This is a genomic window from Cylindrospermum stagnale PCC 7417 (genome assembly GCF_000317535.1).
GTDB lineage: Bacteria > Cyanobacteriota > Cyanobacteriia > Cyanobacteriales > Nostocaceae > Cylindrospermum > Cylindrospermum stagnale.
Genome location: NC_019757.1, coordinates 5,187,873 through 5,245,543, shown reverse-complemented (window position 1 = coordinate 5,245,543; position 57,671 = coordinate 5,187,873). Strand labels below are relative to the sequence as shown.

At 40.8% G+C, this 57,671-nt stretch carries 53 protein-coding genes and 1 pseudogene (2 of these 54 cut by a window edge); 24 read left to right on the top strand and 30 right to left on the bottom strand.

Annotated features, from left to right (window positions below; all coding sequences use genetic code 11):
• The 3 genes from CYLST_RS21950 to CYLST_RS32800 form a co-directional block, all read left to right on the top strand.
• A protein-coding gene (locus CYLST_RS21950) for a hypothetical protein (RefSeq protein WP_015209931.1) crosses the window boundary here: on the top strand, positions 1-223 show its 3' portion. 416 nt of this gene lie to the left of the window's left edge; the window shows 223 of its 639 coding nt (coding positions 417-639); the start codon falls outside the window, past its left edge; it ends in the stop codon at positions 221-223.
• 132 nt (positions 224-355) lie between these two features.
• On the top strand, positions 356-1,108 hold the full coding sequence (locus CYLST_RS21945) for a peptidylprolyl isomerase (RefSeq protein ID WP_015209930.1): 753 nt from the start codon (positions 356-358) through the stop codon (positions 1,106-1,108).
• A gap of 143 nt (positions 1,109-1,251) precedes the next feature.
• On the top strand, positions 1,252-2,481 hold the full coding sequence (locus CYLST_RS32800) for a YbjN domain-containing protein (RefSeq protein ID WP_015209929.1): 1,230 nt from the start codon (positions 1,252-1,254) through the stop codon (positions 2,479-2,481).
• Positions 2,482-2,682: 201 nt separating this feature from the next.
• On the opposite strand, the gene CYLST_RS21935 is transcribed toward CYLST_RS32800, so the two are convergent.
• Both CYLST_RS21935 and psb34 read right to left on the bottom strand, forming a co-directional pair.
• The gene (locus tag CYLST_RS21935) at positions 2,683-4,899 is read right to left on the bottom strand and encodes a tetratricopeptide repeat protein (protein ID WP_015209928.1); all 2,217 of its coding nucleotides are present in this window, start codon (positions 4,897-4,899) and stop codon (positions 2,683-2,685) included.
• A 265-nt stretch (positions 4,900-5,164) separates the two neighbouring features.
• Positions 5,165-5,344 carry a photosystem II assembly protein Psb34 gene (gene psb34 / locus CYLST_RS21930; protein WP_015209927.1) on the bottom strand — a complete coding sequence of 60 codons (180 nt, stop codon included), beginning with the start codon at positions 5,342-5,344 and terminating at the stop codon, positions 5,165-5,167.
• 300 nt (positions 5,345-5,644) lie between these two features.
• Here psb34 and CYLST_RS21925 point away from each other — a divergent pair, with 300 nt between their 5' ends.
• Both CYLST_RS21925 and CYLST_RS21920 read left to right on the top strand, forming a co-directional pair.
• Entirely contained in the window at positions 5,645-6,946 is a 1,302-nt protein-coding gene (locus tag CYLST_RS21925) for an AAA family ATPase (protein ID WP_015209926.1), read from the top strand.
• A 65-nt stretch (positions 6,947-7,011) separates the two neighbouring features.
• A complete protein-coding gene (locus tag CYLST_RS21920) occupies positions 7,012-7,287 on the top strand; it encodes a hypothetical protein (RefSeq protein WP_157162625.1) in 276 nt (91 codons plus the stop codon).
• Positions 7,288-7,487: 200 nt separating this feature from the next.
• Here CYLST_RS21920 and CYLST_RS21915 read toward each other — a convergent pair whose 3' ends face one another.
• The 4 genes from CYLST_RS21915 to CYLST_RS21900 all read right to left on the bottom strand — a co-directional run bounded on the left by CYLST_RS21915 (position 7,488) and on the right by CYLST_RS21900 (position 10,813).
• The gene (locus CYLST_RS21915; RefSeq protein WP_015209924.1) at positions 7,488-7,742 is read right to left on the bottom strand and encodes a TIGR03643 family protein; all 255 of its coding nucleotides are present in this window, start codon (positions 7,740-7,742) and stop codon (positions 7,488-7,490) included.
• Between the two features lie 183 nt (positions 7,743-7,925).
• A complete protein-coding gene (gene thiO / locus CYLST_RS21910; protein ID WP_015209923.1) occupies positions 7,926-9,905 on the bottom strand; it encodes a glycine oxidase ThiO in 1,980 nt (659 codons plus the stop codon).
• 103 nt (positions 9,906-10,008) lie between these two features.
• A complete protein-coding gene (locus tag CYLST_RS21905; protein ID WP_015209922.1) occupies positions 10,009-10,455 on the bottom strand; it encodes a hypothetical protein in 447 nt (148 codons plus the stop codon).
• Positions 10,456-10,471: 16 nt separating this feature from the next.
• Positions 10,472-10,813, bottom strand: coding sequence for a 2Fe-2S iron-sulfur cluster-binding protein (locus CYLST_RS21900; RefSeq protein ID WP_015209921.1), 342 nt, complete (start codon positions 10,811-10,813; stop codon positions 10,472-10,474).
• Positions 10,814-10,888: 75 nt separating this feature from the next.
• On the opposite strand from CYLST_RS21900, the gene cimA reads away from it, so the two are divergent.
• Positions 10,889-12,544, top strand: coding sequence for a citramalate synthase (cimA, locus tag CYLST_RS21895; RefSeq protein WP_015209920.1), 1,656 nt, complete (start codon positions 10,889-10,891; stop codon positions 12,542-12,544).
• Between the two features lie 291 nt (positions 12,545-12,835).
• Here the strand turns inward: cimA and CYLST_RS21890 are convergent, their stop codons facing one another.
• Positions 12,836-13,069 carry a hypothetical protein gene (locus CYLST_RS21890; protein ID WP_015209919.1) on the bottom strand — a complete coding sequence of 78 codons (234 nt, stop codon included), beginning with the start codon at positions 13,067-13,069 and terminating at the stop codon, positions 12,836-12,838.
• A 163-nt stretch (positions 13,070-13,232) separates the two neighbouring features.
• On the opposite strand from CYLST_RS21890, the gene CYLST_RS21885 reads away from it, so the two are divergent.
• Entirely contained in the window at positions 13,233-15,365 is a 2,133-nt protein-coding gene (locus CYLST_RS21885) for an NAD(P)/FAD-dependent oxidoreductase (protein WP_015209918.1), read from the top strand.
• Between the two features lie 76 nt (positions 15,366-15,441).
• Here the strand turns inward: CYLST_RS21885 and CYLST_RS21880 are convergent, their stop codons facing one another.
• Complete coding sequence (locus CYLST_RS21880) at positions 15,442-16,998, bottom strand: hypothetical protein (protein WP_015209917.1); 1,557 nt, start codon at positions 16,996-16,998, stop codon at positions 15,442-15,444.
• Positions 16,999-17,654: 656 nt separating this feature from the next.
• On the opposite strand from CYLST_RS21880, the gene CYLST_RS21875 reads away from it, so the two are divergent.
• Positions 17,655-17,855, top strand: coding sequence for a hypothetical protein (locus tag CYLST_RS21875; RefSeq protein WP_041233216.1), 201 nt, complete (start codon positions 17,655-17,657; stop codon positions 17,853-17,855).
• A 54-nt stretch (positions 17,856-17,909) separates the two neighbouring features.
• Here the strand turns inward: CYLST_RS21875 and CYLST_RS21870 are convergent, their stop codons facing one another.
• The 3 genes from CYLST_RS21870 to CYLST_RS21860 form a co-directional block, all read right to left on the bottom strand.
• On the bottom strand, positions 17,910-19,406 hold the full coding sequence (locus tag CYLST_RS21870) for an Ig-like domain-containing domain (protein ID WP_015209916.1): 1,497 nt from the start codon (positions 19,404-19,406) through the stop codon (positions 17,910-17,912).
• Positions 19,407-19,585: 179 nt separating this feature from the next.
• A complete protein-coding gene (locus CYLST_RS21865; protein ID WP_015209915.1) occupies positions 19,586-20,359 on the bottom strand; it encodes a TIGR03943 family putative permease subunit in 774 nt (257 codons plus the stop codon).
• 31 nt (positions 20,360-20,390) lie between these two features.
• The gene (locus tag CYLST_RS21860) at positions 20,391-21,446 is read right to left on the bottom strand and encodes a permease (protein WP_041233215.1); all 1,056 of its coding nucleotides are present in this window, start codon (positions 21,444-21,446) and stop codon (positions 20,391-20,393) included.
• A 665-nt stretch (positions 21,447-22,111) separates the two neighbouring features.
• Between CYLST_RS21860 and CYLST_RS21855 the strand changes: the two genes are divergently transcribed.
• Positions 22,112-23,470, top strand: a complete 1,359-nt coding sequence (locus CYLST_RS21855) for an ATP-binding protein (RefSeq protein WP_015209912.1) — start codon at positions 22,112-22,114, stop codon at positions 23,468-23,470.
• A gap of 270 nt (positions 23,471-23,740) precedes the next feature.
• Positions 23,741-24,832 (top strand): acyltransferase family protein, encoded by a 1,092-nt coding sequence (locus tag CYLST_RS21845; protein ID WP_015209911.1) that lies wholly within the window; start codon positions 23,741-23,743, stop codon positions 24,830-24,832.
• A gap of 168 nt (positions 24,833-25,000) precedes the next feature.
• Here CYLST_RS21845 and CYLST_RS21840 read toward each other — a convergent pair whose 3' ends face one another.
• The 4 genes from CYLST_RS21840 to CYLST_RS21820 all read right to left on the bottom strand — a co-directional run bounded on the left by CYLST_RS21840 (position 25,001) and on the right by CYLST_RS21820 (position 29,988).
• Positions 25,001-26,485, bottom strand: coding sequence for a hypothetical protein (locus CYLST_RS21840; protein ID WP_015209910.1), 1,485 nt, complete (start codon positions 26,483-26,485; stop codon positions 25,001-25,003).
• A 215-nt stretch (positions 26,486-26,700) separates the two neighbouring features.
• Positions 26,701-27,579, bottom strand: coding sequence for an SDR family NAD(P)-dependent oxidoreductase (locus CYLST_RS21835; protein ID WP_015209909.1), 879 nt, complete (start codon positions 27,577-27,579; stop codon positions 26,701-26,703).
• A gap of 500 nt (positions 27,580-28,079) precedes the next feature.
• Positions 28,080-28,913: a nucleotidyl transferase AbiEii/AbiGii toxin family protein gene (locus tag CYLST_RS21825; protein ID WP_015209908.1), complete on the bottom strand. Its 834-nt coding sequence runs from the start codon at positions 28,911-28,913 to the stop codon at positions 28,080-28,082.
• A gap of 1 nt (position 28,914) precedes the next feature.
• A complete protein-coding gene (locus tag CYLST_RS21820; RefSeq protein ID WP_015209907.1) occupies positions 28,915-29,988 on the bottom strand; it encodes a type IV toxin-antitoxin system AbiEi family antitoxin in 1,074 nt (357 codons plus the stop codon).
• Between the two features lie 305 nt (positions 29,989-30,293).
• On the opposite strand from CYLST_RS21820, the gene CYLST_RS21815 reads away from it, so the two are divergent.
• Positions 30,294-31,139: a DEAD/DEAH box helicase gene (locus tag CYLST_RS21815; RefSeq protein WP_245587419.1), complete on the top strand. Its 846-nt coding sequence runs from the start codon at positions 30,294-30,296 to the stop codon at positions 31,137-31,139.
• Here the strand turns inward: CYLST_RS21815 and CYLST_RS21810 are convergent.
• Together CYLST_RS21810 and CYLST_RS21805 are read right to left on the bottom strand one after the other, a co-directional pair.
• Positions 31,114-31,614 carry a transposase gene (locus CYLST_RS21810; RefSeq protein WP_085960667.1) on the bottom strand — a complete coding sequence of 167 codons (501 nt, stop codon included), beginning with the start codon at positions 31,612-31,614 and terminating at the stop codon, positions 31,114-31,116. The two genes, CYLST_RS21815 and CYLST_RS21810, sit on opposite strands and share 26 nt — an antisense overlap.
• A gap of 59 nt (positions 31,615-31,673) precedes the next feature.
• The gene (locus CYLST_RS21805; protein WP_041233210.1) at positions 31,674-32,060 is read right to left on the bottom strand and encodes a helix-turn-helix domain-containing protein; all 387 of its coding nucleotides are present in this window, start codon (positions 32,058-32,060) and stop codon (positions 31,674-31,676) included.
• Between the two features lie 63 nt (positions 32,061-32,123).
• Between CYLST_RS21805 and CYLST_RS21800 the strand changes: the two are divergent.
• Positions 32,124-33,407, top strand: a pseudogene (locus CYLST_RS21800) (phosphoribosyltransferase); the annotation flags it as partial.
• Between the two features lie 6 nt (positions 33,408-33,413).
• Positions 33,414-34,661, top strand: coding sequence for a DNA-processing protein DprA (locus tag CYLST_RS21795; protein ID WP_015209906.1), 1,248 nt, complete (start codon positions 33,414-33,416; stop codon positions 34,659-34,661).
• A gap of 307 nt (positions 34,662-34,968) precedes the next feature.
• Here CYLST_RS21795 and glmS read toward each other — a convergent pair whose 3' ends face one another.
• The 4 genes from glmS to CYLST_RS21775 all read right to left on the bottom strand — a co-directional run bounded on the left by glmS (position 34,969) and on the right by CYLST_RS21775 (position 41,326).
• The gene (gene glmS / locus CYLST_RS21790) at positions 34,969-36,858 is read right to left on the bottom strand and encodes a glutamine--fructose-6-phosphate transaminase (isomerizing) (RefSeq protein WP_015209905.1); all 1,890 of its coding nucleotides are present in this window, start codon (positions 36,856-36,858) and stop codon (positions 34,969-34,971) included.
• A gap of 318 nt (positions 36,859-37,176) precedes the next feature.
• The gene (gene psaC / locus CYLST_RS21785) at positions 37,177-37,422 is read right to left on the bottom strand and encodes a photosystem I iron-sulfur center protein PsaC (RefSeq protein ID WP_010997613.1); all 246 of its coding nucleotides are present in this window, start codon (positions 37,420-37,422) and stop codon (positions 37,177-37,179) included.
• A gap of 468 nt (positions 37,423-37,890) precedes the next feature.
• Positions 37,891-38,085: a hypothetical protein gene (locus CYLST_RS21780; protein WP_015209904.1), complete on the bottom strand. Its 195-nt coding sequence runs from the start codon at positions 38,083-38,085 to the stop codon at positions 37,891-37,893.
• 226 nt (positions 38,086-38,311) lie between these two features.
• Positions 38,312-41,326, bottom strand: a complete 3,015-nt coding sequence (locus tag CYLST_RS21775) for a tetratricopeptide repeat protein (protein WP_015209903.1) — start codon at positions 41,324-41,326, stop codon at positions 38,312-38,314.
• A 269-nt stretch (positions 41,327-41,595) separates the two neighbouring features.
• On the opposite strand from CYLST_RS21775, the gene CYLST_RS21770 reads away from it, so the two are divergent.
• Positions 41,596-41,967, top strand: a complete 372-nt coding sequence (locus CYLST_RS21770) for a DUF6464 family protein (RefSeq protein ID WP_015209902.1) — start codon at positions 41,596-41,598, stop codon at positions 41,965-41,967.
• A 17-nt stretch (positions 41,968-41,984) separates the two neighbouring features.
• On the opposite strand, the gene fmt is transcribed toward CYLST_RS21770, so the two are convergent.
• Positions 41,985-42,989 (bottom strand): methionyl-tRNA formyltransferase, encoded by a 1,005-nt coding sequence (fmt, locus tag CYLST_RS21765; RefSeq protein ID WP_015209901.1) that lies wholly within the window; start codon positions 42,987-42,989, stop codon positions 41,985-41,987.
• A gap of 906 nt (positions 42,990-43,895) precedes the next feature.
• On the opposite strand from fmt, the gene CYLST_RS21760 reads away from it, so the two are divergent.
• The 3 genes from CYLST_RS21760 (at position 43,896) to CYLST_RS21750 (ending at position 46,554) form a co-directional block, all read left to right on the top strand.
• Positions 43,896-45,176: a hypothetical protein gene (locus CYLST_RS21760; RefSeq protein WP_015209900.1), complete on the top strand. Its 1,281-nt coding sequence runs from the start codon at positions 43,896-43,898 to the stop codon at positions 45,174-45,176.
• A gap of 125 nt (positions 45,177-45,301) precedes the next feature.
• Positions 45,302-45,943 carry a Uma2 family endonuclease gene (locus CYLST_RS21755; protein ID WP_015209899.1) on the top strand — a complete coding sequence of 214 codons (642 nt, stop codon included), beginning with the start codon at positions 45,302-45,304 and terminating at the stop codon, positions 45,941-45,943.
• Between the two features lie 152 nt (positions 45,944-46,095).
• Positions 46,096-46,554, top strand: coding sequence for a hypothetical protein (locus CYLST_RS21750; protein WP_015209898.1), 459 nt, complete (start codon positions 46,096-46,098; stop codon positions 46,552-46,554).
• An 87-nt stretch (positions 46,555-46,641) separates the two neighbouring features.
• Here the strand turns inward: CYLST_RS21750 and CYLST_RS21745 are convergent, their stop codons facing one another.
• The 3 genes from CYLST_RS21745 to CYLST_RS21735 form a co-directional block, all read right to left on the bottom strand.
• Complete coding sequence (locus CYLST_RS21745; RefSeq protein WP_015209897.1) at positions 46,642-47,094, bottom strand: DUF29 domain-containing protein; 453 nt, start codon at positions 47,092-47,094, stop codon at positions 46,642-46,644.
• A gap of 64 nt (positions 47,095-47,158) precedes the next feature.
• Positions 47,159-47,746: a Uma2 family endonuclease gene (locus CYLST_RS21740; RefSeq protein ID WP_015209896.1), complete on the bottom strand. Its 588-nt coding sequence runs from the start codon at positions 47,744-47,746 to the stop codon at positions 47,159-47,161.
• A gap of 31 nt (positions 47,747-47,777) precedes the next feature.
• Entirely contained in the window at positions 47,778-47,972 is a 195-nt protein-coding gene (locus CYLST_RS21735) for a helix-turn-helix domain-containing protein (protein ID WP_425389088.1), read from the bottom strand.
• Between the two features lie 56 nt (positions 47,973-48,028).
• Here CYLST_RS21735 and CYLST_RS21730 point away from each other — a divergent pair, with 56 nt between their 5' ends.
• Positions 48,029-48,682, top strand: coding sequence for a Uma2 family endonuclease (locus CYLST_RS21730; protein ID WP_015209894.1), 654 nt, complete (start codon positions 48,029-48,031; stop codon positions 48,680-48,682).
• Between the two features lie 152 nt (positions 48,683-48,834).
• Here CYLST_RS21730 and minE read toward each other — a convergent pair whose 3' ends face one another.
• The 5 genes from minE to CYLST_RS21705 form a co-directional block, all read right to left on the bottom strand.
• Positions 48,835-49,134 (bottom strand): cell division topological specificity factor MinE, encoded by a 300-nt coding sequence (gene minE / locus CYLST_RS21725; protein WP_015209893.1) that lies wholly within the window; start codon positions 49,132-49,134, stop codon positions 48,835-48,837.
• Positions 49,135-49,169: 35 nt separating this feature from the next.
• Entirely contained in the window at positions 49,170-49,976 is an 807-nt protein-coding gene (gene minD / locus CYLST_RS21720; protein ID WP_015209892.1) for a septum site-determining protein MinD, read from the bottom strand.
• Positions 49,977-50,020: 44 nt separating this feature from the next.
• Complete coding sequence (gene minC / locus CYLST_RS21715; RefSeq protein WP_015209891.1) at positions 50,021-51,109, bottom strand: septum site-determining protein MinC; 1,089 nt, start codon at positions 51,107-51,109, stop codon at positions 50,021-50,023.
• Positions 51,110-51,212: 103 nt separating this feature from the next.
• On the bottom strand, positions 51,213-52,544 hold the full coding sequence (locus CYLST_RS21710) for a four-carbon acid sugar kinase family protein (RefSeq protein ID WP_015209890.1): 1,332 nt from the start codon (positions 52,542-52,544) through the stop codon (positions 51,213-51,215).
• Positions 52,545-52,599: 55 nt separating this feature from the next.
• Positions 52,600-53,262 (bottom strand): hypothetical protein, encoded by a 663-nt coding sequence (locus CYLST_RS21705; RefSeq protein WP_015209889.1) that lies wholly within the window; start codon positions 53,260-53,262, stop codon positions 52,600-52,602.
• Positions 53,263-53,514: 252 nt separating this feature from the next.
• Here CYLST_RS21705 and CYLST_RS21700 point away from each other — a divergent pair, with 252 nt between their 5' ends.
• The 6 genes from CYLST_RS21700 to CYLST_RS35565 all read left to right on the top strand — a co-directional run.
• Positions 53,515-54,489: a class I SAM-dependent methyltransferase gene (locus CYLST_RS21700; RefSeq protein WP_015209888.1), complete on the top strand. Its 975-nt coding sequence runs from the start codon at positions 53,515-53,517 to the stop codon at positions 54,487-54,489.
• Positions 54,489-55,169, top strand: coding sequence for an alpha-ketoglutarate-dependent dioxygenase AlkB (locus tag CYLST_RS21695; protein ID WP_015209887.1), 681 nt, complete (start codon positions 54,489-54,491; stop codon positions 55,167-55,169). Before CYLST_RS21700 ends, CYLST_RS21695 begins: the two co-directional genes overlap by 1 nt.
• Before the next feature lie 372 nt (positions 55,170-55,541).
• A complete protein-coding gene (locus tag CYLST_RS21690) occupies positions 55,542-55,763 on the top strand; it encodes a hypothetical protein (protein ID WP_085960665.1) in 222 nt (73 codons plus the stop codon).
• 42 nt (positions 55,764-55,805) lie between these two features.
• The gene (locus CYLST_RS21685) at positions 55,806-56,009 is read left to right on the top strand and encodes a DUF104 domain-containing protein (RefSeq protein ID WP_015209885.1); all 204 of its coding nucleotides are present in this window, start codon (positions 55,806-55,808) and stop codon (positions 56,007-56,009) included.
• Entirely contained in the window at positions 55,987-56,316 is a 330-nt protein-coding gene (locus CYLST_RS21680; protein ID WP_015209884.1) for a type II toxin-antitoxin system PemK/MazF family toxin, read from the top strand. Before CYLST_RS21685 ends, CYLST_RS21680 begins: the two co-directional genes overlap by 23 nt.
• A 182-nt stretch (positions 56,317-56,498) precedes the next feature.
• On the top strand, positions 56,499-57,671 hold the 5' portion of the coding sequence (locus CYLST_RS35565) for a hypothetical protein (protein ID WP_015209883.1). It continues 135 nt past the right edge of the window; 1,173 of the gene's 1,308 nt are visible here — the first part of the coding sequence; its start codon is at positions 56,499-56,501; its stop codon lies beyond the right edge, outside the window.

Sequence of the window (57,671 nt, the reverse complement as noted above, 5' to 3'; positions counted from 1 at the left end):
GGAAAATCGGGGTGGTAGCCGAGACTGGATTATCAAAAAGTACTCTATACTGCTGGATTTTGATATTAATGGACTGGCTGATGAAAGGTTTGGGCTTTTGTATCTGAATGATTACATGAGCGACCAATGGGACTCTGATCCCATGCGCGATGAGCGTGATGCCATACCACTTTCTCAAGGACGCCTAGTGTTTGCCAGACGGGGTTGGGCACGGTTGGCGTAACGTTTTGAAATCATCATGATTTAACCCAAAAGCTTATCTGAATTTTCTCAACTACTGAATCAGGAGACACCACCGTTACTGAGGTAGTATTTTATATAGAAAAACCTGAGTAATGCCTAGATTTTATAAACAATGACAGAAACGCTATTATTAACCGTCAACAATCACCCTCTTACCCTCGCTGAGTCCCTTGCTTATCTCCGGGTTGCTGGCAAACTGCAACCTTTCTTAATGGAAATAGTGCAACAGTATATTCTTAAACAAGAAACTTCTGCGATCGCAGATATTGATATTGATACAGTAGAGCAATATATCATCGATTTTCGGCTGCAAGAGCAACTTGTCAAACCAGAGAAATTCGCGCAATGGCTGACCACTAACGGCATGAATTTCGCTGATTTTCGGGCATCCGTCGCTTTTCAACTCAAAGTAGACCAACTCAAAGCCCAAGTTGCAGAACCCAAACTTGAGGAATATTTTACCCAAAACCAACGTTTACTAGAGCAAGTTGTTTTCTCTCGTATTGTTGTAGACAATTCCAACTTAGCCCAAGATTTACGCCAGCAAGTTGAGCAAAATGGCGCTGATTTTAACCAACTCGCCAAACTACACTCTGTTGTAGATGATGCTGTAGTCGGTGGTGTCATGGGAGCAATTAGTCGTGAAGAAATGCCTGATTTCATCCAAGCAGCGACTTTAAATGTTACCCCTGGTCAAATAATTGGCCCTTTTGAAATTGATGATCTCTACTGCTTGCTGAAAGTGGAAGAAGTCCTCAGTGCGACCTTAGAAGGAGAACTGAAACAAGAGCTAGAAAATCAAATATTTGAGGAGTGGTTGCAAGAGAAATTACAACAAATGAATGTCCAGCTTGCTATTGAATGATGGAGTTAGAGTGAAAGTAGCTTTACCAACGCCTACGCTTTGCTCACAACTTCATTTTATTCTAGGCGATCGCTCAAAATATTAGCAGTCAAATTTAAAATTCCAAAATCATCGTTCTCAAGACTAAATTACAAGTTTTATCTATGGTAATTCAAGCCCAAAAAGTAATTTCCGAGAATCTCACAAATTTTTTCCAAAGTTTACTAAATCGTGGTTTTGATTATGCCATTAAAGAAAGTAATCCCGCATCAATTGGCGAAATTGCCAGCTTTTTTCGGGAACTGTCGGAAACATCCTCAAAGATTTCATCCCCAGATACTAATCCTAACCAACCAATTTTTAATGCTCTACTTAATTTCTTCAGACAAGATAATTGGCAATTTCAACAGCTAAAACCTGAGCCTGTCCTGCGTATCCCTTTTCAAGGTAAAAACGGTAACTGGAATTGTTATGCTAAAGCTAGAGAAATACAGCAGCATTTCGTATTTTACTCTATTTGTCCCATTACAGCCCCAGAATCTAAGCGTGAAGCTATAGCAGAATTTATTACTAGGGTTAATTATGACATGATTATCGGCAATTTTGAACTAGAGTTTAGTGTTGGAGAAATTCGCTACAAAACCAGTGTTGATGTTAAAGATGAGAGACTTAGCTTTAAGAGCATCAAACATTTGGTTTACACTAACGTCAATATGATGGATAAATATCTCCCAGGAATTATATCTGTAATTGCTGGTGATATTTTACCTACATCTGCGATTAACCAAATTGAACCAAATTCAAGTATTTACCAATCATCAGATAAACAGGAAGAGTTAGCGTTTAACTCTTCCTCATCCTCGCAACCAGATATACAGCAGCAGGAAAAAATACCTGAGAGAAAATCTCATATATTAGCAAGATTAACACCAGATGAAATTGGTCAATTACATCAAGCATTGCAAGTGCTGGAACCTTATCAGCGTAAACAAACTCAAGCAATCATAGAGAAAGTCAAAAGATTAATGATTGCTAGATTGGATGATTTAGGAACAGAAGTATTTGATGAAGCATTTACTTTATTTAAAAGAGTTAAATTTCCGGCAATAATTCTTAAATTAATTCAACGTTATTCAAGAATGGGGGGACAAACAAGATTATTTATCCAGCAATTACAAGATTGGGTTAAACAATCTGGAGAAGTAGCCGATAATTCTGACATCAACCTAGCGATAGAAGATTTGGAAGAACTATTTGGGAAAATTAACAAGCGACTGGAAGAACTACCTACAGATAAGTTGCTAGGTGAAAAGGAACTAATATATTTAATTGAGATTGAACAATTTAGAGAGCAGTTAGCCTTTTTTACGAGATTTATCAAAGATATCGAGTAAAATCTAGATATGGGTTGGCTTCTACTTAATAAATCTTACTCCAGTCTTTAGAGGATGTTTGTAAAGTATCAAGTCGTGTCAAGATCCCCCCTAGCCCCCCTTAAAAAGGGGGGAATTGGAGTCAAAGTCCCCCTTTTTAAGGGGGATTTAGGGGGATCTCAATATTTTTGATACATCACCAAAGACTTTTAAAACATCCTCTTACAACTTAGGCAAAATTTCTGGTAATAAATGCCCAGGAACTTTGGATAAAGCTAGATTTTGTCCTTGTATTCCTAATTCATTATGGAAAGTGCGAATTGTTTTGATCACATAAGTGAAGGTTGCTTGATAAGCTTCTGGTTGTTCGCTTAACCCATTTAAGGCTTGTAAATGGTTGTCTAAGGCTGCTTCTAAATGTTTAGAAAGTGCTTTTTTGTTACCATTAAAATATTTATCTGTTACTAGCTGATAATGGGCTAGTCCTAGGTTATTGTATGTGGCAAATAAATCAAAACTTAAGGGGATACCGCTAAGTGTTTGAGCTAGCAAAACGGCTTCTTCATAAGCGGTGATGCATAGTTGCAGAAAATTCTGCCGGTCTTCTTTAGTTGCTTGAGATAAATTTGCTATATGCCAGTAGGCAGTGCCAAGGTTATTTTGTGTGGCAGCATAAGCGCTGGGGACATTGGCAGGGGTGCGATATTTTAGCGCTTCACTGTAGACATAAATTGCTAGTTGGAGGTTTTCTTCTGGTTGTTCGTATTGAGCCAGATTCCAATAAGCAGTGCCGATGTTGTTTTGAATCATGCCATACTTTAGCGGTTCCTCGTCGGGATTGTAGTACACCAGTGCTAAGTTGTAAGCTGCGATCGCTTTTTTGAGATGGATCACTGGCTCATTATATTGTCCTAAATGCCAGTAAGCAGTACCCAAATTGTTCTGACAAGCAGCATACTTCAATGAGTCCATTTCCGCTGTACGGTAGCGCAAAGCCTCACCGTAAGCGACAACTGCTTGTTCCCAGTTTTCCACAGGGTGAGAAAAACGTGCTAAATCACCGTAAGCTGTTCCCAAATTATTTTGCACCCGCGCGTAAGTTTCCGGCTGTGCCTGGGGTGAGATCAGCTTTAATGCTAACTGATAAAATTCTATTCCCTGCTCAATGTAAGTTTGTCCCTCCTCAGAATTGGCAGGTGTGCGGTACAGCATCCAGTAGAGTGTACCCAAGTCATTTAAAATATCTGGCAGTTGCGGTGAGGTGTCGTCATAGCTGATTGACTCTTGATAGGCAATAATTGCCACCATCAAGTTTTCTAGGGTTGATTGTCCTTGCTCAATGCGGAGACGATATAAGTTCCCTAAATGCTGATAAGCTGCTGCTAGTGACTCCCCTGAAGCCTGCTGTGAATGTAATTGCTCAATTTCCTGGAGAATTTGCTGTGGTTGCCAGTTATCTTCTGCGTCTTGAGTAATATTCGTGTTAATCGTGGCAATGACTAGCTCAGTTAACTCTTTGCTAATATGAGACAAAGAAGATAGCGATCGCGTACTAGTCTCACTAACATATCTCACAGCAGAATCTTGCTGCTTGGTTGCAGTTGGCGATAAATTCACTATTGATGGCACTCTTTGCTGGGGTTTATGTCCGAGATTGACTGGTGTTTGTGTTTGTAAATTGTCATTTTCCGCAAACTTCTCCTCCTTGGCTGTTTTTTCTCCGCTGTCTGCTGGGTTGACTAATTCATCTAAAATCGATTGCTCAAGATTCCCTAAATCCAAATTTCTCGAACCCGATAAACGTTCCGGATAATCTCGGCTTTGTTTCATTGGTGTAGGTTCGCCGGCAAATATAAATACACCAGTACGACTGTGCCAAAACTGCGGTGCCGATTGCTGAATGGCAGATAACCAAGGACGCGATACCCACAACAGGATGCTAGATTCTAGGAATTTGCTCGACTCTTGGGTAGAGAAATGCTGCTCACTGAAGCGGAGATATTGTAAAAATAACCGCTGTACCGCTACTGGTTGCTTAGTTAGTAGCTCCACACCAACAATCTGAAATGCTGGTATTGGTAAAGGATGTCCAGGGTGATCTTTTGTTGCTCCAACAATTGGTGGTGGATAATTAGCCAACCATTGATTAATCTGAACTATCGGATTGGGATCGCTTAAATTTAACCGCAATGTAACTAATCGCGGATAGGCTGGAGTGCTATTTTCCCCTATATTTGATGGCTTATATAGCACTTGCCCAACTGGATAAGCCAATGTAGAGTGCAACCGAGCCGCAACTTGATTTCTTAAGTGTAAATCATCACATACAGCTAAAAAGATTTGTCGCCGTAATCCGAGACTGAGGGCAAGTTTCAGGCGCTGATATGCCTGCCGATTCCAAGTAAAATTATTTGTGTGTGCAGTGTCATTCACGCTCATGGCGGCTAAAGAAGCCCAAACACATTGTACATTGCCTCACGGGGCGCATCCAAATAGCTGAAAAATCTCATGATGATAGTAATTTTCAAGTAGATATTTTTCTGCTCAGGATGAATATAGCCCTAAAGGCTGGATTTAAAGATAAAAGTATATTATTATACCAATAATCTCATATAATTCTAACAAAAAACAAAAAACTCAGGCTCTACCTAAAATAGGAACCTGAGAGACTGAAGAAATTAAAATTTATGAAGATGGTTGATGCTTAACCAGCATTGGAGACAGCGAAGGCAACAAAAATCAAGCCACCGACAAATACTGCCGCAGTGATTCCTAAGATAATATAGGTGCGCTGTTGCCCTCGATTTGGTGGTTCTGCTTGATAAACCTTCGGTTCACTGGCAAAATTATTGACCAAACCGCCTTCTTCGTTTGTATAAGGCATGAATTAATTCCTTGTAATTTTCTTTTATTTTATGTTACATAAACACAATATCCGCTCTCATAATACTCGATAAATCGTTACATTAGTTATAATTTAATTATTACAGGTTTAAATTAAGCTTACATATTGACAAAATAGACAAAATCTGTATAAACACCTCTGTCAAGAGTTATATATTAAGCTTCAGTTTGCTGCTTCCTCTCCCTCTGGAGTAGGTTTAATAGGCTTTATGACAATATAGATTTTGCTACACTGTTAATAGGAAGTTAGTATTTCAATCTAAATTGAATTTTCATAATTATGCAAAGAATCTCTATAGAAAATTTTGGACTAGTTAAGAAATTTGAAGCAGATGTTACTGATGTCATGCTATTAATTGGCCCGCAAGCAAGCGGTAAAAGCACAATTAGCAAGACAATTTTTATGTTTAAATCTATCGGAGATGAAATAATAAATAATATTTTTTCTCATAATATAGAAAATCTTGCTAATCCTGTTTATACAGTTTTAAATCATATAAAAATAAATTTCTTAGACAGTCTTGGCATGAAACAGGATGTTGAAACATTCAGCATTACATATAAATATTCAAACAGCAAAGAAATAACAATTTGGAAGTATAAAGATGATCTAGATATAGAATTAACTCCTATTCTTAAGAAGGAATTAACTCTGCTGATCAAAGACATCATTGAGTACAAAATTATCTACAAAAATCAACAGAACAAACATAAAACATTGGAAGAATTAAGAGAATTAGAAGTAGACAGAAGAATTTACTTTAGAGATTGTAAATCACGCATTGATAATTTATTTGAAGATACCCACTATCCGGTATTCATACCTTCGGGTAGAAGCCTGATGTCTACGTTAACTGATCAACTGCGAGATATAGAAAAACCAAATACTTTAGATTATTTCACAAAAACTTTTGTTGAAAGAATTAATTTATTAAAGCCTTCCTTGACAGATGGTTTAAATTCTCTGAAAGAACAGATTTTTTTACAAATTGGTACTGATGTAAACGATGTTAGATTTGCTGCTTTTTTAGTCAGGAAAATATTAAAGGGAGAATACAAGTTTAATGGCGATAATGAAAGAATTTATATTGATAATAATAAGTATGTTAACCTAAATTATGCATCTTCAGGACAGCAAGAATCTATTTGGATTCTTTTGCTGATATTTAAGTATATCTTAGACGGAACGAGTGTGTTTACAGTATTTGAAGAACCGGAAGCACATCTTTATCCAGAAACACAAAGTGATATTGTAGAACTTATTGGTTTATTTGCCAATCTTAATAATAATCAAATAATTATTACTACTCATAGCCCATATATTCTATCATCTTTTAATAATCTGTTGTATGCTCACCAAGTTGCTACAAAGAAAGCTGGTAGTGAGCAAGAAGCTGTGGAAAGTATTGTAAATAAGAAGAGTTGGATTGCTCCTGCTCGTACTTCAGCATATTTTATTTCTGAAAATGGCTTTGAGTCAATTATGGATGAAGAACTTAAACTGATTCAAGCTGAAAAAATAGATAGCGCATCTAGTATAATTAACAACAAGTTTAATGACTTGTTTAATCTAGATGACTGAGTATGTGTAACGATTTTTTTAGAAAAAGTAAATGTAAGGAATTTTGTGATAAAAGAGAAAAAATAGTGGCAAAAGATATTAACAATAAGCAGGAATATAGACTCGATAATTCAAATAAGCTGGAAATTTGTAAACTTAGGGTAGATGGCTGCTTAATCACAGATCAAGAAGGAAAAAAATGTGATTATTTAATATTGGCTTGTCAAGATAAACTAGCCTTTTTTGTGGAATTAAAAGGACAGGATTTAAAAGAAGCAATTGAACAAATAGATTCTGCTCTTGATAAACTGATTCCACAAATGGCAGATTTCAAGTTTTGTTTTGTGCGCGTATTGTATTGAATAAAACCCCATCTCCTGATATTAATAGTACTATTCAAAAAAAACTTATGAATCGGCTCAAAAAACTAAATGGTGATAATAGTCTTGAGTTGATTAAGTATAAAAGTAAGGTATTAAAAGAAAGTATTTGAATAGACATTAATATTGCTATACAGAACACCACCCCCAATCAGCTGAAAATTGCCATTAGGATGGCTTATTTAGGTTTTTTGATTGTCGGACTTAAACCTACCGGCAATAAACTCTCGGTTATGTAGATGTTTAGTTTTACGCTTGGTAACTCGTTCGCGCCACATCAGAAAGCTGGATTCCTTCATTTCACGCCTCATTAAGGCAATTACCTGTTTTTCTTGTAGGTCAAACTGAGTTTCAATTGCATCAAAAGGTGTTCTATCTTCCCATGCCATTTCAATGATGCGATTTATAGTTTCAGTGTCAAGATTTGGTAGCTTCATTTTTTGCTGACTAGGGCGAATTTTGATCTCCAGATAATAAATATATTTTACTCTTTTTCATGTATGGGAAAAAGCGGTGTGGATGTTCTTCCCGCTTTATTGCCGTTAGCGCAGAAAGTAGGGCATGATCTTTATCTGTTGCGGTGCGTTAGGAACGCACCCTACGAGATTAAATCCGGGATACTAACCAGTAATCTTGCCTGTCAGCGGCGAACTAGGGCTGGCGTAGTCTTTAACCGGCATCCTTCCTGCCAGATATGCCAGACGACCGGCGACGGCTGCGAGATTCATCGCGTGAGCCATAACTGGCGGGTTTTCAGAAAGTGCGATCGCACTATTAATCAACAAAGCATCTGCCCCCAACTCCATCGCCTGGGCGGCTTCTGAGGGCGAACCAATACCCGCATCTACTACTACTGGAATCTTGGCATTTTCAATAATAATCTGAATATTGGCAGTTGTTTTCAGCCCCTGTCCCGAACCAATGGGCGATGCTAAAGGCATTACCGTCACACAGCCAACCTCTTCTAAACGCTTGGCTAACATCGGATCAGCGTTGATATAAGGCAACACAGCAAAGCCTTCTTTAACTAATTGTTCTGCTGCTTGCAGTGTGCCAATCGGGTCAGGGAGTAAATACTTAAGGTCTGGTATTACTTCTAACTTGACAAAATTATTATCTTCCTGTCCCAATAATTTTGCCATTTCCCGCCCTAAACGGGCCACACGAATCGCCTCTTCGGCAGTTTGACAACCTGCGGTATTGGGTAACATCCAAATTTTCTGCCAATCTAGTGCTTCAGCTAAACCTTCATGTCCAGCTGCTTTGGTTTGTACCCGTCGCACGGCTACAGTCACAATTTGGCAACCACTAGCGGCAACACTTTCTTGCATTTCCTTGATGCTGCGATACTTACCAGTTCCCGTCATCAAGCGGGATTTAAAGGTTTTGCCAGCGATAATCAGTCCTGAGTCTTGAATGCTGAATTCTGAAGGCTGTAGAGATAGGTTTTTACCGTTTCCGTTGGAGAAATTGGCAGGGTGAGTAAGCATGGTTGGGGAGGTAGATGGCTGGCGGTGAAAGCGCGAATAGTGAAAATTAGCTAGTAGGGGATCTGACTTTTGTGACCAAATCAGATCGGCAATCAATGCTGCTGTTATCGGTGTGAGCAAAATCCCATTGCGGTGATGTCCAACGGCAAAGGTTAAATTTTTACAGTGGCTATTGCCCAAAATTGGTAATTCATCGGGGGTAGCTGGACGAAATCCCCACCAGAATTTAAGTATGGGGTAATGTTCTAATTGGGGGTATAGGCGAATGGCTGCTTGTAATAAGCTTTGAATACCGGCTGGGGTATTGTGGGGAGTAAAGCCGACATCTTCGCTTGTGGCTCCAATAATGATCGAACGATTGCGCCTGGGGACGATATAAATATCTTGCCCATATAGTACTCGCGTCAAGGGTAATTCCGGCACAAATTCTGGTATTTGTACACTCAGCATTTGCCCTTTGCGGGGACTGACGGGTAGTGGTAATAATTGATTTGACCAAGCGCCTGTAGCTAAAACATATTCGGCGGCGCGCATATCCCCAATATTGGTTTGGACACCGACGACTTGGCCTTGTTGTTGCCTAATAGCTTCTACTGTCACGCCGTCTTTGAGTTCCACACCAAGAGACTCGGCAGTTGCCCACAGTACACCAGCTAGAGCTTGGTTGTCAACTTGGGCGTCTTCAGGATACCACCAGCCACCAAGGACTTCTGCACCCAATCCTGGCTGATATTGATGAATTGCTGCTTGATCTAACCAATAAGCGGGTGATTCAGGGGAAGATGGGGATAAAGAGGGGTTTTTCTCATCCTGGTGTTGATAAACGGGTGCTAAGATACCACAGGGCCAATACCCGGTATTGAGACCGGTGAGTTCTTCGAGCTTGCGCGTCCAGTCTGGATATAAAGAACGCGATCGCCAACATAAAGACAGCATTGCCTGATTTTGGATGTTTTCCGCATCTGGTGCCAACATCCCAGCGGCAGCGTGGGCAGCCGCAGCCCTGAAATCGCGGCAAAGTACGGTGACATTTGCCCCACGCAATTTTAGTTCGATGGCGATCGCCAAGCCAATAACGCCGCCACCAATAATTAAAACATCACTAGTCATTAGTCATTAGTCATTAGTCATTTATTATTAGTACATAACTAATAACTCATAACTAACAACTCGTAACAATAACTCATAACTCGTAACTAACGACTAGCAAAGGCTACCACAAAGCGCGAATTGGTTCTTTATCTTGATTGATATCCCCGGATGGAGTGGTTGTTGATTGAGCTTCTGTTGCTGAAGGTTCCGTAGTGGTGTCTGATGAATTATCAGTATTTTGTGCAGTTTCCGTGGAAGCATTATTCTGGGCAACGCTACGCCGATTCTCAATTGCCGAATCATCATTCCCGCTAGCAGTGCTACTCCGGTTTTCAACTGCCGAATCATTATTCCTGCTGGTAGTGCTACTCCGGCTTTCAATTGCCGGATCATTCCTACTCGCTGTACTATTAACATTGATATTAGCCGGGAGAACGCCCTCTGCTCGGCGGACTGGCGGAACTTTAGCGCTTTGTTGTCCGCCCATCGGAAAATTGATGCCAAGCAGTGTACCTAGCAAAATTGCTAAACCCCCAGCCATCAGAATTAAAGGTGTCCATCTACCCATCTTGTTTCTCTCCTTTTTAACCGAATGGTGTCCACACTATTTGAGAACCTTGGCCCCAAAATCCCTCAAACTTTGTCACTTTTACATCATCGTCTAAAACCTCAGTTTGACAAGCTAAACGCAGGTCTGATGTAGGAGAATGGGGAGGAAGAGAGCGCCGCGTTTTGTCACGCCAATTCGCTGCGGATACTTCGCCTTCTACCTTAACCGCACAGGTACCACAGCTGCCAATACCTCGGCAGTTTATAACCTTAGCATTGCCGTTATAAAGGTCAATACCGTTGTGCAGCAATATCTTCCGCAAATTGGCGTGGCTTTGGCACTCAATTGTTTTACCTTGAGCTAGTACCTTGGGCATATTTAGATTACCAAACTGGCTTTTTGTTGTATATTGGCACATCGCCTCGAAAGTTGTCTCGAAGGTCTCAGTCTTATGACCATAATTCCCTCATCCCAACTTTGGCTCTATGACACCACTCTACGGGATGGCACTCAACGCGAAGGGCTATCAGTGTCCATAGAAGATAAGTTACGCATTGCCCGGAGACTCGATCAACTGGGTATTCCCTTCATTGAAGGCGGTTGGCCTGGTGCTAATCCCAAGGATGTACAATTTTTCTGGCAACTCCAAGAAGATCCGCTCAAACAAGCAGAAATTGTTGCTTTTTGTTCGACTCGACGCCCCAACACCACTGCCGCCGAGGAACCGATGCTGCAACCTATTCTGGCTGCGGGTACTCGTTGGGTAACAATTTTCGGCAAGTCTTGGGATTTACACGTCACAACAGGACTCAAGACGAGTTTAGAAGAAAATTTAGCGATGATCAGCGATACGGTTGCATATCTCCGTTCTCAAGGACGTCGCATTATCTACGATGCTGAACACTGGTTTGATGGCTATAAGCATAATCCCGATTATGCTTTACAGACATTAGAGGCAGCAGTGGCAGCTGGCGCTGAATGGGTAGTCCTCTGTGATACCAATGGCGGCGCTTTACCCCATGAAGTTACTCAAATAGTGGAATCAGTCAAAAGTCATTTGTCAAATCTCATTTGTCAAATACCAATGACTAATGACCAAGGACAAAGGACTATTCCCCAAATTGGCATTCATACTCATAATGATTCGGATCTAGCGGTGGCTAATGCCCTAGCAGCAGTCATGGCCGGGGCGACAATGGTGCAGGGTACAATTAACGGTTACGGTGAACGTTGTGGTAATGCTAACCTCTGTTCATTGATTCCCAATTTACAACTGAAGTTGGGTTATGGCTGTATCGGTGAACACCAGCTTTTGCAACTTACAGAAGCTAGTCGCTTTGTGAGTGAGGTGGTAAATCTTGCCCCTGATGAACACGCGCCTTTTGTGGGACGTTCGGCTTTTGCTCATAAAGGTGGGATTCATGTATCAGCGGTGGAACGTAACCCTCTAACTTATGAACACATTCAGCCGGAACAAGTGGGGAACCGTCGGCGGATTGTGATTTCTGAACAGTCAGGACTAAGTAATGTTTTAGCCAAAGCGCGGGCTTTTGGCATTGAACTGGATAAAGAGAAACCAGAAGCGCGAGAAATTCTCCAACGGATGAAAGATTTGGAGAGTGAAGGCTATCAATTTGAAGCAGCTGAGGCGAGTTTTGTGCTGTTGATGCATGAAGCTTTAGGCGATCGCCAATTGTTCTTTGAAGTCAAAGGTTTTCAAGTACACTGTGACTTGATTGAGGGTAAAGAATCTACCAATGCCTTGGCAACAATTAAAGTCACTGTCAACGGTAAAAATATTCTGGAAGCAGCGGAAGGTAACGGCCCGGTGGCAGCTTTAGATGCTGCTTTACGTAAGGCTTTGGTTAACTTTTACCCCCAGATTGCTACTTTTGAGTTGACAGATTATAAAGTCCGGATTCTCAACGGACATACGGGGACAGCGGCGAAAACTCGTGTGTTGGTAGAATCACGCAGCGGACTACAACGCTGGACAACTGTCGGGGTTTCAACAAATATTTTAGAGGCTTCCTATCAAGCGGTGGTAGAAGGCTTGGAATATGGTTTGTTGTTGCACTCCCAAACAGCAGCGGCGTTGAAAATTTAAAACCTTTTTGGGGAACAGGAAAAGGTCAACAATATGGGATTCAAAAAAGTTGTACTTTTCCGCTGTTCCCCGAATTATTATTCTTTCTAAAAAAATATTCATGCTGATTGTGTAAATGTGAAAGCAAGCTTTAACTAGGGTATTTTTTTTAAATAAAAGCCAAATAAAACCTTTTTAGTTAAGAGTTGAGACTTACTCATGAAATTAGCATCATTGACAAATGTTTTGGCTGCGGGTGCGATCGCACACGTCTACACGTAGGGGCGCGGTTTCCGCGCCCTCTTCCGCGCTTTAATGGAAATTATCCCAAGCCTGAGCAACCAATTTACTTAGCCAGCGCCGTTGTTGTCGATCTAACACAGGGTCATCCTCTAACACTTGGGCTGTTAAATCTTCCAAGGATTTGCCCTCAGCGCGGATAACTTTGACGACTCCAGCGATCGCCGCAGCCACTAGTTCTTCATCAATTGGCTGTTGTCGCAGGGCAAATATTTCTTGGGGACTGTCTGGGATGGGATAATTCATGGCGTGGGTTTACAGAAATACAACAAAATGAACAATAGATTTGACAAAATATTACAATCTCTTAACTGAATCTTTATGCAACTGATAGGGCGGAGTCTAGCGTATTTTCTGCCTTCGTCAAATCCGTCTTGGTGAGTAGATCGATTGTCCATGTCAGAAGAAGATGAAAGAAATCCTTTATTTAGAAGTTCCTACACCAGATACAGCGGCTGTACTTAGCTGGCTACAAGTTGATTTCGCACCAGAGACTGGGGAAAAAGTACTAACACCAGAAGGCTTATGCTTGAGAATTCCGGGGATAAATACAATCGCTGGCGAGGATGTTTCGGAAAACTTGCCAGATGAACTTTCTCTATTTGTCTGGTCTGTGCAGCGTACCACCTATCTCAAGGTCTTCCGTTGGGCAGATACACCCTTTCCTCATGAGGGAAAAATCCTGCAACGGCTGACTGCGGAAATCAGAAGCCGCTTTCCTCATAGCTACCCAGAACCGCCAGCAATTGATTTGTCCCAGCAATCAATTTTTGAGGCTCTAGGCTCTGTTTACCCCCTTACCGTCAAGTATTTTCAGAAAATGCCCAACGGGGAAAATGACCTCAAGCGTGCTTACTGGTGGGAGCAACGCTGGCGCGAAGGGGTGCGACAACCCCAAGAACCTCGGCAGGTGGTGTTTTCCTCTACCGATCAGGCGATTAGGGGACAAGTGGGAATTTCTCCCTTGTCTCCTCCCAATCCCCAACCCCCAATACCCAATCCCCAATATGACCTGATCTACATTGGTGGCGCTTTAGGGGCAATCCATGCGGCACTGATGGCAAAATTGGGATATAAAGTCCTGTTGGTGGAGCGACTACCTTTTGGGCGGATGAACCGGGAATGGAATATTTCCCGCGATGAACTTCAGAGCTTAGTGAATTTGGGTTTGGTGACAACTGCCGAGTTAGAAACCATTATTGCTAGAGAGTACAAAGATGGTTTCAATAAATTTTTTGATGCCAACAATCCTCCGAAACTGCGATCGCCTATCTTACACACCCCGACAGTCCTAAATTTAGCCTTAGATTCCGAAAAGTGGCTGCAAATGTGCGGACAAAAGCTGCAAGCTACGGCGGGGGAAATTTGGGATCAAACGGAATTTATCCGTGCGGATATCAGTACATCACAAGTTGTGGTGACTGTCAAGCATTTAGTCACTGGCAAGGAGCAGCAAGTTAGTGGGCGACTGCTAATAGATGCGATGGGAACCGCTTCCCCCATTGCTTGGCAATTAAATGGTGGTCGGGCTTTTGATAGTGTCTGTCCAACGGTGGGAGCGGCAATTGCCGGGGGATTTGAGCCGGGAGTGTGGGATTCCCAGTATGGGGACGTTTTGTACAGTCACGGGGATATTTCGCGGGGTAGGCAGTTGATTTGGGAATTATTTCCTGGGGCTGGCGAAGAACTGACGATTTATTTATTTCATTACCACGAAGTCAAGGCAGAAAATCCTGGTTCCTTGCTGGAGATGTACGAGGATTTTTTCACGATTTTGCCAGAGTATCGCCGCTGCGATCTTGACAAACTGGTGTGGAAAAAGCCGACATTTGGCTATATTCCGGGGCATTTTAGTGTTGGCAGTAGCGATCGCACAATTGCCTTTGATCGATTAATGGCGATCGGTGATGCCGCCTCACTCCAGTCTCCCCTAATCTTCACCGGCTTTGGTTCCCTAGTACGCAACCTAGAGCGCTTAACAACACTGTTGGATACTGCCCTCAAGCATGATCTACTGAGTTTCCGACACTTGAATAGAATTCGCGCTTACCAAAGCAACGTTTCCGTAACTTGGCTATTTTCTAAAGGCATGATGGTACCCACAGGGAAATTTATCCCGCCGCAACGGGTTAACTCCATGCTCAACACCTTCTTTGGGCTGTTAGCCGACGAACCGCCAGAAGTCGCAGATAACTTTATTAAAGATCGGTGCGACTGGTTGACTTTTAACCGCCTAGCCCTGAAAGCAGCGAGTAAAAATCCCGCATTGCTGCTGTGGATTTGGCAATTGGCTGGTCCAAGGGATTTGCTCCGGTGGCTAGGGAGTTATTTCAACTTTAGCCGTCATGCCCTCGTTAGCGTCTTGCTGAGTCCCTGGTTGCCGCGCTTCCTAAAATTGAGCAAATCTTGGTTAGAACCCCGCTATCCGGCTTTGTGGCTGCATTTGCTGGGGATTAACTACGCGATTTCTACAGGCAAACCGCGATCGCGAAATCAGGTAGAACAAGTCAGCCCAGAAGCAGTAGTTCAAATTAGTCATTAGTCAACCCCTGCGGGATAATTCAAAATGCAAAATTAAAAATTAAATAAAGGTTATTTAATTTTTAATTTTTATTTGCTTAATTTCCCTTTTGGCGAAAATTCGGCAGTTCCACGGAAGCCAACGACTTGCGCCCCTTAGGTGGACGCTCTGGATAAACTACTGGTGAAGGTGATTTACTGTCGCTAATATATTTACTTAACGGCTCTGGAGAAACATCACTCGCCGGCAATTGTGGAGTTTCTAACCAATAATCCTCAATTTCTACAGCAGTTGTCTCAATATCTGGAGAAGCAGCAGATGCTTGTGAGTCCTTCGCTAGTGAGATTGGCGAATCTACCACCCAGGTAGTATAAGTATTAACAGCGGGATTGATTTCTGCCTCAAACTGCTCTTGAAGACCAGTTTCTGGTTCCTGATCATCCTCTAAGGTTGCCAAAGTTTCCCAGATTGGCGCCTCAGCCTGACGGCTATCTGTATTATTTTCCGCAACCGGATCTGCTGGTGATGTAGATGCAGGCTGGGAGACAAAAAACATTTGGATCAGACTATCTAGTTGCTGGTCTAGATTTGTTGACCCCGAAGCCAAAACATCTGCCGGTGTAGTCGGAGAATCATCAATTTCTGGCGTAGGGGCAGTTTCGACTGCTGTTGGTGGAACTTGTTGATTTGCCAAATTCTCAGGCGATGATGGAACCGGAGCCGGGTAATTTTTTCTGTATGCTGGTGTTGAAGATTCTCCCCAGGAATTATCTAGATGACCACTCACCGATTCTGGTTCTGCTGACCAAGGTTTGATTGGCTGTGCATTGGGAAACAAAGACCGAGCCTTCCGAGAAAATCTTGATTGTCCGCCGGCTATATCATGGGGATGATTGGCAGTATCATCTAGAGCATCATAGCTAGGGACAGGTGTATCTAGACATTTTTCCAGCGCCGCTTTAAATTGCAGCGTTTGGCGTTGTTGTCGCATCAATCTAGTCCGCAACTCCCGACAAGTATTTTCAGATTGCGATATCTGCTGACATTGGTCGCTGTAGTTACTTTGCAGCAGAGAACATTCCCGCTCTAACAGTCCTAGGCGTTGTTGACTAATTTGTAGCTGTCCTTTAAAAGTTTCAATAAAAATTTCTTGGTGTTGAACAGTTTGCACCGCTGTTTCCAACTGTTGGAATAGAGACTTAATCTGCTCTTGAGCTGCGGCTAGTTCCTGAGTCTGTTGGTTGAGCATCGACTCAGTAACGCTGAAGCGAGTTTTTTGCCACTGAAAAACCTTCTCTGACTCAGCAAGCTCATTTTTCAGCTGCTCCACTTGCTCATACAACTCACTATTAGCCCCACGTAACTCATCATTCAACGCCAGCAACTGCTGAAATTCCGAGTCAATAAGCGCTTGAGAGTCCTTTTCAGGCTCTGCAACCCAGTCTTGCGGCGTGGTATCTTCCACAATCTCCACAACCGTGGTTTCGTAAACCTGAGGAGCGGCTGGTTTGAGCATGGGCAAATTTTTCACAGTCTGATCTTCATGAGGTACAACTGAGTAAAAGGGACAAGTCGCCTGCTCTGATTCTGGCGAATTAGCAGAATTTACGGTTTCAATTACAGTCCCGTTGTTTAAGGTGTCAACTTCATTCATCACTCTTGAACCACCCACTTAAAAATATTCAGCATTGCTGGCGTTAGCATTGCTGACCAACTGTGCTCGATCAGGATTTACTCTAGAAGCAAAATTGAACTCTCCCCAAGCATGAGTCATTTTGCATCTAGAACTGATGCTGTCATAACGCCGTTATAACATTCTCAGGTTCATCTGCGTCAACCTTTAGTATCATGGAGGGTTTTAGTCCAAATCCCATAGAGGGTATGAACCTGCATGACTCTGGTAAATGGTTATAATTTAATGACTAGCCTGCAAGTATTTACATAGCAGGCAACCAGATTTCCGCACAGAACCAGAGCAATAATTGTTCGTAGTAAGGACTTCAGTCCTTAAAATGCTGTAGTTGAGCGATAAATCCCTCACTAAGTAGGTAGGCGTAAAAAAATATAAGATAGATCCCAACAACCTCTCCCTAGCCCTCTCCTAATAGGTAGGGGTTAAAAACTGTGTATACACAAGTCTCTCTCAATGCAATTTATGGTTGCGAGAACCGAGGGAACAAAACCTCACCCTGGTTCTGCTACGCACAACCTGTCCCTCTCCTTGTGCAGGAGAGGGATGTCCGTCAGGACTCTTTGAGGTTTTTGAAGACTTTTGGGTAATCAGATAACTTGTGTGTACACGGTAGTAGGATGCGTTCCCTAACGCATCAAAAAAGCCTAAAAAATGTTACAACCAATTGGCGATTGCTGATTGAAAACGACAATTGGGTTTATCTTTTCCCTGCAATGTCTTCTGGTGCAAAGGCTGATCAACGTCCTCCTGTATTGGTAATTAACACAGGTGATGGACAGGTGCAGTTGCTAATTCTCAGCCGTCCCAAAATACGTTAGTTCACCATTTCCTCAGAAATTGGGTATTCATTTTGAATTTTGAATTTTGAATTATCAAGGTAGCCAATGGGGATGAAAGCCGACTAAGGGCAGTTGTTCTGGTGTAATGTCGTTAGTTGTGGCATCAGCGATGGGTAATAGAGGCATTAACCACAGAGTACTACTAGCGATCGCTTCCCCATCTTCGGTTTTCAACGTATTTGCAGATAATGATGTATTATCTGTCACCCCAACTAATTGGTCAAATAACAAGCCCAAACCGTCGGGCGATAAACTCATTTGCACATTTCGCTGCGCGGGGGGTAAGACTAAGAGCGGTTTTTGTTGCCCAGTTTTCAATTCAATCGCCACTAAGTAGGGCTGTTCTATGTATTGTTCTTTTGATACCAACTGCGTCAGCAAGCAATAAAGGGTGGGTGAGGCAGTATCAAACTGGCAACTGAGTATTGAGCCTGTTGTTTTTAATAGTTGTTTCTGCACGCCTTGGTTGGTGACTAAAAACAAATCTCGCGTGTAATCTGTATTAAACTTGACCATTGCCGCTTGTGAGCCGTCTTTAGAAAAAGCCTGCACCAAGCCAAATTGTGGTAAAAAGTCTAGGGGTTTAGTAGCATCTTCTTGCAGGCTTAAGATTGCAGTTCCTTGTCCTTGAGCAACTGCTACAGCTTTACTATCTGGTGTAATGATGAAGTCTCCCCCCGGTTGGCTTTGCAGGCGTTTAGGGGTGGGCTTTTCTCCCTTGGCATTGCTAGTTGTTGGTACATACCACAACCCAAAATCACCGGGATTATCTTTTTTTCCCCGTTGAACAACAATGGTTTGCCCATCGGGCGATAAGTCAAATTTCAGGTTTTGATAGTCTTTATTATCTAAAATTAGATCAACTTTGCTTGCTGGTGCTGCTGGTTTGCCAGTTGTTCCAGAAATGCCCGTTGTGACTGTATATAATTGCGCTGAAAGTAAGTCTTGGTTATTGGTAGTGCGAGCCGAAAATAAAATTTTCTCCCCATCTGGAAATGGCTCAAAGTCCATAACTACCAGGTCTTTGGGGGTGAGGATCTTTTTTTGCTCTTGGCTCAAGTTGTAGAGAACTAACTGTCCTAGTTCTTCTGGATTGACGCCTATATAAAGAATGACGCGATTGCGGGTGTTGAAGATGCCTGTAAAAGGCTGGATAACTCGGTTTTTTCCTTCTCGTTCCGAAAACTTATCTCTAGCTCCTTGCAATTGCACTTTATAATTTGTGCCATAGGGTGCCGGTGTTAGCAATGTATAAACCATCCGCCGTCCTGCCCAACTGACTTTACCGGCTAGAGGCGGATCTATTTTCAAGTTATCCTCTACGCTTTTGGTATCCATTGGGCGGCTAAAAGTGAGGGAGAAGGAACTGTCTTCAGCCCCGATTTGTTGGTTTTGCCAGGTAAAGTTCCGGACGCTAGGCTTGACAGCATCACCTTGCCAAATTATGCACCCAATCAGCACACTCAGCAGCAACATGATGGCGATCGCAATTCGATCTAGTGGTTGAATAAATGTATTAGATTTGGTCATTAGTCATTAGTCATTGGTCATTAGTCATTAGTCATTAGTCATTGGTCATTGGTCATTAGTCATTAGTCATTAGTCATTAGTCATTAGTCATTGGTCATTGGTCATTAGTCATTAGTCATTAGTCATTGGTCATTAGTCATTGGTCATTAGTCATTAGTCATTAGTCATTAGTCATGAGACTAATAGCTATAAGGATTCTTTGGTTGGGGGATGGTTTTTAAGGAATTAGCGGCAATGGTGAGTTGGCGTTTACCTAAAAGATTTTCTGTCACCATTTGTCCTTCTACTTCTAGCCAGATGTCAGGTGGGTATTGATCGCGAGTGCCTTTGAGTTTGACGGGTAAGCCTGCTGGATAGGCATCTGCGGCACAGCAAGTAATTACAAATCTGGCCAAAAACAAATAGTCTTTTCCCATGTCTGGTGGGTGGATGACAAATCCCTGTACCTTCACTTTTTGCCCTGTGTATGAGTCTGGCTCAGGATAGACATTGAGAGTGCGTACCCAGTCGACAAGCGATCGCTCTTCTGGGCGAACGGTAGCGCGAAAAGCTTGGGGTTGGGCGCGTGTTGCGCCTACTAACTCAGTCACACCACCCTGGAGTGCCTTGTCACTGGCAAAGACGCGGGGTGTAATCATTAACCCTAAAATCGCTGCTGTTAACAGCAAGGCACTACCCCAACCAGGGGGAAATAAGCTGAAATGTTGGGTGCTGGGCGGTTCATAACGGCGACGTTGCTGCCAAAGTTGCCCTGCTTTAGCAAAACCGACAATTAGCAAGCCAATGCCCCCCGACATTGCTAACCAAAAGTAATCAGGGTGAATCAATAAATTCAGCTTGTCTGTGAACCAGTATTTCACAATTAAAGCTCCCCAAGCTGTAATTGCTAAGACATCCAGCCAAGGAAGTAACCTATTTTGGATTTGGGATTTGGGATTTGGGATTGAAGTCATTAGTTATTAGTCATTGGTCATTAGACAAAAATCAAATGACGTGTAAATTCAAAATTAAGGTGAATAAAAACGCCAGTAGTCCTGCTAAAGCAAAGAGATAAAATAAAGCCCTGGGTTTGAAAATTGATAACATCAAACCAACACCTTTAATATCAATCATCGGACCAAATACCAGAAATGCTAACAAGGAACCACTGGTAAAAGTCGAGGCAAAAGATAGCGCAAAAAAGGAATCGACTGTAGAACAAATTGACACCACTGCTGCTAAAATCAGCATGGCAACAATTGAGCTAATCGGCCCAGCGCCGAGACTGAGGATCAGTTCACGGGGCGCTAAAACTTGAATAGCCGCAGCCACCGCGCTACCTAAAACCATCACTCCACCTAATTCCCGCAATTCCTGGACGACGTTATCCAATAACAAGCGCAGTTTATCTGCCAGGGTTTTGCTAGGGCTAGAGGCTGGGGTATTTGCCGGGATTAAATTAGCATCTAACCGCGTGGGTCCACCTGCTTTTCCTCCCAGAATATAACTTCCTGATTGCAACAAACTCGGTGCAGCGGCTGGCTGTTGTACCTGGGAATATCTGCCCCGGCGTAATGGATCAGGTTTAGCGGGTGGGTTAAACTTGAGATATCGTGCGATCTCCGGTTGCAACATCGGACTCAAGTCCTTTTGAAAACTGAAAACATAACCAATAATAGTGGCGATTGTTAGGGAAAATACGACTCTTAACACCACTATTTCTGGTTGATCTCGAAATGCTGTCCAAGTTGCCCAAATGACAATGGGGTTAATCGTCGGTGCTGCTAGCAGAAAGCCAATTGCGACTGGTGTGGGTACTCCCTGCATCAATAACCGCCGCGCCACTGGCACATTACCACACTCACACACCGGAAACAAAAAGCCTATCATACTGCCGCATAAAGCACCCAGCAGCGGGTTTTTGGGCATGATCTCCACCAATTTGCGCTCATTGACAAAAAATAGCAACACACTGGAGAATAAAACCCCTAGCAGCAAAAAAGGCATCGCCTCGACTAGCAGACTTAGAAATAGAGTAAAACCATTGTTCAGTTGATTCATCATGCGTCGCAGTCAAAAGCGGTTTTGAGTTGTAGGGTTCTGCCTAGCCATTCTATCGGAATGGGGATCAAAAACAAGTTGGGATAATTAAACCTCATTATAATTAGCGAGTGAGTTTCGCTTAAGCGCTGTAAAGCAATCTTTAGTCCGAGATAGTTATTTTTACCTGAGTGCATTTACTAGCGATGACTATTGCTAAGATTGTCTGACTTCAAAAATAGTTCCAATTCTAGAGGTTGAGCAGTTGGACGATTTTGAATTACCTATGTTTATATTTACAGTAATTTGCTCTCTTGTATGTTAACCAAGCCGCATTTTCATCAAGGATTTACAGTTGCTCAACATTTGGGGATCGCGCTTGTTGCTATCATCCTGGATTTTGGCTATTTTTGGGAAAATATCATCTGTGCTTTGGTTGATTTTCTACTACAAAAACCTTAAAATAGCAAGACTAAGGTTAAATAGATGCAGTAACTGCCCTGGGGTATTTTGTGTAAAACTTGCTTACTAGACATAGATCAGCGATTTTTATCAAATATTTACAGATGCCCTGCAAACAAAGTCTGCTCACGCGGACTTTGTACTCTACGGCTATGGCTCGATGACGAGGAGGGCTAAAATATTAGCTTATGGGTTGCAAGTCTAGCTAAAGATTAAGGTGTCTAGTGCCACAAGAATTCAATTCTCAAATCTGTGCGCCATTTTTTTCTGTTGGTAGCGATCGCGATCTGGGTTTAGGTTCAACGCTCCAGGAACTGTCAATGTGTAGGTTCCAGGTAGAAATTAGCTCTACTGCTAAAGAAGTTGTCCGATTTTTTGAAAAATACCCCCTGCTACCAGGAGCAATTTTGCTAGAAGAGGGAAAGTTTATCGGCATGCTTTCCCGAAAGCATCTGCTGGAATTTTTGATTCGTCCCTATGGGCCAGAGTTGTTGAGCCGGGAATTGTTAGGTGTAATTTACAGCTATGCACGGACAACGATTTTGCTGCTTCCGGATACAGTGCCGATTTTGACAGCGATGCAACTTAGCTTGCGGCGATCGCCTGAACTCTTGGCAGAACCAATTGTCGTCCAAACAGCACCTGATACCTACAGATTATTAGAGGTACAGGAATTGAATATTGCTTCTTGGCAAATTCGGGGCATTGAAGCTCAGGTGCGGTATGAACGCAGCCAAGCCAAAATGATCCAAAATGATAAAATGGCAAATTTGGGACGTTTGGTAGATGGCGTAGTCCACGAAATTTTAGATCCCGTAGGTTTTATTTGGGGTAACTTAACTTATGTCTCCAAATACAGCCAAGATTTGCTGAAATTGATCGGGGTTTACGAAGAAATCTTATCTGAAGATTCTCAGAAAGTCAGGCAAATTAAAGAAGATATAGAATTTGATTTTATCGAGCAAGATTTATCACAAACACTTACAAGCATTCGTCATGGAGCCGAAAGATTAAAAAAATTAGTCGCCAGCTTACAAAATTTTTGTTATATCGATGAAGTATATTCTAAACCAGCAGATTTACACGCTTGTATAGATAGTATTGTATTATTAATTAATAGCCGAATTAAAGGAGAAATTGAAATTAGCAAAAGCTACGGTCATTTGCCGCCAATATGTTGTTTTATGGGGCAGTTAAACCAGGTTTTAATGAATATTTTTAGTCAAGCTGTGGATGCCTTACTCAATGAATCAGTGCGACATAAGTTTCAGCCGGAGTCGATAAACACCACTCGTAAACCCCGAATTGAGGTTACCACAGAAATAATCTCTCAGCCAAGTATAAACCTAAATGCACCTGATTCTCGCTGGGTTTCTATTCGCATTGCTGACAATGGTCCGGGAATGTCTCAGGAGTTACAACAGCAAATTATTGAATCTTTTTCTGTTCAAAAACGGGCTGATAAAGAAACAAGTTTGGCAGTAAGTTATCAAATTATCACCGCCAGACATGGGGGTAAATTAAATTTACGTTCAGAGTTAGGTGTTGGTACAGAATTTGAAATTCTTTTACCTTTGGTTTAATTAATTTTGATGGGCTGACAAATGTTTATTTATATATCCCTGAAATCTAAATCCAGGAAACATTGGAAATTTTCTACTTTTGTCAGGTATTATAAATATTTGAAAATTTCTCCTATTAAAATTACTGCTGATTCAAGTTAAAAATCATGTTTAATAGTATCAAGCTTGTAAAAAAAAATAAAATTTACTATTTGGATGGATTGAGAGGTTTAGCGGCAATAGCTGTTTTGATTTGGCATTTCATAGCTGTTTTTTATCCTGCGGCTGCCAATGGAAATTCTGAAATATCACATTCTTTTTTTTATGGAGATGATTATTTTCCATTCTCCATTTTCTTTTTTCTATAATGGGGAGTTTGCTGTTTCTATATTTTTTGTTCTTAGTGGCTATGTTCTGACAAGAAGTTACTTCATTAACGGGGATGATAATATATTAGTCAAACGAGTATTTGCTAGGTATCCACGGTTAGTAATTCCGGCTTTAATCTCTAATATTTTAGTTTATTTACTTCTCAAACTAAATTTATATAAAATCAAAGAACTAGCATTGACAAACGGTGCTGAAAAGCTTTTTAGTTATCAACAACTGTTTATTTTTCCCAATGCCCTTCAGCAAATGTTAACAAGTTCATTTTTTACAACTTGGTTAAGCAATCACGACTATAGTAAAATGTTCAATTTAGTTTTATGGACGATGACAATTGAATTTAAAGGATCACTCTTAGTCTTGGCTATGGCTTTTTTTATTAAGAAAACTAAGTATAAAATATTAGTAATTTTCATGTTGAGCGGATTATTTTTATGCTTTTCAAAAACTAACGGGATATATTATATTGCTTTTCTGTTAGGTTTACTACTGGCAAGCTATGAAATTAAAGTTTTATCAACACGATCAAATTATTGGGTAAAACTAGGACTTGTAATCTCCTTATATCTTGGAGGCTATAATCATGATAGTCAAGGGTACTTTTTTATATTCCATCGTTTTGATACTTTCCTCATTTCCTTGGCGAATCCAGGGACAGTATACCATGTTATTGCTGCGACTATTTTAATTTTTACTGTTCTCAAATCTACTAGGATACAAAATTTTTTGGCAAGTCCAATCATCGTTTACTTTGGGCATATATCCTTTCCTTTATATTTAGTCCATCAACCCTTAATTTTTTCTATATGTTCTCTATCCTTTTTATATACTAATAAAACTATTGGTTATCATCCCTCTGCACTACTAGCCTTGGTAATTTTGGTACTGGTTACTTTACCTATATCAATACTTTCAAGAAATACCATAGAGCAATTTTCTATAAAGGTATCTCATGAATTTGCCAAATTTATGTTGCTTAACTCGTCACAAGACTAGTTTTATAACTAAAATACCAGTAAAAAAATCCAGAAATACCCGACAACTGAAGTCGCAGCTATGGAAATTAAGGCTGTAGAGGCAGCCTTAATAATTTCAGTTTGTTAGCTATCTGTATTTTCCTAAATCAAGAATGGCTATAAATATGCTAATTAATGATTTATGCTATTAGTCGAATATTGTTGACAGCAAATTTTCGCCCCGTTGGTAAATTTCTCGCGCATAGTCAGTCCAAGCACCTTGTCCCCAATAACGAAAGCAGCTTGTTTGCAACAACAAATTATGTAATAGAATATTACGGTATTTAGATTCTTTGCTGATAGATTCTGCTGAATCAGGCAATAAGTTAGCAATTTTTTGATGAAATGAACTGCTTAATTCATACATTGGAGATAAAACATTTTCGTAACCTTGCACCCAACTAATATGGTTTGTCCATGAAGCACCATCCATGTGAAAGTTGGGGTTGATTTGCTTAATTTCTTGAATGGCAGTTTCTACAGCCTGCGGTTGGCAATTATCTGATGCGATTCGCTGCCAAATCTGGTGTTGTCCCACTGGCTGACAAGTAGGAAAATCTTCGGTTTGACAACCAGCATCTGCGAGTAATTCTAAATATTCTGTCCCACACACTCCGACAACACCTGTTCTACCTATTTCTCCCCAAGCTTTTTTAAAAGCGCTGGGAAATTCATTCATCATTACACCACCATTTTCACCATCACCAATTTGGCTGACGATTGGGGGAACTAAAACATTGCCTAATTTTTGTTTAGATAGAGTTTTAGCTTCATAATATGGCTGCATTTGAGCTACTAATTTAGTATCTGAACCTTGGGTTTTAATTAAGGCTGTAATACTAATTGTTTCGCCTTGGGAATTGCGAGCTATTAAACGGTGTGGTAAATGTTTGTTGATGATAGATTCACCGCTAAGTGTTTCTATAGTATGTTCTTGAACGAGTAGCCAGCGATATCCACATTCTTTCAGCGCTTTGACAAATGCATATAAGGTGTCGGGGTGATTTGGTAGGTGCATTTCTGGGGGTGAAAATCCTTTAACTCGCGCTAGTGCTTCCCAACCAAATATTGCGGCAAAGTGTTGTTGCCAGGCGATGATGTGCAGTTTAATATCTGGGATAGGGGTGGAAGGAATCACTGCATGACTCCACATTGTACCCAACCACTCTACATAAGGCTGATAGGTAGAATCGCAGGTGATGCGTTTGAGGTTGTCGATAATGTCTGCGCGTCCCATTTGTTGGAGTCCCCACAAAAGATTACCGGAGTAATCCAACATCACACGGGGATTGCAACCTTGATTGACAAGTTCGGGAATGAAGTCTCCCATGCGGCTATAACAATAGGCAAAGGGCCCGGCGTTGTGGTTATCTCCTTGGTGAGGATTTTCAAACATATGTTGCAGATTGCTGATCAGTTCGCCATTATGTCCAGCGGGGATTGTTGGCTGGTGCATGTGTAAAGCGATCGCAAATACTGCATTTATATCCTCTAGCCGGATATTGGTTGTTGGCAAAAAAACAGGTGCATCATGGTTAACTACAGAGAGAACCTCTGTTTCCCAACCAGAAATATTTGGTAAATTATCCACGATTTCGGGCAATTTAGGAAGTGTGGTAGGAAAGGTAAGCATGGATGGTTGTTCCGAAACGAGGTATAGCTAACCATGATGCACCAGTATCTGGCAATGAGTACCCGAAACCGCGCGATTCTTAACCTAGTAGTGCGTCAAGTTTAAATTGATGGATAAGCAAGTTCGTAGTCAGGACTTTAGTCCTGATTGTTCTAACCACTCTCCATGCTTACTACAAACCCTCAAAACTAACTTGACAAAGTACTAGAAGTGTTTTATGACTTCCGCGCAAAGACGAAAGAAGCCATATTTCCAGATAACAACCAATCGCCAAAACGGTGAATTTTCGCCCGAAAATTCTGAATTAAGCTTTCTTGAGGTTGTTTTCTTCCTGGTGTGGCAAATTGTAAAATCTGCTCTAGTAGCCAAGGAGAAAGACGTTGACACCAGACGGCTAAATGAGATTGCCATCCAACTAATATTTCTGGTGTATTCTTTTCTAGTCCAGTGACGAGTACTTGCGCGACTTTTTCGGGAGTCATGGGAACTACCCAGCGAAATAATTGTAAGTCGCGCACCATGTCTGTGTCTGTGAGGGTGGGGAGTAAGGCGATAACGCGGATATTGTGTGCTGCTAGTTCTTGGCGTAAGGCTTGGGTAAAGCCAATAATTGCAAACTTGGTGGCAGAATATGTGGCCATTGTTGGTGCTGCTACTTTCCCCATCAGACTGGAGACATTGACAATTGTCCCTTGTCTTTGGCTGGCCATGCGTCGCGCTATCAGACTGGTGAGGGTGTACATTCCCATTAAGTTGACTGATAGTTCTTCTTGGACTTGGGGGAGTTTAGATTGTAAGAATGAGTTTTGATAGGCGACTCCTGCACAATTCACCAACAGATCAATAGGGCCGTCATGACGCCAAAGTTGGGCGATCGCAATATTGATGTTGACTGGATTGGCTAGATCTAAGGCTAGAACTGTGGTTTCGACTCCCATAGCCTCGATTTGTTGGGCAACTTCCGCTAATTTTTGGCGATCGCGTGCCACCAATATCAGCCGTTTCATCCCCAGTTTCGCTAACTCAAATGCGATCGCCCGCCCAATCCCACGTGAAGCCCCAGTAATTAGAGCTACTTTGCCTCGAATATTCATGGATTTTAACCTCCAATATCTGCGTCTTACCGCACCCTTCTTTCTGATGCAGAGTAAGACAGATCATGCATTGTTATTCAAATTTGAACTCAGCCTAGACACGAGATTTTTCTGGACTCATCTGCAACACCTCTTGATTGCCTGTACACATCAGAAACCTCTCGCTTTCACGATTGTTGATTAAAAACAAAGACTATTCGCAGAGTGGATACAGCTCATCAGTTTTACCTCTTTTTTATCCGAGCATTCACCAGTACTGTCGCACTTACACACCCTAGCAGCTAAATCAAGCTATTGCAATATTTTTTAATAAGAATTGCTTAACACTTCTTTACAATCAGTATATCTATAGGGAATTTCTCATGAGATAAGTTTTTATGAAAACTGGCTCATCTATATATAGATCCCCTGACAATAAGTTGCTTTTTCTAGAAACATTTCTCCAAAAATATCCCTTACAACGGTTAGACAACCACAGTTATAGACATTATGAGAATTCATCAAGCATGATTATTATTTAAACCGTATTGGAGCGCTTGAAAGCGGCTAACGATTTTTATAAACGCATCATCCCATGCATTTGAATCTGTATCTCTAGATACAAATTGCGGTAAATATCGATTCTGATTCTCTATAATTAGAATTACAATTTCGTTAATTTTGCTTAAAGTTTTATCTTTGAACGTTTGGCAAATATCTCTACCAAGCAAAACAATTGCAGCTTCCTCAAACTCAACCGTTCCCGCGATAAGTTCATCATTCAGTTCATCAAATACCCGTTCATCTTCCTGATAATTTTCTAGCACCAAGATAATATCAGATAAATCTTTATATTCTCTGCGCTCATTCCATGCAAGTAGCTTTAAGCCTATAAAACTTTGAAGAGTGGGAACCCTAATTTCAATATCGTCAATTTTTTGGATTTGTGAATTTATAAAAGCTTCTTCTAAGCCTAAAATACACATTTGATTACCGTCAGGCCAGATAATTTCCTGATTTTGATTACAGATATCACCAAAGGGAATAATATCGACTTCTAAATTAGTTTCAATATGAATAAATTTATGAATAATCCTACTGAGTTTAAATTTAGGTTTTTCACCTTCAACTATTTTTGTGATTAAAATACCATATTTATCCCAACTATCCAGCCTTACCACTATATCACAATCTGTAGTTGCTCGACCTTGAATTTGATACGGTTTATCAAAAATCAATATCCGTGATTGAGCGCCAACTAATAATATTGATAATTGCAATGAATCGAGAATAATTTTGAGATCATTAATAACTCTTGTTCTATCTACATCAAAGTTAGGATTTAGATTATTCATGCTATAGCGTCTCAGCCATTTGTCCTATTTGAAAAATATATTCATTATAAATACGCGTAGCAGTCTCTTTTAAACGCTCATCTGGATATAAAAGCAATTCTGCACGTATCAAGAGAGGATCAGCAATCATATCGTTGTTTTCATAAAAATTATACGAGCTAAACTGTTTAATAATAGTGATGTTTCCCTGTACATTTGGTTTCAGGCGTAACTGAGTAGTTATAATCCGATAATTCAATTGATTAGGAATATGTAAAACTATACTTGTTGGCTGCAAATAAGCAGTCTTAAATAAAGCACTAGCACCAAATTCTCCACCAACCAAAATTTTGTAGCCGCTAACTATGTCTAAACTTTGAAATAAAAAATCAGAAAATTGGATATTTCTAATGGGGCTAAATGTATCTATCACAAGCTCTGAACGGAGATTTTCTAAGTAGCCCATATCCCATCTTTCTAACAACTTAGTGTAATTTTCAATTTTATATCGACCACCATATTGCTGCTGTAAATAATTCAGCTTAAACAAACTATCTAAACTAACTTCGACAGCATTTATATCAACTCCTGCAACTTCTGCAATTTCGTCACGAGAAAATAGTAAAATTTTGGGTTTTTTTAATATGGCATATACTACTTTTAAAGTGTTAGTATTAAATGTAGGCGAAGAAGTTTTTTTCTGATAAAATGAACTATTTTTAATCAAAATGTAAAATAATGAATTATTGATATAAATATTGCCTGAGGTGTCAATAAATTCAATATCTATTCTAATTAACTCCTCTACAACTTCATCAGACAGTATATCTGTAACTAGCAGAGGTTTTTGATTATCACCCAATCTTTGTTTTAGATGATTGAAATATAGAATTACTACATCTAGAGTTTCAATAGTTAGCTTAGATTTAATTTCAACTATATATTGAACTTGATTTTGAGGTGTATATATAGTCAATATTCCATCAGCAAGTGCACCTTCCAAATAACCAGGTTCTACAATAGCAGTCGCCTTGATTTGGGGTAATTCTTCCAGTCTTTCTATGCATTTTTGCAACCAAGGGTGTTTGGGTAACATATATATAATATTAGTTAGGAGGATAATTATTCAAATTCTGATTAATTGTAAATTGGTTTTACTGCTATTTTAACATTATTTTTTCTCCTATGTCTGATATCAAGAAAGCTTTATCGTTACCTGCTAACTGACCTTAATAGGGAAGATAAAGCATACATCTATTTTCTATGATAAGCGATCGCATACCACAACCTAGATATCGCTTCACGCTTCGATTTAATCTAAAATAGAGCGATCGCCCTAAAGTATTCAGTGCTAGTTATCTTTTATGCTACAACAGTATGATAAACAGATACTCAGCATATATGACAACCATACTCAAAGAAAAAGCATTATTCCTTCTGCGTCAGGCTTTGAATAACCCAAACGCTGATTTTCGTAATGGACAATGGGAAGCTATTGAAGAATTACTACTGAATCAATCGCGGTTACTCGTCGTTCAACGCACAGGTTGGGGAAAAAGTCTAGTTTACTTTTTAGCAACTCGCTTATTAAGAGATCAAGGTTCTGGTTGTACTCTTTTGATTTCCCCTCTCCTAGCATTAATGCGAAATCAAATTACAGCAGCAGAACGTCTTGGAGTAAAAGCTGAGACAATAAACTCCAGTAATACAGAAGAATGGGAAAATGTCGAACTCCAGCTATTAGCAGGAGAAGTAGATATTCTCTTAATTTCCCCCGAAAGATTAGCTAATGAGGAATTTCGAGAAAACGTTCTTTTGCCATTATCTCAAAAAATAGGTTTATTTGTTGTTGATGAAGCTCATTGTATTTCTGACTGGGGACATGATTTTCGTCCTGATTATCGCCGGATTGTCAGAATTTTACAAGCATTACCACAAAATATTCCTGTTTTGACTACAACCGCGACAGCTAACAACCGAGTAGTTGATGATATTAAGGCTCAATTAGGAGCCAACCTGCGTGTTTCTAGAGGAAATTTAACTAGAGAAACTTTGCGTTTACAAAACATTTATCTTCCCAGTCAAGCCGCAAGATTAGCTTGGTTAGCAGAAAATCTGACTAAATTACCTGGAAGCGGTATTATTTACACATTAACTGTAAGAGATGCTCAACGAGTTGCTGATTGGTTACAAACACAAAGCATTACAGCATTTCCGGCTATTATGAGGTACAGTAGCAGCAACTAGCAAACCAGTTTCTTAAATGTTGAGGATTTATTAAGTCGAGTGCAACTGAGATTAGTTGATCAACCATTTCTGTTGTAGTTGGAGCAAAACTGCGTAAGAAAGATTTAAGTTGTGACCACCATAATTCAATTGGATTAAAATCAGGAGAATATGAGGATAAACGAATAACTGAAGCGCCGACAGCTTCAATCATTGGCACAATTGAATCTAGTTTGTGCGCGGATAAATTATCCATCACTACAACTGCTCCTGACCATAAATTTGGCACTAAAAACTTCTCAACAAATACTTCAAATGCGTTACCATTCATTGAATCATTCATTGTCATTAATGCAACTACTTTTTTAATACTAATGGCTCCAATTACCGTAACCTTTGAACCTCGATAAAAGGGATTGAGAGAGTAAGCTCTTGTTCCCATTTGTGAACGGGCATGAGTCCTTGTTAAACCAAGTAGAACGCCAGTTTCGTCCAAAAATACTAAATTTTCTGGCTCTATATTTTTGACCTGATTCCAATAATCTAATCTTAAATTCAGGACTCTCTCTGTGCCTGCTTGGGTACTGCGCTTTGTTTTTTTTTACGGTTTAATCCTAATTTCTGTAATGCAGAACACATTGCACTTCGACCTACCCAATTGCCAGTCTTGTCTGCAAATAATTCACACAACTCTATCAATGTTGCATCTGGATGTGCTTCAACTAATTCTCTTAACTCTATGTCAGCATTTGTTAGATGACTAAATTGTGGTTTTCCTCGCGGCTTAGGTTGTAAATTTCCATCAACTTTTTGTTGTTTTACAAGCTTTTGCACTAAACTCTTTGACACGGAAAATATGTTAGCTACTTTCCTGATTGAGATGTTTTCCTGAAGATGTGCTGCAACTATTTTTTCTCTAAGATCGACAGAGTATGACTTCATTTAAAAATATTTATATTTTAATCTAGTGTACCTCATTACAGACGGAAGTGCTGTAATGCTAAAGCTTATCACAGCAAGCTAGAAGATGGACGAGAAATATTAGAAGATGAACTTTTAGAAAACAAAATTAAAGCATTAGTCGCAACAACAGCGTTAGGTATGGGTTTTGATAAACCAGATTTAGGATTTGTAATTCATTACCAAAGACCAGGTTCTGTTGTACACTATTATCAACAAGTAGGACGAGCCGGTAGAGCAGTAGAAACAGCCTACGGTATTCTGTTAAGCGGTGATGAAGATGAAGAAATTACTAACTATTTTATCAATACAGCATTTCCTCCCCAAATACATACCGAACAAGTATTAGCTGTAATTAATTCTGCTAAAAATGGAATTTCTGTTAACCAAATAGAACAACAAATAAATCTCTCCCAAGGACAAATTAATAAAGTTTTGAAATTACTATCTTTAGAATTTCCGACACCCGTCACCAAGATAGATTCTAAATGGTACGCTAACCCAATCAACTATCAAATTGATCATCAAAAAATTGAAAAGCTAACCCAAATTCGCCGTCAAGAACAACAGCGAATGGCAGATTATATGCAAAGTCAACAATGCTTAATGGCTTTTTTAGCAGCAGAATTAGATGATCCAAATCCACAAGAATGTGGTAAATGTGCTGTGTGTTTGGGTAAGCCATTATTGTCAGAAACTTTTTCAGATGAACTTGTAAATCAAGCAATTTTATATTTACGTCGTAGTGACCAAATTATTGAACCACGTAAACAATGGATTAAAGAATCATTACTAAATTATGGTTTTTCTGGAAACATTAAAAACAATTTAAGAGCAGAAGCAGGAAGAACATTATCTCTATGGGGTGATGCAGGTTGGGGAGAATTAGTCAAGCGGGGAAAATATCAAGATAATTATTTTGATGATGCACTTGTTCAGGCTACTTTTGATTTGATCCAACGTTGGAAACCTCAACCTTTTCCCACATGGGTAACTTGTGTACCTTCCTTAAATCGTCTAGAACTTGTACCTAACTTCGCGCAAAGACTAGCTGAGAAATTAGGCTTACCATTTAAACCCATTGTCCGCAAAATACGCGAAACTCAGTTTCAGAAAGATATGAATAACAGTTATCAACAAGCTCATAATTTAGATGGATCTTTTACAATTCAATTCTGGGAAGGAATGAGTGGTAATGTATTCTTAATTGATGACATGGTAGATTCCCGTTGGACTTTTACTGTCATTGCAGCACTTTTGCGTAATGCTGGAAGTGGATTAGTTTATTCTGTAGCATTAGCGCTTAATTCATTAGGTCAATCGGATTAGAAAATTATGTTAAATCATGTCCTAGCACCAGATACTCAAGCAATTTTGCTGTTGTGTGCCAGTTTTGGACAAAATCGCCAAATTGAACCGCTACCTCTGACTCTGGGTGAATATAACTTGCTAACAGATTGGTTGCGGGAAAATCAAATGCGTCCAGCAGATTTATTGGAAGCAACAGCAAAAGCACAGTTACAAAAAATAACTAATAATAAACTTAACCCTGATAGGCTTTTAGCTTTATTACAACGGGGTGCAATGTTAAGTTTAGCAGTGGAAAAATGGACAAGTCGCGGTTTATGGGTGTTGGGACGCAGTGATACTAAATACCCGAAACGTCTCAAACAAATATTGAAACATTCAGCACCAGCGATTATTTATGGAGTTGGGAATACAGAATTATTATCTTTAGGAGGACTAGCAGTTGTCGGTTCTCGTGATGTAGATGAAGATATACTCGCTTACACCCGCAGAGTTGTACAGACTTGTTCTCAACAAAGAATACAGGTTATTTCTGGTGGTGCGCGGGGAATAGATCAAGAATCAATGTTAGGTATTTTGGATAATGGAGGAACTTCTATTGGTGTGTTAGCTGATAGCTTGACTAAAGCAGCAGTAAATAGCAAATATCGTTCCAGTATTCAAGAAGGTAGATTAACTTTAATTTCTAGCTATGATCCTGATTCTGGCTTTAATACCGGTAACGCAATGGGTCGAAATAAATATATTTATAGTTTAGCAGATTATGCCTTAGTTGTTAATTCCGCTTTTGGTAAAGGTGGAACTTGGGCTGGTGCGGTGGAAGCATTATCTAAACTGAAGGAAATTCCTGTATTTGTGAAAATGGTATCTCCAGTACCAGAAGGAAATCAGCAATTATATAATCAAGGTGCAAAACCGTTTCCTTCAGAATTTGAAAATGGTAATTTGCGGGAAATATTAGCAAAAGCTATTGCTGATTTCAAGCATATAAGAACTGAAGTTATCACAAAAGAAAATGCAGAACAAAATGTTAAAACTCTCCCACAAGATTTACCCACAATTCCTGAAGATATTTATGACGTTGTTTTACCTTTCATCCTCAATCATTTAGAGCAACCCAAGGATGCAAAATCTCTTGCGGATTCTCTAAAAGTCAGAAAAGTACAAATGGATGATTGGTTAAAAAGAGCTTTGGATGAGGGGAAAGTCAGAAAAATTAATAAGCCTGTTGCTTATGTACTCAATCAGCCAGATACTCAACTTTCTTTGTTGTGATATTGTGGTTAAAATGAATCCTGTTTATCTTCTCATCTAGTAAATCCTGATCAGGATTTGTAGGATTTAAGGATGAACAGGATGTAAAAATGTTAGAATCAGAATTTATAGGATTTAAGGATGAACAGGATTTGAAGATAGATAGGATATCAAGATGAAAAATAATCCTGTTTATTCTCTAATCTGGTTAATCCTGATTCTGACAATTTGAATCCATTTGGGATGTTCCCGTAATAGTTCCTACCCACAGAAGAAATTTTCTAACTTTTTTATTTCTCAACACTACCCAAAAACCCTACCATCAAGCTTATTCCACAGTTACAGACTTAGCTAAATTTCTCGGTTGATCTACATCTAAACCGCGACGGGCTGCAATATGATAAGCCAATAATTGCAGGGGAATTACTGTGAGAATGGGGGAAAGTAACTCTTCCACATCCGAGACGGGGATTAAGTCGTTGAAGATTTCTGCTGCTTCGCCATGATTGACAGAAGTAACGCCAATTAAACGGGAATCTCTGGCTTTTGCTTCTTGGGCGTTAGAAATAACTTTTTCGTAGACAGTTCCCGGAATTGCGATCGCCACTACAGGCACTTTAGCATCCAATAAAGCAATCGGCCCATGCTTCATTTCCCCCGCTGGATAGCCCTCAGCGTGAATATAGCTGATTTCCTTTAACTTTAACGCCCCTTCTAATGCGATCGGGAAATTAATCCCCCTACCCACAAAGATAAAATCTTTAGTTTCGGTAAAGTCGTGTACCAAATGCTCAATATAACGCTCTTGAGTCTCCAAAATCGCTTCAATTTTCCCTGGTAACTGGCTTAACCCTGCAAGAATTTCCTCTAATCTGTCGAGAGTAATCGTTTGACGACGATAAGCCAAATCTAAAGCCAAAGCATAAAACGCCATCAGTTGGGCGACAAAAGTTTTCGTAGCCGCGACGCCAATTTCAATTCCCCCGTGGGTATCGATAATATTCGCTACCATATTACCCAAGGTGCTTTCTGGGCGATTGGTAATCCCCAACAGTCTCGGCTGATACCTTTCTCCTTTTCCGCTGCGGCGTTCTTTTTCCATCGCCAAAGCTGCCAAAGTATCGGCGGTTTCTCCTGATTGGGTCACGCCAATGGTAAGTGTATAAGGCGTTAGCGGTGATGGTGCATAGCGAAACTCAGAAGCATACTGCACCTGTGTGGGAATTCCCGCCAGTTGTTCAAGCAAGTATTTACCCACTAAAGCAGCGTGCCAGCTAGTACCACAAGCGACGATTTGAATTTGTTCTAAATCTGCGTAAATCTCCGGTGGTAAACCGAGTTTAAAAGGTGACTGTTCAGTTAATTGTGCATTCCATTCAGGTTGCAAATAAGCTTCTAAACAAGCCCGTACCACTCCTGGTTGCTCATAGATTTCCTTGAGCATAAAATGCTTGAATCCCTGCTTTTCCACCATGATGGGATTCCAGTTGAGGGTGCGGGGGTGTTTTTTTAACCTCTCCCCAGCAAAGTTGTAAACTTCAACGCCTAAAGGAGTCAAGCGGGCAATTTCGCCATTTTCTAAAGGTAGCACGGCTCTGGTGTAGGGCGCGATCGCCGGAGTGTCAGAGGCGCAGAAAAACTCACCTTGTCCAAAACCAATTACCAGCGGGGCTTGTTGCCGGACTACAATCAATTCATCGGGGTAGTCAGCGGAAACAACTGCGATCGCAAATGCCCCCTCTAAACTATTCACAGCTTGACGAACCGCATCTAATAAGCCAAACAGGGAATCCACCGGAGAATGCTTGAGAAACTCCGCTATCAGGTGGGGAATCACCTCTGTATCGGTATCAGAAACAAATTTGTGTCCTTGCCCTTTTAGTTTTTCGCGTAACTCGCGGTAGTTTTCAATAATTCCATTTTGCACCACCGCCACTCGCTTGGCCGTATCTAGATGGGGATGGGCATTATACTCTTCAGGTTTACCATGAGTTGCCCAGCGGGTGTGACCAATCCCCAATTGGGCTGGATTTTCTATTTGTTCAAGTTTAGAACGCAGGTTAAGCAGTTTCCCCTTAGCCCGCACACAACTAACCTCACCTTCCCAAATCGTGGCGATTCCCGCAGAATCGTAGCCTCTATACTCCAACTTTTCCAAACCAGCGAGTAAAATTTCTGTCGCCGCTTGAGTGCCAATATATCCAACGATTCCGCACATTGCTTACACCGCTCCGGTTTCAGGATGATTTAAGTTCTTAGCACGAACGCGACATTTAAGCAAAGAAAAAAGGAGCATGTTGCTCCTTTCACCACTAGATATTGCCGGAAAATATTGTAGAGATGTTGCATGCAACGTCTCTACAAGGGTTGTGCATCATGCATATTTAATTTTCACTGCTATGTCTATTCAGACACTTAAAAAATTCTTGAGTGCCGAGTGCTGAGTGAAGAACCAGGAAATCGCTTTATCTAATTGACTTCTTGTTTCTTCATAATCTCAGCCCTCAACACTAAATCACTGAGTTTTTTAAATTCCTCAGTATGCTAGACCCATGCTGCGAGTTGTTTCAGCGCCCAGATAAACCCGGATGCTCAAAAAGTCAGTGGGGCAAGCAGTTTCACATCGTTTGCAGCCTACACAGTCTTCAGTGCGGGGTGAGGAAGCAACTTGAGCAGCTTTGCAGCCATCCCAGGGAACCATCTCTAGCACATCAGTAGGGCAAGCGCGGACGCATTGGGTGCAGCCGATGCAGGTATCGTAGATTTTAACGGTATGAGACATTGAAAAAACCGCTCCTTCCGAGTGTTCTTCTCTGCGAAAGAATCATAATCAAGGCATAGTTTACCGCAGTGCTTGGTAGGTCGCTGTCAAAAGGCTACATAACTTTAAACAATGTAATAGGCACGTTGGACAATTCCTAAAGTGCGATCGCCCCAATAGCCTATAAATCAGCAACATTGCCGCCAAGTATTTACCCAATTGACGCCCCAAAAAGAACTTGATCTGTAAAGATGTGTAAAGCCAAAGTCAAATATCAGCGGTTATCTATCGTACCCATAGCTTGGCAGTTATGCAATATCAAATCAAATTTCTTTGTAACGAAATGTAAATTATTAAGTAGCTAACCTAAATTAACTGCAATTATGGTGTATTAAGCAGATGCAGAAAACCGTTAATTTTACCAGCGTAAATTCCCTGAATATATAGCAGAGATATAAATAACGAGATGATACACACCTTGAAAAATTTCTAGTCTTGGGGATAAATTTTCTGCCGATTCAGGAATTTTGTGATAGCTTCAGCCGTTTCTTCTGTAGTTATTCTTTTTTTCCAGTAATTGATGTAGGGTAGCCATACTAAGCTAAAGATTCCGCCAAATATCCAAATTAACCAGGGACGGAATTGAAGTATCAGTTTTGTGGGAGTTTGTTGCAGAATAGTCATTGTTTTATTAATAGAAAAAATTAAAGGTTTGTAGTGAGGGCTTCAGCCCTCTCTATCTCTACAAGCTGATTTAAATATTTTTTACATTAGTTATTCTCGTTTGTATGCGATACACTTTGACCTCTCTCCAAACCTCTCCCCTGCGAGGGGAGAGGCTTTGAGGTTTGCTCCCCTTCCCGGTTAACAAAAGTCTTTCCTGATCATTTGGGGGTGGTGCATTTTTCCATTAGTCTAAATTATCCAGAAAATTTTGTAATTTATCTCGCAAATTCCGAACAGACTCACCACCGGGAGCTATTGCTAAAGAGCGATTAAATAAAGTTAATGCTTCTTGAATACAATTTACAGCTTCTTGTTTTTGGGATGATTCTAAAAGAAATATACCTAAACGCAATAACGCATTCCCCAAGTTATTGAGAGCATTGATATAATCAGGAGCCAAGTTAAGGGCTGATTTGTAAGCGGCGATCGCATCATTGTAAGATTGTAATGCTTCATGATGCTGGGAAAGCTGTGTTTGCAAATCCCCCAAACTTTGTAACGCATTCCCCAAGTTATCGAGAGCATTGATGTAATCAGGAGCCAAGTTGAGGGCTAATTTGTAAGCGGCGATCGCATCATTGTAAGATTGTAATGCTTCATGATGCTGGGAAAGCTGTGTTTGCAAATTCCCCAAACTTCGTAACGCATTCCCCAAGTTGTTGAGAATTTGAATGTAATCAGGAGCCAAGTTGAGGGCTGATTTGTAAGTGGTGATCGCATCATTGTAAGATTGTAATGCTTCATGATGCTGGGAAAGCTGTGTTTGCAAATCCCCCAAACTTCGTAACGCATTCCCCAAGTTATTGAGAGCATTGATGTAATCAGGAGCCAAGTTGAGGGCTGATTTGTAAGTGGCGATCGCATCATTGTAAGATTGTAATGCTTCATGATGCTGGGAAAGCTGTGTTTGCAAATTCCCCAATCTTTGTAACGCATTCCCCAAGTTGTTGAGAGCATTGATGTAATCAGGAGCCAAGTTGAGGGCTGATTTGTAAGTGGCGATCGCATTATTGTAAGATTGTAATGCTTCACTATGCTGGGAAAGCTTTGTTTGCAAATTCCCCAATCTTTGTAACGCTAACCCCAAGTTGTTGAGAGCATAGATATTATTAGGAGCCAAGTTGAGGGCTAACTTGTAAGTGGCGATCGCATCGTTGTAAGATTGTAATGCTTCATGATGCTGGGAAAGCTGTGTTTGCAAATCCCCCAAACTTTGTAACGCACTCCCCAAGTTGTTGAGAGTAGCGGTATCATCAGGAGCCAAGTTGAGGGCTAATTTGTAGTTGGCGATCGCATTATTGTAAGATTGTAATGCTTCACTATGCTGGGAAAGCTGTGTTTGCAAATCCCCCAATCTTTGTAACGCATTCCCCAAGTTGTTGAGGGTAGCGGTATCATCAGGAGTAATTCTCAGTTCTTGTTCATAAGCAGCAACAGCTTCTAAATATTCTTCTCGCGCTTCTTGATATCGAGCTAATTTTGCAAAGTAATCGCCTTCATGTTGGGATACTCTACCCAAATCAAAATTGCTCTCTATCACTATTTCATTTCTGATTTCCAACAGTGAACGACATTGTTCATAACGACTCTTTTGCAATGCTTCGTCAAACACGTTCACCCACTCATTTACACCCCGCAACCAGTCCAAGCGGTTAGCGTGATAAATTGCTTCTGCTACTTTCCCTTGTTGGCGGTAATATTTTTCTAACACCTCATGCGCTTGTTGGGTAGTTTTGTTACCCCCTTCATAGTCTAAGCGACGCAATAAGTTGTGAATGCGATACCAGTCTTTACCCAACTGTTCTACATCCCAAACAAAAGAAAATTCTGTGAGGATTTCAAAAGCTGGTTTAGTCGTTTGAAAATGTAATTTCTCACCCAAAAGGTGATAAATATCAAAATTAAATGCTCGACAAGCACTTAAAGCATGAACAGCATAACCAATGTCTCTATCTGCATATTTCAGCAATCGGTTAATTAGTATCTCAGCTTTATTTGCTGTTTCCGGTGTTTTGGGGAAGTCAGCAGGGGTAATATTAACTGTTGGCGCTTTTGCTTGCGATACCACATCCGCACACAAACCCAGCAAAAACGGATGTACCTGATGTACTTCCACGCTAGCATAGGAAATGATATTTTTTCTCAAATCCTCATTCGTAACTTCAGCACGTCGTAAATATTCATCTGCATCATCTGGTGAGAGACAATTCACCAATTGATTATCTAAGTGATTAATAGGGAAATTCTCAGCTTTATCCCAGCGTGGTGCTTCTCTTCCCGCGACTACTGCGACTATACCGGCTTTCAGTTCCAGTTCTGCTAAAAAATATCTTAGCCATTCATCTTTTTGAAAAAATAGCGTATCTGGTAAGTTGCGCTGATAACCCCAAAAGGCTTCGTGAGTATCAAAAAATAGTACAATTCTTTTTGGTGCATTCTTTTGGGACATCGCCGCATTTAAATCTTCAGCCAAATATCGCGGTAATTCGTTAATTAATTCGGTTTCTGCATCCATCCGCCGGATTCCTTGCACATCCTCTGCTTTGATTCCCCGCTGCTGCAAGTGCAGAATAAAGTTTTCCCCTAAATGCTTGTTAAAAATCCCCAATACTGCTTTACCAATAGTTCCCCAAGATGTATCGCTGACAGCATTACCAATTTCTATCAGCAAATCAAGTTCTTCTGCGGGAAAGAGTTCTTTTAATTTTTCGGGGGTGAGGCGGTTTTTTTGCTTGAGATACCAAATGCAAGCGAAGTCATACAACGGAAACCGCAAATGGTATTTTAATTCTGTAGCTGCACGAGAAAGTTTTCTCCTCAACATCAATAACCCATAAAATGGATCTTGGGGTTGATCATCGCCATTGGGGCTAAGTCCAAAATCTTGCGAAATTGCTGGTACTTCGGCAAATTCCCAACTATCTGCCAAATTTTCGATATAGTCTGCAACTTCCCGATCACTTTTAGATTGTAAACCCTGCCAACTCTCCCACCGCAAGCGTTTACAACAGCGAGTCTGTAAAAACCTTAGCAGCAAAGATTTACCGTTACCGCCATCACCATGAAAAAATAAGATTTTTTCTGATGGTTGTTCGTCATTCAAATAGGCAGCAAATACGCGGGTTAAATCGTGGCGGTCTGTAAATAAGTTTAAGGCGCGATTTTGTTCAGTTAGCGATCGCTTTCGATTATCACTCATGCCAGCAAAAATAAATCTATGGTGCTACTAGTCTTAATCAAGACCAATGCTCGTAATTTCGGCAAGCACCCCATTTACAGATATTTTCACGTGCTGATGAAAGACAATTACCGTATAATTCACAGCTTAAATAATGCAAGTATTGTTTGAATCCAGATTTCTCGCAAATCTGGTAAATCATTAATCATAGTCTAAATCCGGTTAGCTAAGGTAGCCTATTGCGATACCATCTTTAAATAATGTTGTAAATCAAATAACATGAGAGCTTTATGGAGCCAGATTCTTTACCAACCGAGGTAATTCTGACGCACCCGCGTCAGTCACTCGGTAGGGTGCAACTCGATTGGACACCCCAACCAGGAAACTATCTCGATTTTCAAGGTAACACCTACGCGGTTTTAGAGCGCCGCCACAGGTACCAACTTAAATTAGGCCGCTACAGCTTGCATAACATAGCGCTTTACGTGCAGTCTGCTAAACGGCCAGATGAAAAAAGTTTAGTCAAGGGACGTTGGGTAATTGGTGATGCTACCTGTCGCTACAATGCTGATTCAGAACTTATTCGTTGTGCAGTCAATCCAGAGGGGCCTTGCAAGTCTTGCCGTTTTTATGAAAACTTAGAACTTAGAACTGAGGAGTAAGAAACAAAAAGTTATTCTTAATTTCCATTGCCAAACACCTCACCTACCGTTAAGCGGCTACCATTCACAAAATCCCATCCCGACTGGGGACGTTTACCAGCTAGCTGAACCTCTCGCAACAGCAGCAAACCTTCCCCAGTTTGTGCGATCGCACCAATCCCCTTAATTATACTGACCACTTCCCCAGGTTGGCTTGATATGGTTGACAAATCGGGCAGTTTATGAACTATTTCAGACAATTTTGGTGGTAGCTCATGAATATAAGCAGCACCTAGGGGAGCAGTAGCAGTGATTTTCAGCGATTGGTTGCGAAAGCTAGCGGTGCAGTTAGGGTAAAAGCCTCTGATTTGATTGTGTAATTGGATAGCACTCTTCGACCAATCCAAGCCATAATCCTGCTTTTGAATCAACGGCGCATAAGTCGCTTCTGCATTATCTTGAGGAATAGGCACAATTTCCTGACCTTCCAGCTTTAACAAAGTTTCCACCAATAAATTTGCACCAGCAGCCGCTAAAGCATCAGCTAAAACTTGAGCATCATCCAGTAAGCCAATGGGTGTAATTGCTTTCAAGAGCATGTCCCCTGTATCCATCCCCGCATCCATTAACATCGTCGTGATCCCGGTTTCCTTTTCACCGTTATACAGACACCACTGAATCGGCGCCGCACCCCGATACTTAGGCAAAATCGAGCCATGTACATTAATACAGCCCAACTTTGGCATTTTTAAGATTTTTCGAGACAAAATCTGTCCATAGGCAACAACCACAAACACATCTGCGTCTAATTGCTGGAGTTGGGTTAAAGTTTCAGTGTCTTTTTTGACCCGCTCAGGTTGCCATATTGGGAGGTTATACTTGGTGGCGAAGGTTTTTACTGCTGAAGGCGTTAGTTTATTCCCACGTTCCCGGCGTTTATCTGGTTGGGTGACAACGCCTAACACTTCAAATTCAGGGTGATTCAGTAATTTTTCTAGGGTGGGAACGGAAAATTCGGGCGTACCAAAAAATACAATTTTCATTAATGATTACTCAATAGTGATTAGTCAATAGTAATTGTGCCCCGAATCACTGACAACCAACCATTGATTCAATCACAATATCAATGTGCTGGTGTCAAGCAATCTTGATTTATCTAATTAAGTTTGGTTGTTTAGTGGTAAAGTGACTTATGATTAGCTAAAACAAAGGTTCCTTGATCAACTTAAAATATCTAGGCGAGCAAATCAGCTAGTATCAACTGCATTTGCTGTTGGCAAACCTAATTATTTGTTCATGTCTCTTGACAGAGCTACTGAAGCATCTACACAATCAACTTGTTTGATAATTTCCTAAATTCGGCTTTAGCGTTTTTTGTCTCTCCAAAACAGTATGGCATTATCACCATTGTTGTGGGTTCCATTGCAATTTCTGTCTTTGTGTAGATGACAGCGGTAGTTGTGGGTTATTATGTTTTGTGCATCCGCTGTGCCAGAGAAAGCAACTAAAGCCTCACTCTTACCGTTATCGGGGTCTGCTCTGTTATGTCAGGGTAGAAACAGGCAAGCCTAAAATGGATTAGCTTTTGCTAATGCCACTCTTAACTGACCCCAGGCTACTAGCATCAGTAGCCTGAAGACATGCTTAATACCCTCACCCTTACTTGGTTTCGGGTGCAGTTGGGTATAAGTCCAGGGCTAGTTTATAGTCACGTAGTAATTCCTGAGAGTACCTGCATCAATAAGATGCTGGGTTATTTTTCTGGAAGAAAGAGTAATTACCTTGATCAAGTGTAAATAATGTTACTTAGCTTTTGTAAAGCTATGCAAAATTTGCAGAAATTATCTGGTTAAAGTTTTGAGTTTCTTGTTATACATATAATCATAACTTTCCCCATTGCTGCATAGACATTGCACCTCACACAGCAACCGCCCCCTAGAGAGTCCACCATGCTTAAACCCCTTTTGCTGTCAGGATGGTTCCGCAGACAACCATTTCTCAAGTACTGTGTTGTTGCGATACTTATTGCACCCTTAGTAGGGGCATCGGGTCACTCTACCTCAGCGAAACAATCGGAGGTAGCAAAAATCACTTCATTGACGGTCGGGTCTGACTCCGTGCCCAAGGAAGTAGCTGCGGCTGGGGAACCTAATTTAAACGCAGATCAAACCAACTCCTTGAGTGGAGAAGCTGGCTCTGCGCCAGTAAAAATGGCTACGATTGGGGAACCGCAACTATTACCAGCCAATGAATTTCAGTCTTTGCCAAAAGAAGATAATTCTCACTCAAGTAGCTCTAATGCGGCTAAACGCACACCCTTAACGGAGATGCCTGTTAGTCAACTTGATTTAGTGCAAAGATTAAAAGCTGCTAAATTGAAGCATTTGGCAGAAAAAGATAATTTTATCTCCAGCAGTGATGCGGCTGATCCCTTGGCAACAGTCGCACCAACGGTGAGAGAATCACAACCAACCTCAACGATCGAAACTGCTGGGGATCAACAACCTGAGGAGTCTCAAACAGTACCAGCAGATCCCATAGGTAGTCCTCATCCTATTCCCTGGAAATGGATTACGGTGACTCAAGAGTCTGTTGGTGGTAAGGGGGGTTCTGGAGTGCGCTACTATCGCAGCATGCCTGTGGTCTCTCCAGATGGTCAGTATGCTGTTTATAGCCGGGTGCAACTAGAAGTCAAACCCGAAATGTACAACAGCCGAGTCACCAGTGTTTTGTTTGTCCAAGATAGGCAAACCAAGAGGTTGCGGGTGATGGCTGCGACTTCTCCTGTGAGCGATCCCCTATTAAAGACGCAAGCAGTGTCACTAGAAGAAACCGAGGATACCAATGGGACAATTGGGGTGCTAGTTCCTGTGAGTTGGTCAGAAAAAGGCGATCGCTTTTTAGCCCGCAAATTTGAAGGGGTATTTAACACAGCAGATTCTACAGACCGGGCGGTGATTTGGGATCGGCAACAAAATCAAGCAAATACAGTTGCTCCTGCTCAAGAGGAAGATGAGCATGAGAAAATAGCAGTATTGTTAGGTTGGAGCAAAAGCCAACCTAATAACGTGCTATTCCGTGCCGGCGAACTAGGCGAAGAAAACTGGCCCTTGGTGCAAGTTGCTAGTGATGGTAAGACTGTAACCACAACAACAGACGCAGATCAGCCGATTACTTTCGGTGAACGATTAACACAAGTTTGGGCAGAACCACAAGTTGCCTCTAGATAGTGATAAAAAATCTGATCAATTCCCGTTGTTGCTATGAGTGACAACGGGAATTTTTTTGCTTTTTTGCTCGGCTGATAAAATAGGAATACTATACAGAAACCTTTAATTCTCTGGCTGGTAAAAATATGATATTACCCACCATTACCCAAGACATAATTGAACTGGCTCCAGGGGATGAGTTAATTCTGCGATTTAGAACTTGGAATGATTACGAGAATTTGCTCACCCGTCGCCAAAATAAAGCCGGATTAAGAATTAAATATAACAGTGCTACTCAAGAAATTAGAATTATGTCACCGTTACCGGGTCATGGTAAAAATACTGATATATTAGCCGACTTAGTAAAGGCTTTACTTCGACATCAAGGTAAAGATTGGGAAGCATTTACACCTATTACTCTCAAGCGTGCTAACCAACAAGCAGCAGAACCAGACTACTGTTTTTATATCCAAAATCGAGAGCGTATTTTAGGAAAAGAGCGCCTTGATTTTGAAATTGATCCTCCACCCGATTTAGTGATTGAAGTTGATTTGACTTCCACCACTAAACCAGAAGACTATCAAGCAATTGCTCCTGGTGAACTCTGGATTTATCGTCGAAATAATCTGCTTATTTATCAGTTCGATGGGGGACAATATCAGGAAAGTCAAAGTAGTTGTAATTTTCCTGATTTTGATGTGAAAAAACTTATTCCGCACTATGTTGAGCGAGGTTGGCAGGTTGGTTCAAGTGTTGTAGTGCGAGAATTTAAGACGTTTTTGAGGTAAAGTTGTTAGTTATTTTTATTCAGTGATAATACTGTGGTTTAATCTTGATTAATTAATTTAATTCTTTATTTTAATCTGTAATATTACTATTAAATATGGGGCTAGAAAAGTTATACAATACACATAGATAATTTAATTGTCCTTAGTTAATTATGGATTTAACAGAACTAAAGTGGACTAAGAATATAAATCATCAAGGAGATGATAAATATTGGGCTTATGAAGATATTAATACTGATTTAAAAATTTTTGCATTACATTGGAAAAAACCAGAATATAAAGATAATGCTATCAGGCCAAAGGAAGGTGAATTGATTATTCTCAGACAACGTACCAAAGTAACACATATTGTCAAACTTCTGAATAATACTCTGTACAACGATGATCGTGATACAGAATTTAATATTTATCGTCTTGTTCAAGCAGTTTGGATAGCGGATTATTGGAGTGTTCCTCCAGATCAAGATGCTATATTTGGCTATCATGTCCACCTTGAAGGAGGTAAAGTTATGGAGTTAGAAAATTTACCTACATTCAAAGAACATTGGGATAGTCGAGGCGGATTACCAGAATTTCAAAAGCATATTTTAAAAGTACTTAAATTAGGCTAAAGATATCAATCCATACTGAATCAAGGGTAAGTATTGGCTCTCTATTAAGTCTATCAATTTTATCCAAACCTGCTAACTTACTAAAACTTACTCCGGCAAAAACTCATCATCAATTACATTTGCTAGAGTATATGGACATTCTATAGGAAAATTCTCTAATGGTAGTCTAGTTTCAGCTTTTGATTGTTTGACTGCTTCTGTATAGGACTCGACAAATATACTTTCTAGATAAGGCTTGAGGCTAGGAGATTCGTTGAGAAGTTTTTTAACTCGGCGGCGATGTTCAATAATGCTTCCTTCCCAGCTACCACTTCTATTATCTGGTTGAAAATGCCATTTAAGCAAATGCAATATAATTACAATCAAGTTGCTTTCTAAACTTCTTTTCTCACTCCTTCCCATGTCCTCAATTTCCTCAATCAGATTCCCCCAATCCACAGTTGAATATTCTTGACTTCGGAGTTTTTCTACAGTAGTTTCTAGCCATTGCAGATAATCTACTTCATAAAGATTTTGGGAATCAGTTGTTAGAGGAGACATGGCAGGTTACATCGAAAACTTGTTAGATAATTTTCTAGCGTAGCTTATTAAAATCACAGCATTTTTACTCGGTTGTCAATTGAGGCGATTCAAAAGTAACATCTTCATACACGTCTGTAACAGCACAGCGAAAATCTACACTCGCTAGATGTATTGTATCCTCTTTTCCATAGGGATAAAGTACCCATTGCCCTTCTGGGTTACGGCGAAAAATTTCCAGATTGATGCGGTTTTGACTGACTAATACATATTCTTGAAGTGATTCTAAATTTCGGTAATCAGCAAATTTATCACCTCTGTCAAAGCCTTCTGTAGAAGGTGATAAAACCTCAATGATTAAACAGGGATAACGCAAAAAATTGTTAAAGGTTTTATCCCTTTGGTCACAACTTACCATGACATCAGGGTAGTAATAGGTATTAATCGATTCAATATGTGCCTTGGTATCTGATATGTAAGCCTGACATCCGCTTCCACGCAGATGATTTCTCAGCGTAGCAAACAGATTACCTGCAATAATTACATGAGTATTACTTGCTCCTGCCATTGCGTAAACCTCTCCCTGTCTATATTCGTGCTTAACAGGGCTGGTTTCTTCGCCTTGGAGATAGTCTTCTGGGGAAATATAGCTATAACTGGGATTTGCTACCATTTGTCGTCACCAATTGCGATCGCCTACTATTCTACTCTTCCACTAATTCCATTAATTCTTCAATACTTACCTCAAAAGCACGGGCTATTTTATAGACTGCACTTAAATCAACTGTATTCATACCGTCATCACGCCGAGCATAGCTTTTGACTGTGTTGTAGTTGACTCCAGCACGATCAGCAACATCTTGCAGTGTCCAACCTTGCTTCTGGGCTAATTCTCGTATTCGCAGTCTAAAATAATAGAAGCACCCAGTTATCCCCTAAACCCAGGTGGCTAATTATGACTACCCTCGTAAATACTCCTCAACCAACAGAAATTTTTTATCCTAGTTCGGATGGTAAACCCTTGGCGGAATCCTACATTCATTTGTATGCAATACTTGTAACTTTAGAAATCTTGAGACAGTATTTGCAGGGACAGCAAGCGACTGTTTTAGGAGATCAATTTCTCTACTATGCTCAAGGTTATCCTAAATTGAGGGTAGCTTCGGATGTAATGGTAATTTTTAATGTTGCTCCTGGGGGTCGAGATAATTACAAGATTTGGGAAGAAGGACAAGTACCTGCGGTGATTTTTGAAATGACTTCTCCAGGTACTAAAAATCAGGATATAGGTTTCAAAAAGACTTTGTATGAGCAGTTAGGGGTACAGGAGTACTGGTTATTTGACCCCAAGGGAGAATGGATAACCGAACAGTTACAAGGCTATCGTTTATATAGAGAAGAGTATGAACCAATTACTGATGGACGATGCGAGCCTTTAAAACTGCGGTTGGAAGTTGATGGCGAATTGATTGCTTTTTATCGGGAAGATACGGGGGAGAAGTTGTTGGCTCCTGGGGAGTTAGCGCAGGCGTTACAACAGTCTGAGTTGCAGGTGGAAAAGTTGAAGGAACAGTTAAAGGCGCTGGGTGTTGAGCCTGAGATGGGTTAGTCTATTACGGCTGTCCCAAGTTATAGCAATTTGCATTTTCACATACCACATTATAGAGACGTTTGATGAAACGTCTCTACAGAAGGTTTAATTTCTTTTGTGTGTTTTATTGAGCTGAAAATAGCTGTTTCAGGTAAAAAACAATTGATAACCTACTGTGGTTTATCGCTGCTTTCTAATTCAGGTAGAGTTTCTTTTACCCGACGGATGGGTAAATTAGCAATCAAAGCTGTTGTTCGGTTGTTGCTTTCTAGGGAGAACTCCAAGCCGTCTGTCTCAATTTCTACATAGCGACAGACTATGGCGAGGATTTCTTGGCGCATTTTTTCCAGCGTTTGGGGGTCTAAGTCGGCGCGGTCGTGGGCAATCACTAGTTGTAGGCGGCGTTTAACTTGGGTGCGACTGGTGTCGGGACTGCGAAGAAAAAGTTTTTCGATAATTTCAAGAATCATTGCAACTAAGTCTTAGGCGGAGACTAGAAAATGAGTTAAACAATCTTTGTCCACAACAACTTTCGCAGCCGGGAGAAGATGTTGTCGTTAGATGAGTCGAGCTCAAGAAATTCGACAGTTTCTCCTTCCAACCTGCGAGCAATGTTCTCAAAGGCTATGGCAGCTAAAGAGGGTGTTTCCGATAATACTAAAGGTTCGCCGCGATTGGTAGAGACAATAACGCGCTCATCGTCAGGGATTACCCCGATTAAGGGGATGGCGAGAAGTTCCTGAACATCTTGCACTGACATCATATCATTTGCCCGCACCATTGCGGGTCTGATACGGTTAATTATTAAATGAATCCGCTTAACGCCTTGTGCTTCGAGTAACCCAACTACCCGGTCAGCATCACGGACTGCGGAAATTTCGGGTGTGGTGACAATGAGAGCTTCTTTTGCTGGGGCGATCGCATTTTTAAACCCCATTTCAATCCCCGCTGGGCTATCAATCACCACGTACTGGTATTTTTGCGCCAGTGCATTCACCAATAACTTCATTTGGTCAGGAGTTACGGCTTCTTTGGTGCGATTTTGGGCTGCTGGTAAAAGTACGAGATTGGGTTGTCGCTTATCTTTCACCAAAGCTTGTTCTAAGCGGCACTCTCTAGACAAGACTTCCACCGCTGTATAGACGATGCGGTTTTCTAGCCCAAGTAACAAATCCAAGTTTCTCAGACCAAAATCCGCATCAACCAAGGCAACTTGACGCCCTATTTTGGCTAAAGCCATGCCCAGATTTGCAGAAACTGTGGTTTTGCCCACCCCTCCTTTGCCGGAGGTAATTACAATAATGCGAGTCATGATAAAAATGCGCTCGATTAGGGTTCAGGAAATATAGTAAAGATTTATGGCTCTTGATTGATTCTACTTAATTGGCTTCGGGAAAAATCACTTGCCCTAGCAATGCGAATTCCTTCGGGCGTAATATGTGCCACTTCAGGAAAAAATTGCACTGGCGATTTTTCTGGTGCCCTCGCTACAGCATCTGCAATCCGCAATTGGGTTGGTTCCATTTGCAAGGACATGATCAGACACTCGCGATTGCCCCCGGCACCAGCGTGAGCTATTCCCCGGAGACGACCCCAAACTAGAATATCTCCATCTGCAACAACGATACCACCTGGATTTAAATCTCCCAAAAGAATTACTGTACCAGGATGACGTATTTCTACGCCAGAACGGACGGTCATTTCCAGATAGAGGGCATCTGCTAGGGCTGTGGGGGTAGTTTTGGAATCCGAATTCAGGGAAGTTTCTGGTTGTAGTTGTTCTACAGAATAACCAGATGTGACAGCAGCGATCGCAGTTTGACGACGACTAGTCGCCACACATTTTAGCTGGAGTTGCACTTCACTTAAAGCTTCGGCCAGTTGTTGCAGTTGTCTGCTATCTAACAAGCGGTCTTTTGCCACCAGATGCACTGTGGTGTTAGGTGTCCGTAAACGATCCCCTGCGTTTAGGCGCTGCCTCATCTGTTGCCAAATCTCAGACCAGCTAATTTCCGAGGCAGGTACTTGAGATTCCGTTGGCAAAATTAATAAAAGTCTTCCCTCCTCAGTTTTTAACTGGACTTGGAGAGCATTATTCACCCTCTGTTCTGGTAATACTAACTCAAGAGCATTTAAATCAGCCAAGGCAGAATTAGATTCTACATCTGAGTTAGCAGCATGAGATTCTACATCTGAGTTAGCAGCATGAGATTTTACATCTGAGTTAGCAGGATCAGAATTTGATTTTAAATAGCGGATGACAGAATTTAGCTCCGTATCTGGGAGAATAGGATGAGAATCTGCATCAGCCACGGCAAAATTAGACTCTACATCAGAAACGCTAGAGTTCTTTACCTCCAAGTCATCAGCAACGGTAGAGATTAATTCTGCATCAGGAATCGCAGAATTTGAATCTAAATCGGGGATAGTAGAATCAGAAGTCATGCAGCACCAGCTAAAGGACGTGAATACTCGAAGCAATTATCAATATTTAGATTAGTTGCCTTCTGCAAAAATATCCTCACCCTAGAGAGTGCTGAGGCACTCATCAAGGAAGCACGGTTTGAGTCAATCTTTGATAAATTGTCCTCAAGGCATCAGCATTACCGACATTACCCGGAAACAGCACCACTGGCAAATTGGCAAACTGGGGATGGTCAGATGGTGTCAGCACCATTGAACAACCAGCTAAAATTTGACCGAGTAATCTCGCTGTAGTTAAATCCAGACCAGTACTCAAAACATCATTGGAGGTAATGCCACCTTTGCTGATTAAGAATCCTATATCAGATGGTAAACCTTGGACAATATCCATCAGTAAGCCAGAAACTTTTGCCCCAAAATCTAACCTGGTTTTGACATCTTTAAAAGACAATTCCTGACGGCTGGTGTAAACCACTGGTGTTTTACCAGTGTTGTGTACCGCCTGGACGCTTTCGAGAATCTCGGTTAGCAGTTTAGCAGATTGATTGGCCTCATCTTCAAGTAAGCGTCCGACATTTACTTCAATTCCCACAGTTCCCTCAACTTGCAACAGTGACTCTAACTGCTGAGTTGTCTTTTTGACGTGGGAACCGACAATCACTGCACCTGGTTTACCACCACGCACATACTCTGCCATATTTTCGGCGGCGATCGGTTGGGGAGGTAAGGCGGCTAAGGCTGTTAAAATGCTGGCTGCGGAGCGAAATAGAAAGCGTTTTCCCTGACTCGCTGCTGTTAACAGGTCTACAGCAAAGCGGTTGAGATCAACTTGAGTTTCGCCATCAACTACAGCACACTGATTACCACTCAGTTGCAGCAAGCGTTCTAGACTACCAGCACGGATGTCTGCGAGTAAAAACCTTTCTACTGTGTCCGCATTGATCCGCCCTTGGGTCTTTTCTTCTACATACTTGGGTAGATAGCTGTGATGGTAACTGAAGACTGAATCACGGGCAAATTCAGTTTCATGTACTGGGGTAGTTACGCCATCGATGATCAAATAATGGATGCTGTCGCGGGTGACTCGTCCACCTTCAAAAAAGGCGGGTACGAGAAAATGAGCATCAAATGGCCCGAGTTCATTGGCGATCGCATCGGTTTCAATCGGGTAATGTCCGCGTAATGTGGAGTCAGAACGGCTAACCACGAGAAAATCGTCTATGCCTTCGGCGGCGATCGCTAATTTCAGGTTTTGGCAAACTTCTGTGGTCACAGATGCTGCTGTCTCTGGAGTTAGCGATCGCGTATTCGTCAATATAAAGAATATCGGGGAATCATCCCTTAAGCCGATGCGTAAAGTTTCCACATCCCAGTGCATTAGCAGCAAGCAGCTGTGGACTGTTTGAGAACCCGTAGGGTCATCATCCAGGACGATTATCTTCGGTTTTTTGCTCATTTAACTCAACGGGACGACTTTTGTTTAGGCAAGTCTAAGTAGAGGTTTCCTTTTCTTAGACTTTCTGCAATTTTCTGATTTCTGCTTGCACATCGAGGGCAATCTGCAATGATTGATTTAGGATTTGGGCGTATTCGCCAGCTTGACTACTAACTTCTAAAGCTTGCAGATTGGCTAAATTATTGACAAATAACTCTTGGTTGTTAGCGAGCAGTTTTTTATTATCCCGCAAAATACGTTCACTTTTCAAAGCGCGGACTAAATCTTCTCGAATCAGTTGCATGGCGGCGAGTACTTTGTCTCGGTCGTTGAGGCTGTTTTGGGAGTTACCAGTGGTCGCTAGCTGGTCATGAATATCTATCGTTTTGATAACTTCGTGATATTTATCAACTTCGTCTAAAAGGATTGTGAGTACGTGGGGACAGGTAAACCGCCGCCATAGCGATCGCCCCAAGATGACGGCGATGGGGACGAGAATGAGTAAGAGAATGCCCAATTTTATCGAAGAACCGATGGTGGGGAGGATCAAAAAGGCATAAATGAAGCCGACGATAATCGGGGTAAGTGCGATCGCTACCAAGCCTTCGTTCAACAAAAACCCTAAGCGCTTCTCACGGTCTGCCATAATCGAAGGTCGAAAAACGTCTTCAGGGTCAAACCCAGTCAAGCGCCTCAGTTCCCCCTTGCTAATTTCCAACCCTATTAAGTCCGGCTGCACCGCTGGATACTCCTTGAGGAAGCGTGAGTTAAGTATCTATTTTAATCGGCTTTACCGTGATGATTGTAGTTATATTCGGGAAACCAGGTTTCGTCTAAAATTTGTTCTAAAGAACCAATGGGTATAAGCGGGAATATGTCAAGAGTAATGATTGATGCAGAAATAACATACTACAAACGTATTTCCGAGGTATAATAAGTCTATCTTTACTGGCAAAGACGGTAAGAGATAGTCAGTGGTGTGAGGAATTTTATGATAATAACAAACAATGATAAAGTAATTTGTCAGCAATCAGATGAACTTGTAACCTTTTTCCAGCAAGCAGTTCAAAAACCATTCGACGATCATCCAAGAACGGAAGCATGGCAGAAGTTAGTTGTAGAATCGTACGCAAATAGGGACTTTGATACAATCAAAGCCATAGTGGGTAAAGGGCAACAAAATGGAAAAAGTTATGTTATTTCAGGTCAGACTGAGTTTGATGAACCTTATGAGGGATTAACCCCAGACGAAAGGGTGCTAGTTTATTGTTATAATAATATGAAGCAGCACACCGTCAGTCAGCTATATATTTTCGAGAAGCATTCAGAAGTTTTTGAACCATACTTCTTTGAATCAAGCAAGCAAGTTTTATTTATGGACTTCGGCTGTGGACCTCTTACTTCTGGAATAGCTGTAGCAAGATATTTTTCAGAACATTTACAAGGCAAGAACCAAAAGCTAAAATTTCGTTATATAGGTATAGATAAAGCTGAATCTATGCTCCGAAAAGCTAAGGATTTTAGTCAATTTCCAGAATTTTTTCATAAAGAAAGTGAATTTAGGTTTTACCAGCCTTCTTCGGAATCGATTTCATTTGCAGAGAAACCATCTTCTTATATAACAAACTTTGTTAATGACACTTCATTAGTTATTTTAAACTTTTCCTACTTTTTTGCAAGTCCTTCCCTAGATGAAAACTTTATTAAAAGCTTAGTTAAATTTTTAAAAGAATCTGTTTTTATAAAATTTAACTCAAGTGCTATCTGCCTGATTTTCCAAAATACTCAAGGTTCAGACTTCAATATCTATTGGCATGAGTTTTGTAAACAAGTTTCTGAGTTAAAAAGTACTATAACTGGCCCAATTGAAACTATTTTTTACTATCATGATATGTTAAGTAGGAAGAAAAATCGTCCAACAAAGCTTTACTATGACATTCGATTTTTGGATTTGGGAGAAAACTAATGCCTAAAATCAAGACCAAGTTAACTATTAGTAATCAGTTGAGTCTTTTTGAAGATATCCCACTTCTTCAAGAGGATAAAGAGCAGCAAAGTGAAAGTAAACTACAGGAAGTAAATAATGAGCAAATTAGCGACTTAATTTATGTTCCTAATTTTATAGGTAGTGATGAACATGATTTTTTAGTAGAGAAGATTGACAGTCAACAGTGGCTTACAGATTTGCAAAGAAGAGTACAGCATTATGGCTATAAGTACGACTACAAGAAGCATAATATTGATAAGTCATTTTACATTGCACCTCTTCCTAACTGGGCGTTAACCTTAGCACAAAGACTACACAAAGTATTTAGCCCAACATTACCCGATCAAGTAATAGTGAATGAATACCAACCTGGTCAAGGTATTTCTAGCCACACAGACTGTGTATCTTGTTTTACAGATGTTATCATCTCTTTAAGCCTTTGTTCATCATGTGTAATGGATTTCACGCATAATCAAACAGGGCTGAAAACTTCGTTATTACTTGAGCCAAAAAGTTTAATCGTTCTAAAAAATGAAGCTAGATATAACTGGTCACATGGAATAGCTAAAAGGAAAAGTGATTCTTTTGAAGGAAATATCATTAAACGTTCTCGGCGTATTTCTCTTACATTTAGAACCGTCATGTTTTCTGATAAATGAAGTCTATGTAAGCTGAGTAAAACTTCAGGTATAAAGTACGATTGTTATATCTTCCACCATTCTCAGTGAGCTACCTTACCCGCCTGGGAATCAATTCCCAGTCTAAAAGCCTAAGTCCGTTGAAACGGACTAAAACTAAAACAATTTTTCAGTCGTCTTGAGACGACTTTTACTATTAGCCTCAGAATTGATTCTGAGGCGGTTGTGGGGACTGATGCAAGATGTAAGTTAACAAAAAAACCAGCGGTTAGCGGTAAAACAGTATTTTGAAGTTGGTAGTGGTGCGGTAAAGCCTACGTGTATCCTACAAAATAGATCAATTGCCCTCTCTGCTATAATCACTTTAGCCCTCATTTATCCCGTCTAAATTTTGTGAGCCAAATTTTGATGCTGGAATTGAGCGAGCAAGCTCTTATTGCTATTCAACAACAAGCTAAAAGTATTGGTATTTCTCCAGAACGTTTAGCAATAACCTTGCTAGAACAGCATTTTGCACAAAGTTTACCATTACCAATAACTGAGACTAAAAAAGCATTAGCACGGGCAAAATTTGAGAGGCATTTCGGCACACTTAACCTTGATATTGTAGGTTAGATTAATGCAAAGAAACCCAACAAAACTTTACCTAAATACACTATGCTGAAAACTCTTTGGGCTACTGTTCGTCAAGGCAAAATAGAGTTACTGGAGCCAGGAGAACTTCCTGAAGGTACAAGGGTTTTAGTGACAATTTTACCAGAAGATGAAGCAGATTTCTGGCTTCAGACAAGTCAGGTTTCTCTTGATACGATTTGGGATAATACTGAGGATGATGTTTATGCCCAGCTACTCAAAAAATGACATCATCTTAGTTCGTTACCCTTTCTCAGATTTATCTGGTTCAAAAGTAAGACCGGCAGTTGTTGTGAATGCACTTCACGAGTCTCAAGACATTTTCATTGTTCCCCTAACCAGCAAAACTACATCATTACTTACTGGTGAATTTGTACTGTCGGATTGGACAGGAGCCGGATTGAATGTTGAGACAGCAGTTAAACGGGGTTTATACACAGTACGGCAAAGTTTGGTTGTTGCAACCATTGGTAAATTGACTAAACCCGACATTGAGCAATTAGAGCAATCCTTGTGTGAGTGGCTAGGGCTTTAACGCCAAGAAATCCAGCATCAACGCTGAATCAACATTCCACTTGCGGCTGATAGCAGTTGTAGAAAATTACACAGACTTAGGAACTTATAGCTGTGACATCCTGTCGTCTAGATGAAGACTAAGTAAACAAACTTACTTAGATACCAGGTCTCACCCTATAAGTCAAGCCCAGAAGGATTTCCATGTCACTTAAGTCTTCACTCAGTTTGTTTGCTAAAGGTGCTTTGACAGTTTCAAGTCTCTCTGTCGTAGCTGTTGCGTCTTTCCCCTCTGAAGTTCTTTCTTTAACAACCCAAATAGAGGATGTACAAGGCCCGACTCTTGAGCAGCAAGAACAAGGAACTAATTCATTTCAAAATCAGTTGCGTGAAATTGAGAAATCAACTTTGTTGATTGCTGATAATGACGACGACGATGACGATGATGATCGCAAACGTGGACGTCGAAGAGATGACGATGATGATGATGATGATGATGATGACGACGATCGCAAACGTGGTCAGCGAAGAGATGATGACGATGATGATGACGATGATGACGACGACGATCGCAAACGCGGATATGGTAACCAACAAGGTCATCGTTCATCAAAATATTTTCGGGTCAAAAACTGGAATACCTCACTTAAATTAAGACGGCTAGTTAATTACAACAAAAAAGCTTTGGTTGTACATCTGGATATTCTGGAAAAACCAGTTACCAGATATGCAAATGCGGTCTACATTGTTTACGCTCGCAAAAACAATAATTGGGTGCAGGTTTACACCAGTAAAGGAGCAAGACTGATTGACAAGAATGCAGGGAGATTCTTCTTACAACCAGAGGTAATAGAATTAAGTCAACTGCGACTAGGTGATATTGACTTGTCGAGGTCAGAACTGAAAGTTGCAACTCAAATTCGCTATGATTCGGTCAGCACACGTGACGAAACATTGGTATTTGAAGATATCTGGAACTACAGAGAGATAACTGAAATTACTAACATCAGCCAGATTACTACTGTCAGCAATACAACCACCACCACCTCTGGCACAGTCGGTACATATACAAACACCACAAATACTGGCACAGTCGGGACGTATACAAATAACACAAACACTGGCACAGTCAGTACATCTACAGCCAATCAATCAATTACACTCGCAAATAGCTTGCGTCTTAGCTATCTGGGCGTATCTTACAGCGGCAACACCTCTACTTGGCGGTACTATCTGGAAGAATTGCCAAGAGCCAGGAGCATGAGCAACTGGGTACTAGGCTTACCAAGCTGCGTTAGAGTTGTGAGCGCAAGTCCAAAAGCAGAGTTAGTTAATTTTGACCGGAATACCAACATAAGTGGTGTTAGATGGAAAACT

What these genes read in the sequence shown, in the direction of transcription:
- CYLST_RS21945 (WP_015209930.1), top strand. Translation starts at nt 356, where the DNA reads ATGACAGAAACGCTATTATTAACCGTCAACAATCACCCTCTTACCCTC.
- CYLST_RS32800 (WP_015209929.1), top strand. Translation starts at nt 1,252, where the DNA reads ATGGTAATTCAAGCCCAAAAAGTAATTTCCGAGAATCTCACAAATTTT.
- CYLST_RS21935 (WP_015209928.1), bottom strand. Translation starts at nt 4,899, where the DNA reads ATGAGCGTGAATGACACTGCACACACAAATAATTTTACTTGGAATCGG.
- psb34 (WP_015209927.1), bottom strand. Translation starts at nt 5,344, where the DNA reads ATGCCTTATACAAACGAAGAAGGCGGTTTGGTCAATAATTTTGCCAGT.
- CYLST_RS21925 (WP_015209926.1), top strand. Translation starts at nt 5,645, where the DNA reads ATGCAAAGAATCTCTATAGAAAATTTTGGACTAGTTAAGAAATTTGAA.
- CYLST_RS21915 (WP_015209924.1), bottom strand. Translation starts at nt 7,742, where the DNA reads ATGAAGCTACCAAATCTTGACACTGAAACTATAAATCGCATCATTGAA.
- thiO (WP_015209923.1), bottom strand. Translation starts at nt 9,905, where the DNA reads ATGACTAGTGATGTTTTAATTATTGGTGGCGGCGTTATTGGCTTGGCG.
- CYLST_RS21905 (WP_015209922.1), bottom strand. Translation starts at nt 10,455, where the DNA reads ATGGGTAGATGGACACCTTTAATTCTGATGGCTGGGGGTTTAGCAATT.
- CYLST_RS21900 (WP_015209921.1), bottom strand. Translation starts at nt 10,813, where the DNA reads ATGCCCAAGGTACTAGCTCAAGGTAAAACAATTGAGTGCCAAAGCCAC.
- cimA (WP_015209920.1), top strand. Translation starts at nt 10,889, where the DNA reads ATGACCATAATTCCCTCATCCCAACTTTGGCTCTATGACACCACTCTA.
- CYLST_RS21890 (WP_015209919.1), bottom strand. Translation starts at nt 13,069, where the DNA reads ATGAATTATCCCATCCCAGACAGTCCCCAAGAAATATTTGCCCTGCGA.
- CYLST_RS21885 (WP_015209918.1), top strand. Translation starts at nt 13,233, where the DNA reads ATGAAAGAAATCCTTTATTTAGAAGTTCCTACACCAGATACAGCGGCT.
- CYLST_RS21880 (WP_015209917.1), bottom strand. Translation starts at nt 16,998, where the DNA reads ATGAATGAAGTTGACACCTTAAACAACGGGACTGTAATTGAAACCGTA.
- CYLST_RS21875 (WP_041233216.1), top strand. Translation starts at nt 17,655, where the DNA reads ATGCGTTCCCTAACGCATCAAAAAAGCCTAAAAAATGTTACAACCAAT.
- CYLST_RS21870 (WP_015209916.1), bottom strand. Translation starts at nt 19,406, where the DNA reads ATGACCAAATCTAATACATTTATTCAACCACTAGATCGAATTGCGATC.
- CYLST_RS21865 (WP_015209915.1), bottom strand. Translation starts at nt 20,359, where the DNA reads ATGACTTCAATCCCAAATCCCAAATCCCAAATCCAAAATAGGTTACTT.
- CYLST_RS21860 (WP_041233215.1), bottom strand. Translation starts at nt 21,446, where the DNA reads ATGAATCAACTGAACAATGGTTTTACTCTATTTCTAAGTCTGCTAGTC.
- CYLST_RS21845 (WP_015209911.1), top strand. Translation starts at nt 23,741, where the DNA reads ATGGAAATTCTGAAATATCACATTCTTTTTTTTATGGAGATGATTATT.
- CYLST_RS21840 (WP_015209910.1), bottom strand. Translation starts at nt 26,485, where the DNA reads ATGCTTACCTTTCCTACCACACTTCCTAAATTGCCCGAAATCGTGGAT.
- CYLST_RS21835 (WP_015209909.1), bottom strand. Translation starts at nt 27,579, where the DNA reads ATGAATATTCGAGGCAAAGTAGCTCTAATTACTGGGGCTTCACGTGGG.
- CYLST_RS21825 (WP_015209908.1), bottom strand. Translation starts at nt 28,913, where the DNA reads ATGAATAATCTAAATCCTAACTTTGATGTAGATAGAACAAGAGTTATT.
- CYLST_RS21820 (WP_015209907.1), bottom strand. Translation starts at nt 29,988, where the DNA reads ATGTTACCCAAACACCCTTGGTTGCAAAAATGCATAGAAAGACTGGAA.
- CYLST_RS21815 (WP_245587419.1), top strand. Translation starts at nt 30,294, where the DNA reads ATGACAACCATACTCAAAGAAAAAGCATTATTCCTTCTGCGTCAGGCT.
- CYLST_RS21805 (WP_041233210.1), bottom strand. Translation starts at nt 32,060, where the DNA reads ATGAAGTCATACTCTGTCGATCTTAGAGAAAAAATAGTTGCAGCACAT.
- CYLST_RS21795 (WP_015209906.1), top strand. Translation starts at nt 33,414, where the DNA reads ATGTTAAATCATGTCCTAGCACCAGATACTCAAGCAATTTTGCTGTTG.
- glmS (WP_015209905.1), bottom strand. Translation starts at nt 36,858, where the DNA reads ATGTGCGGAATCGTTGGATATATTGGCACTCAAGCGGCGACAGAAATT.
- psaC (WP_010997613.1), bottom strand. Translation starts at nt 37,422, where the DNA reads ATGTCTCATACCGTTAAAATCTACGATACCTGCATCGGCTGCACCCAA.
- CYLST_RS21780 (WP_015209904.1), bottom strand. Translation starts at nt 38,085, where the DNA reads ATGACTATTCTGCAACAAACTCCCACAAAACTGATACTTCAATTCCGT.
- CYLST_RS21775 (WP_015209903.1), bottom strand. Translation starts at nt 41,326, where the DNA reads ATGAGTGATAATCGAAAGCGATCGCTAACTGAACAAAATCGCGCCTTA.
- CYLST_RS21770 (WP_015209902.1), top strand. Translation starts at nt 41,596, where the DNA reads ATGGAGCCAGATTCTTTACCAACCGAGGTAATTCTGACGCACCCGCGT.
- fmt (WP_015209901.1), bottom strand. Translation starts at nt 42,989, where the DNA reads ATGAAAATTGTATTTTTTGGTACGCCCGAATTTTCCGTTCCCACCCTA.
- CYLST_RS21760 (WP_015209900.1), top strand. Translation starts at nt 43,896, where the DNA reads ATGCTTAAACCCCTTTTGCTGTCAGGATGGTTCCGCAGACAACCATTT.
- CYLST_RS21755 (WP_015209899.1), top strand. Translation starts at nt 45,302, where the DNA reads ATGATATTACCCACCATTACCCAAGACATAATTGAACTGGCTCCAGGG.
- CYLST_RS21750 (WP_015209898.1), top strand. Translation starts at nt 46,096, where the DNA reads ATGGATTTAACAGAACTAAAGTGGACTAAGAATATAAATCATCAAGGA.
- CYLST_RS21745 (WP_015209897.1), bottom strand. Translation starts at nt 47,094, where the DNA reads ATGTCTCCTCTAACAACTGATTCCCAAAATCTTTATGAAGTAGATTAT.
- CYLST_RS21740 (WP_015209896.1), bottom strand. Translation starts at nt 47,746, where the DNA reads ATGGTAGCAAATCCCAGTTATAGCTATATTTCCCCAGAAGACTATCTC.
- CYLST_RS21730 (WP_015209894.1), top strand. Translation starts at nt 48,029, where the DNA reads ATGACTACCCTCGTAAATACTCCTCAACCAACAGAAATTTTTTATCCT.
- minE (WP_015209893.1), bottom strand. Translation starts at nt 49,134, where the DNA reads ATGATTCTTGAAATTATCGAAAAACTTTTTCTTCGCAGTCCCGACACC.
- minD (WP_015209892.1), bottom strand. Translation starts at nt 49,976, where the DNA reads ATGACTCGCATTATTGTAATTACCTCCGGCAAAGGAGGGGTGGGCAAA.
- minC (WP_015209891.1), bottom strand. Translation starts at nt 51,109, where the DNA reads ATGACTTCTGATTCTACTATCCCCGATTTAGATTCAAATTCTGCGATT.
- CYLST_RS21710 (WP_015209890.1), bottom strand. Translation starts at nt 52,544, where the DNA reads ATGAGCAAAAAACCGAAGATAATCGTCCTGGATGATGACCCTACGGGT.
- CYLST_RS21700 (WP_015209888.1), top strand. Translation starts at nt 53,515, where the DNA reads ATGATAATAACAAACAATGATAAAGTAATTTGTCAGCAATCAGATGAA.
- CYLST_RS21695 (WP_015209887.1), top strand. Translation starts at nt 54,489, where the DNA reads ATGCCTAAAATCAAGACCAAGTTAACTATTAGTAATCAGTTGAGTCTT.
- CYLST_RS21685 (WP_015209885.1), top strand. Translation starts at nt 55,806, where the DNA reads ATGCTGAAAACTCTTTGGGCTACTGTTCGTCAAGGCAAAATAGAGTTA.
- CYLST_RS21680 (WP_015209884.1), top strand. Translation starts at nt 55,987, where the DNA reads ATGCCCAGCTACTCAAAAAATGACATCATCTTAGTTCGTTACCCTTTC.